General features: G+C 60.5%; 56 protein-coding genes and 1 pseudogene (2 of these 57 running past the window's edge). 25 read left to right on the top strand and 32 right to left on the bottom strand.

What is annotated here, in order from left to right:
- A protein-coding gene (cysZ, locus tag AC1Z24_RS26245; protein WP_483743314.1) for a sulfate transporter CysZ crosses the window boundary here: on the bottom strand, positions 1–625 show its 5' portion. The gene continues 125 nt to the left of window position 1, outside the view; the window shows 625 of its 750 coding nt (coding positions 1–625); the start codon lies at positions 623–625; its stop codon lies beyond the left edge, outside the window.
- Positions 626–890: 265 nt separating this feature from the next.
- Between cysZ and AC1Z24_RS26240 the strand changes: the two genes are divergently transcribed.
- Together AC1Z24_RS26240 and trxB are read left to right on the top strand one after the other, a co-directional pair.
- On the top strand, positions 891–1490 hold the full coding sequence (locus tag AC1Z24_RS26240) for a peroxiredoxin (protein ID WP_413299772.1): 600 nt from the start codon (positions 891–893) through the stop codon (positions 1488–1490).
- Between the two features lie 125 nt (positions 1491–1615).
- Positions 1616–2578, top strand: coding sequence for a thioredoxin-disulfide reductase (gene trxB / locus AC1Z24_RS26235; RefSeq protein ID WP_483743313.1), 963 nt, complete (start codon positions 1616–1618; stop codon positions 2576–2578).
- A gap of 202 nt (positions 2579–2780) precedes the next feature.
- On the opposite strand, the gene AC1Z24_RS26230 is transcribed toward trxB, so the two are convergent.
- The 6 genes from AC1Z24_RS26230 to AC1Z24_RS26205 form a co-directional block, all read right to left on the bottom strand.
- Positions 2781–3122, bottom strand: coding sequence for a HopJ type III effector protein (locus AC1Z24_RS26230; protein WP_483743312.1), 342 nt, complete (start codon positions 3120–3122; stop codon positions 2781–2783).
- Positions 3115–3411, bottom strand: a complete 297-nt coding sequence (locus tag AC1Z24_RS26225) for a DUF1244 domain-containing protein (RefSeq protein WP_483743311.1) — start codon at positions 3409–3411, stop codon at positions 3115–3117. The genes AC1Z24_RS26230 and AC1Z24_RS26225 overlap by 8 nt, the downstream gene beginning before the upstream one ends.
- Positions 3412–3469: 58 nt before the next feature.
- Positions 3470–3841: a dihydroneopterin triphosphate 2'-epimerase gene (folX, locus tag AC1Z24_RS26220; RefSeq protein ID WP_413299778.1), complete on the bottom strand. Its 372-nt coding sequence runs from the start codon at positions 3839–3841 to the stop codon at positions 3470–3472.
- Between the two features lie 2 nt (positions 3842–3843).
- Positions 3844–4404, bottom strand: coding sequence for a GTP cyclohydrolase I FolE (folE, locus tag AC1Z24_RS26215; RefSeq protein ID WP_483743310.1), 561 nt, complete (start codon positions 4402–4404; stop codon positions 3844–3846).
- A 20-nt stretch (positions 4405–4424) separates the two neighbouring features.
- Positions 4425–5135 (bottom strand): dihydromonapterin reductase, encoded by a 711-nt coding sequence (gene folM, locus AC1Z24_RS26210; RefSeq protein ID WP_483743309.1) that lies wholly within the window; start codon positions 5133–5135, stop codon positions 4425–4427.
- A gap of 210 nt (positions 5136–5345) precedes the next feature.
- Positions 5346–5915, bottom strand: a complete 570-nt coding sequence (locus AC1Z24_RS26205) for an antibiotic biosynthesis monooxygenase (RefSeq protein WP_483743308.1) — start codon at positions 5913–5915, stop codon at positions 5346–5348.
- Positions 5916–6151: 236 nt separating this feature from the next.
- Here AC1Z24_RS26205 and AC1Z24_RS26200 point away from each other — a divergent pair, with 236 nt between their 5' ends.
- Positions 6152–7114 carry a MerR family transcriptional regulator gene (locus AC1Z24_RS26200; RefSeq protein ID WP_483743307.1) on the top strand — a complete coding sequence of 321 codons (963 nt, stop codon included), beginning with the start codon at positions 6152–6154 and terminating at the stop codon, positions 7112–7114.
- Between the two features lie 9 nt (positions 7115–7123).
- Here the strand turns inward: AC1Z24_RS26200 and AC1Z24_RS26195 are convergent, their stop codons facing one another.
- A complete protein-coding gene (locus tag AC1Z24_RS26195) occupies positions 7124–7729 on the bottom strand; it encodes a hypothetical protein (RefSeq protein WP_483743306.1) in 606 nt (201 codons plus the stop codon).
- A gap of 43 nt (positions 7730–7772) precedes the next feature.
- Positions 7773–8246 carry a PAS domain-containing protein gene (locus tag AC1Z24_RS26190; protein ID WP_483743305.1) on the bottom strand — a complete coding sequence of 158 codons (474 nt, stop codon included), beginning with the start codon at positions 8244–8246 and terminating at the stop codon, positions 7773–7775.
- A gap of 87 nt (positions 8247–8333) precedes the next feature.
- Between AC1Z24_RS26190 and AC1Z24_RS26185 the strand changes: the two genes are divergently transcribed.
- Positions 8334–8786, top strand: a complete 453-nt coding sequence (locus tag AC1Z24_RS26185; protein ID WP_483743304.1) for a flavodoxin — start codon at positions 8334–8336, stop codon at positions 8784–8786.
- Here the strand turns inward: AC1Z24_RS26185 and AC1Z24_RS26180 are convergent.
- Positions 8783–9667: a LysR family transcriptional regulator gene (locus AC1Z24_RS26180; protein ID WP_483743303.1), complete on the bottom strand. Its 885-nt coding sequence runs from the start codon at positions 9665–9667 to the stop codon at positions 8783–8785. The genes AC1Z24_RS26185 and AC1Z24_RS26180 overlap by 4 nt on opposite strands.
- 202 nt (positions 9668–9869) lie before the next feature.
- On the opposite strand from AC1Z24_RS26180, the gene AC1Z24_RS26175 reads away from it, so the two are divergent.
- From AC1Z24_RS26175 to AC1Z24_RS26160, 4 genes are all read left to right on the top strand, one after another.
- Positions 9870–10256 carry a CidA/LrgA family protein gene (locus tag AC1Z24_RS26175; protein ID WP_483743302.1) on the top strand — a complete coding sequence of 129 codons (387 nt, stop codon included), beginning with the start codon at positions 9870–9872 and terminating at the stop codon, positions 10254–10256.
- A complete protein-coding gene (locus tag AC1Z24_RS26170; RefSeq protein ID WP_483743301.1) occupies positions 10246–10932 on the top strand; it encodes an LrgB family protein in 687 nt (228 codons plus the stop codon). The genes AC1Z24_RS26175 and AC1Z24_RS26170 overlap by 11 nt, the downstream gene beginning before the upstream one ends.
- 133 nt (positions 10933–11065) lie before the next feature.
- Positions 11066–11977, top strand: coding sequence for an SDR family oxidoreductase (locus tag AC1Z24_RS26165; RefSeq protein ID WP_483743300.1), 912 nt, complete (start codon positions 11066–11068; stop codon positions 11975–11977).
- Between the two features lie 416 nt (positions 11978–12393).
- Positions 12394–12801, top strand: coding sequence for a hypothetical protein (locus AC1Z24_RS26160; protein WP_483743299.1), 408 nt, complete (start codon positions 12394–12396; stop codon positions 12799–12801).
- Positions 12802–13068: 267 nt separating this feature from the next.
- Here the strand turns inward: AC1Z24_RS26160 and AC1Z24_RS26155 are convergent, their stop codons facing one another.
- Positions 13069–13863: a SirB1 family protein gene (locus AC1Z24_RS26155; protein ID WP_483743298.1), complete on the bottom strand. Its 795-nt coding sequence runs from the start codon at positions 13861–13863 to the stop codon at positions 13069–13071.
- Positions 13864–14059: 196 nt separating this feature from the next.
- Here AC1Z24_RS26155 and AC1Z24_RS26150 point away from each other — a divergent pair, with 196 nt between their 5' ends.
- The 5 genes from AC1Z24_RS26150 (at position 14060) to AC1Z24_RS26130 (ending at position 20177) form a co-directional block, all read left to right on the top strand.
- A complete protein-coding gene (locus tag AC1Z24_RS26150) occupies positions 14060–15082 on the top strand; it encodes a Leu/Phe/Val dehydrogenase (RefSeq protein WP_483743297.1) in 1023 nt (340 codons plus the stop codon).
- 88 nt (positions 15083–15170) lie between these two features.
- Positions 15171–16265 carry a pyruvate dehydrogenase (acetyl-transferring) E1 component subunit alpha gene (gene pdhA / locus AC1Z24_RS26145; RefSeq protein ID WP_483743296.1) on the top strand — a complete coding sequence of 365 codons (1095 nt, stop codon included), beginning with the start codon at positions 15171–15173 and terminating at the stop codon, positions 16263–16265.
- Positions 16255–17241, top strand: coding sequence for an alpha-ketoacid dehydrogenase subunit beta (locus tag AC1Z24_RS26140; protein ID WP_483743295.1), 987 nt, complete (start codon positions 16255–16257; stop codon positions 17239–17241). The genes pdhA and AC1Z24_RS26140 overlap by 11 nt, the downstream gene beginning before the upstream one ends.
- A 139-nt stretch (positions 17242–17380) precedes the next feature.
- Positions 17381–18487 (top strand): dihydrolipoamide acetyltransferase family protein, encoded by a 1107-nt coding sequence (locus AC1Z24_RS26135; RefSeq protein WP_483743294.1) that lies wholly within the window; start codon positions 17381–17383, stop codon positions 18485–18487.
- A 373-nt stretch (positions 18488–18860) separates the two neighbouring features.
- A complete protein-coding gene (locus AC1Z24_RS26130) occupies positions 18861–20177 on the top strand; it encodes an ammonium transporter (protein ID WP_483743293.1) in 1317 nt (438 codons plus the stop codon).
- Positions 20178–20318: 141 nt separating this feature from the next.
- On the opposite strand, the gene AC1Z24_RS26125 is transcribed toward AC1Z24_RS26130, so the two are convergent.
- From AC1Z24_RS26125 to AC1Z24_RS26090, 8 genes are all read right to left on the bottom strand, one after another.
- Positions 20319–21089 (bottom strand): IclR family transcriptional regulator, encoded by a 771-nt coding sequence (locus tag AC1Z24_RS26125; RefSeq protein WP_483743292.1) that lies wholly within the window; start codon positions 21087–21089, stop codon positions 20319–20321.
- 113 nt (positions 21090–21202) lie between these two features.
- Positions 21203–21772 carry a sarcosine oxidase subunit gamma gene (locus tag AC1Z24_RS26120; protein ID WP_483743291.1) on the bottom strand — a complete coding sequence of 190 codons (570 nt, stop codon included), beginning with the start codon at positions 21770–21772 and terminating at the stop codon, positions 21203–21205.
- Positions 21769–24672, bottom strand: coding sequence for a 2Fe-2S iron-sulfur cluster-binding protein (locus AC1Z24_RS26115; RefSeq protein WP_483743290.1), 2904 nt, complete (start codon positions 24670–24672; stop codon positions 21769–21771). The genes AC1Z24_RS26120 and AC1Z24_RS26115 overlap by 4 nt, the downstream gene beginning before the upstream one ends.
- Positions 24669–24965 carry a sarcosine oxidase subunit delta gene (locus tag AC1Z24_RS26110; RefSeq protein WP_259107311.1) on the bottom strand — a complete coding sequence of 99 codons (297 nt, stop codon included), beginning with the start codon at positions 24963–24965 and terminating at the stop codon, positions 24669–24671. Before AC1Z24_RS26110 ends, AC1Z24_RS26115 begins: the two co-directional genes overlap by 4 nt.
- A gap of 12 nt (positions 24966–24977) precedes the next feature.
- Entirely contained in the window at positions 24978–26216 is a 1239-nt protein-coding gene (locus tag AC1Z24_RS26105) for an FAD-dependent oxidoreductase (protein WP_483743289.1), read from the bottom strand.
- Positions 26198–27100: a bifunctional methylenetetrahydrofolate dehydrogenase/methenyltetrahydrofolate cyclohydrolase FolD gene (gene folD / locus AC1Z24_RS26100; RefSeq protein WP_483743288.1), complete on the bottom strand. Its 903-nt coding sequence runs from the start codon at positions 27098–27100 to the stop codon at positions 26198–26200. Before folD ends, AC1Z24_RS26105 begins: the two co-directional genes overlap by 19 nt.
- A complete protein-coding gene (gene purU, locus AC1Z24_RS26095; RefSeq protein ID WP_483743287.1) occupies positions 27097–27963 on the bottom strand; it encodes a formyltetrahydrofolate deformylase in 867 nt (288 codons plus the stop codon). The genes folD and purU overlap by 4 nt, the downstream gene beginning before the upstream one ends.
- A gap of 328 nt (positions 27964–28291) precedes the next feature.
- Positions 28292–28897: a helix-turn-helix domain-containing protein gene (locus AC1Z24_RS26090; RefSeq protein WP_259107321.1), complete on the bottom strand. Its 606-nt coding sequence runs from the start codon at positions 28895–28897 to the stop codon at positions 28292–28294.
- 318 nt (positions 28898–29215) lie between these two features.
- On the opposite strand from AC1Z24_RS26090, the gene glnT reads away from it, so the two are divergent.
- From glnT to AC1Z24_RS26070, 4 genes are all read left to right on the top strand, one after another.
- Complete coding sequence (gene glnT, locus AC1Z24_RS26085; protein ID WP_483743286.1) at positions 29216–30550, top strand: type III glutamate--ammonia ligase; 1335 nt, start codon at positions 29216–29218, stop codon at positions 30548–30550.
- A gap of 131 nt (positions 30551–30681) precedes the next feature.
- On the top strand, positions 30682–31587 hold the full coding sequence (locus AC1Z24_RS26080) for a class II glutamine amidotransferase (protein ID WP_483743285.1): 906 nt from the start codon (positions 30682–30684) through the stop codon (positions 31585–31587).
- A gap of 11 nt (positions 31588–31598) precedes the next feature.
- Positions 31599–32282: a GltB/FmdC/FwdC-like GXGXG domain-containing protein gene (locus AC1Z24_RS26075; RefSeq protein WP_259107327.1), complete on the top strand. Its 684-nt coding sequence runs from the start codon at positions 31599–31601 to the stop codon at positions 32280–32282.
- 15 nt (positions 32283–32297) lie between these two features.
- A complete protein-coding gene (locus AC1Z24_RS26070; RefSeq protein WP_259107330.1) occupies positions 32298–33635 on the top strand; it encodes an FMN-binding glutamate synthase family protein in 1338 nt (445 codons plus the stop codon).
- 630 nt (positions 33636–34265) lie between these two features.
- Here AC1Z24_RS26070 and AC1Z24_RS26065 read toward each other — a convergent pair.
- Positions 34266–34529 carry a YebG family protein gene (locus AC1Z24_RS26065; protein WP_259107332.1) on the bottom strand — a complete coding sequence of 88 codons (264 nt, stop codon included), beginning with the start codon at positions 34527–34529 and terminating at the stop codon, positions 34266–34268.
- Between the two features lie 289 nt (positions 34530–34818).
- On the opposite strand from AC1Z24_RS26065, the gene AC1Z24_RS26060 reads away from it, so the two are divergent.
- Complete coding sequence (locus tag AC1Z24_RS26060) at positions 34819–35304, top strand: phosphate-starvation-inducible protein PsiE (RefSeq protein ID WP_259107335.1); 486 nt, start codon at positions 34819–34821, stop codon at positions 35302–35304.
- Between the two features lie 176 nt (positions 35305–35480).
- On the opposite strand, the gene yiaY is transcribed toward AC1Z24_RS26060, so the two are convergent.
- From yiaY to AC1Z24_RS26035, 5 genes are all read right to left on the bottom strand, one after another.
- Positions 35481–36629, bottom strand: coding sequence for an L-threonine dehydrogenase (gene yiaY, locus AC1Z24_RS26055; RefSeq protein ID WP_483743284.1), 1149 nt, complete (start codon positions 36627–36629; stop codon positions 35481–35483).
- Positions 36630–36840: 211 nt separating this feature from the next.
- Complete coding sequence (locus AC1Z24_RS26050; protein WP_483743283.1) at positions 36841–37176, bottom strand: YXWGXW repeat-containing protein; 336 nt, start codon at positions 37174–37176, stop codon at positions 36841–36843.
- 125 nt (positions 37177–37301) lie between these two features.
- Complete coding sequence (locus AC1Z24_RS26045) at positions 37302–37637, bottom strand: DUF3509 domain-containing protein (protein ID WP_259107343.1); 336 nt, start codon at positions 37635–37637, stop codon at positions 37302–37304.
- Between the two features lie 424 nt (positions 37638–38061).
- Positions 38062–38487 carry an HPF/RaiA family ribosome-associated protein gene (locus tag AC1Z24_RS26040; RefSeq protein ID WP_483743282.1) on the bottom strand — a complete coding sequence of 142 codons (426 nt, stop codon included), beginning with the start codon at positions 38485–38487 and terminating at the stop codon, positions 38062–38064.
- 371 nt (positions 38488–38858) lie between these two features.
- The gene (locus tag AC1Z24_RS26035) at positions 38859–39740 is read right to left on the bottom strand and encodes a helix-turn-helix domain-containing protein (RefSeq protein ID WP_483743281.1); all 882 of its coding nucleotides are present in this window, start codon (positions 39738–39740) and stop codon (positions 38859–38861) included.
- A gap of 138 nt (positions 39741–39878) precedes the next feature.
- On the opposite strand from AC1Z24_RS26035, the gene AC1Z24_RS26030 reads away from it, so the two are divergent.
- On the top strand, positions 39879–40781 hold the full coding sequence (locus AC1Z24_RS26030; RefSeq protein ID WP_259107350.1) for a DMT family transporter: 903 nt from the start codon (positions 39879–39881) through the stop codon (positions 40779–40781).
- A 102-nt stretch (positions 40782–40883) separates the two neighbouring features.
- Here AC1Z24_RS26030 and AC1Z24_RS26025 read toward each other — a convergent pair whose 3' ends face one another.
- Together AC1Z24_RS26025 and AC1Z24_RS26020 are read right to left on the bottom strand one after the other, a co-directional pair.
- Positions 40884–41858, bottom strand: coding sequence for a 2-hydroxyacid dehydrogenase (locus AC1Z24_RS26025; protein WP_483743280.1), 975 nt, complete (start codon positions 41856–41858; stop codon positions 40884–40886).
- 83 nt (positions 41859–41941) lie between these two features.
- The gene (locus AC1Z24_RS26020) at positions 41942–42892 is read right to left on the bottom strand and encodes a LysR family transcriptional regulator (protein WP_259107354.1); all 951 of its coding nucleotides are present in this window, start codon (positions 42890–42892) and stop codon (positions 41942–41944) included.
- A 181-nt stretch (positions 42893–43073) separates the two neighbouring features.
- On the opposite strand from AC1Z24_RS26020, the gene AC1Z24_RS26015 reads away from it, so the two are divergent.
- The 4 genes from AC1Z24_RS26015 (at position 43074) to AC1Z24_RS26000 (ending at position 47984) form a co-directional block, all read left to right on the top strand.
- Positions 43074–44585: an efflux transporter outer membrane subunit gene (locus AC1Z24_RS26015; protein ID WP_483743279.1), complete on the top strand. Its 1512-nt coding sequence runs from the start codon at positions 43074–43076 to the stop codon at positions 44583–44585.
- 151 nt (positions 44586–44736) lie between these two features.
- Positions 44737–46911, top strand: a complete 2175-nt coding sequence (locus AC1Z24_RS26010; protein WP_483743278.1) for an FUSC family protein — start codon at positions 44737–44739, stop codon at positions 46909–46911.
- Complete coding sequence (locus tag AC1Z24_RS26005; RefSeq protein WP_413299859.1) at positions 46901–47101, top strand: DUF1656 domain-containing protein; 201 nt, start codon at positions 46901–46903, stop codon at positions 47099–47101. The genes AC1Z24_RS26010 and AC1Z24_RS26005 overlap by 11 nt, the downstream gene beginning before the upstream one ends.
- Before the next feature lie 19 nt (positions 47102–47120).
- Positions 47121–47984, top strand: a complete 864-nt coding sequence (locus AC1Z24_RS26000) for an efflux RND transporter periplasmic adaptor subunit (protein WP_483743277.1) — start codon at positions 47121–47123, stop codon at positions 47982–47984.
- A gap of 139 nt (positions 47985–48123) precedes the next feature.
- Here AC1Z24_RS26000 and AC1Z24_RS25995 read toward each other — a convergent pair whose 3' ends face one another.
- Together AC1Z24_RS25995 and AC1Z24_RS25990 are read right to left on the bottom strand one after the other, a co-directional pair.
- Complete coding sequence (locus AC1Z24_RS25995; RefSeq protein WP_483743276.1) at positions 48124–48945, bottom strand: SDR family oxidoreductase; 822 nt, start codon at positions 48943–48945, stop codon at positions 48124–48126.
- Positions 48946–48962: 17 nt separating this feature from the next.
- Positions 48963–49427 (bottom strand): multidrug transporter, encoded by a 465-nt coding sequence (locus tag AC1Z24_RS25990; protein ID WP_483743275.1) that lies wholly within the window; start codon positions 49425–49427, stop codon positions 48963–48965.
- A 170-nt stretch (positions 49428–49597) separates the two neighbouring features.
- Here AC1Z24_RS25990 and AC1Z24_RS25985 point away from each other — a divergent pair.
- Positions 49598–51370 (top strand): annotated as a pseudogene (locus AC1Z24_RS25985) (RHS repeat protein); the annotation flags it as partial.
- 17 nt (positions 51371–51387) lie between these two features.
- Complete coding sequence (locus tag AC1Z24_RS25980; RefSeq protein ID WP_483743274.1) at positions 51388–51831, top strand: hypothetical protein; 444 nt, start codon at positions 51388–51390, stop codon at positions 51829–51831.
- 91 nt (positions 51832–51922) lie between these two features.
- Here the strand turns inward: AC1Z24_RS25980 and AC1Z24_RS25975 are convergent, their stop codons facing one another.
- The 3 genes from AC1Z24_RS25975 to AC1Z24_RS25965 all read right to left on the bottom strand — a co-directional run.
- The gene (locus tag AC1Z24_RS25975) at positions 51923–53374 is read right to left on the bottom strand and encodes a mannose-1-phosphate guanylyltransferase/mannose-6-phosphate isomerase (protein ID WP_259107375.1); all 1452 of its coding nucleotides are present in this window, start codon (positions 53372–53374) and stop codon (positions 51923–51925) included.
- A 114-nt stretch (positions 53375–53488) separates the two neighbouring features.
- Complete coding sequence (locus AC1Z24_RS25970) at positions 53489–54154, bottom strand: alginate O-acetyltransferase AlgF (protein ID WP_483743273.1); 666 nt, start codon at positions 54152–54154, stop codon at positions 53489–53491.
- 13 nt (positions 54155–54167) lie between these two features.
- Positions 54168–55177: the 3' portion of an alginate O-acetyltransferase gene (locus tag AC1Z24_RS25965; protein ID WP_483743272.1), read on the bottom strand. The gene runs 178 nt beyond the window's last position; 1010 of the gene's 1188 nt are visible here — the last part of the coding sequence; its start codon lies off the right edge, out of view; it ends in the stop codon at positions 54168–54170.

The following is a 55177-nucleotide window of genomic DNA, read 5'->3' as shown; positions in this document are numbered from 1 at the left end:
CGAAGCTCATGCTCTGCCAGCGTTTCTGCCGCAGCCAGGCGAGCATTTCGTTCCAGCCCAGTTTATGGTTGTCCGCTGGGTAGTCGATGTACTGGATGGCCATCATCCAGATACCGAAGACCAGCCACAACGGCGTGGCGATCAGGTTGACCACGGGGATAAAGGACAGGATGAACAGGCCGATGGTGCGCGGCAGGAAATAACCCAGCTTGCGCATTTCCCGGCCGAAGGTGCGGGGCACCATCTCGATCAGTTCGGCCCAACTGAAGGAAGGGAAATCGTCGGTGCCACGGATCACCACCTCGACCTTTTCCGAAAGAAAGCCGTTGAATGGCGCGGCGATGACGTTGGCGATCATGGTGAAGGTGAAGAACACCATCAGCAGGACCAGCACGACGAACAGCGGCCAGAGGATGTAGTTGAGGAAGCTCAGCCAGTGGGGCAGGGTCGGCATGAAGGTGTCGACCCACATTTCGAACTGGTGCACGGCCAGATAGATCAGGCCGCTGAACAGGATCAGGTTGATCGCCAGGGGCAGCAGGACAAAGAGTCGCAGACCGGGGCTGAGAACCAGTTTCAGGCCTTCGCGCAGGTATTGCGGGCCCGATAGAGCGGGAGCAGGCATGACAGCCTCCAAACGGTGGAAAACCGCCCGACCTTACCGGCTTTGCCTGGGGCTTGAAAGGGGATCTGAAAGCGCTGGAGCATTCGCCATCTGGAGCGGCTGAGCCTAGAGTCAGACGGACAGGCGTTTGTAACAGTTTGTAGGGATAGCGCTTGCCTATAAGGTGGATTGTAAAACGATATTTCCTTAATCTTTGCGGTCTCTATAAGCTGCCCGACAACTTATTAACCCTTTCCTTTTAACCTTGAACCTCCAAGGAGATGTCATGAGCGTACTGGTAAACAAGCAGGCCCCGGATTTCGATGCTGCGGCAGTACTGGGTGATGGCTCCATCGTCGACAGCTTCAAGCTGTCCTCCCTGCGCGGCAAGTACGTGGTGCTGTTTTTCTGGCCTCTGGACTTCACCTTTGTCTGCCCGTCGGAAATCATTGCCCACGACAACCGCATCGCCAAGTTCCGCGATCTGGGTGTGGAAGTGGTCGGTGTGTCCATCGACTCGCAGTTCACTCACCATGCCTGGCGCAGCACCCCGGTGGCCAAGGGTGGCATCGGCGAAGTGCAGTTCACCATGGTGGCTGACGTCAAACACGAAATCACCCGTGCCTACGGCATCGAGCACGACGACGGCGTCGCCCTGCGCGCTTCGTTCCTGATCGACAAGGCCGGTGTGGTTCAGCATCAGGTGGTGAACAACCTGCCACTGGGCCGTGACGTGGACGACATGGTGCGTCTGGTCGAAGCCCTGCAATTCACTGAAGAGCACGGCGAAGTCTGCCCTGCCGGCTGGCGTCCAGGCCAGAAAGGCATGAAGGCCGACGCCCAGGGCGTGGCTGACTACCTGGCCGAGAACGCCACCAGCCTGTAACACCTTCGCTGCGGCCGAGGTCGCAGCGTCAATACTTTCAGGGTTGCCGGGCCGATATTTGGCAGCCCTTATTCATACAGCCGTTCCGACCACGGCTTTAGATGGCCGGTCGATAGGAGTGTGTCATGTCTGATGTACGTCATTCCCGAGTGATTATTCTCGGCTCCGGCCCTGCCGGTTATAGCGCGGCGGTGTATGCCGCCCGTGCCAACCTCAAGCCGCTGCTGATCACTGGCATGCAGGCTGGCGGTCAATTGACTACCACCACCGAAGTCGATAACTGGCCCGGTGATGTCCACGGCCTGACTGGCCCGGTGCTGATGGAGCGGATGCGCGAGCACGCCGAGCGTTTTGAAACCGAAATCGTCTTCGACCATATCAACGCTGTCGATCTGGCAGGCAAGCCGTTCAGCCTCAAGGGCGACAGCGGTACCTACACCTGCGACGCGCTGATCATCGCCACTGGCGCCAGCGCGCGTTACCTGGGCCTGCCATCGGAAGAGACCTTCATGGGCAAGGGCGTTTCTGCCTGTGCCACCTGTGACGGCTTCTTCTACCGCAACCGCGAGGTCGCGGTGGTCGGTGGCGGCAACACCGCAGTGGAAGAGGCGCTGTACTTGGCCAATATCGCCAGCAAGGTGACTCTGGTTCACCGTCGCGAGACCTTCCGCGCCGAGAAGATCCTGATCGACAAGCTGCACGCCCGTGTTGCTGAAGGCAAGATCGAACTCAAGCTCAACGCCACCCTGGACGAAGTGCAGGGTGACAATATGGGCGTGACCGGTGCGCGCCTGAAAAACAACGACGGCAGCTTCGCCGAGCTGAAAGTCGATGGTGTGTTCATTGCCATTGGCCATACCCCGAACACTTCACTGTTCGACGGTCAACTGGCGCTCAAAGACGGCTATCTGGTAGTTCAGGGCGGCCGTGAAGGCAATGCGACTGCAACCAGCGTTGACGGTGTCTTCGCCGCAGGCGACGTGGCTGACCACGTTTACCGTCAGGCGATCACCTCGGCCGGCGCTGGCTGCATGGCGGCACTGGACGTGGAGCGTTATCTGGACGGCCTGGCCAACGCCTCGTTCTGATTGCGTTCGGCATTAACAAAAAAACCGGCTCAGGCCGGTTTTTTTGTGGGTTACGGCAGTACGCCGCAAAATATTTGAATTGAAATGCTGTGGGACCGGCTTCAGCCGGGAAAGGGTCGGTACAGCCGCTGCATTTGCTTGATCAGTGACGCCGTCTTCCCGGCTAAAGCCGGTCCCACATGGGTCCTGTGTTCGTTCAGGTTCAGCCCTTGCGCGTCAGCGGCTCACCACTGAACTTGACCCCGGCCAGGCCATGGGCAATCAACGCACGAATATTGCCGTGGTCGCTGCCCTCAGGCGTGGCCTTGACCGAGCGATAGTGTTCGCCAAAGGCGAGCAGGGCTTCTTCGTCGCTCAGGCCTTCGAGCAGGGCCAGGCCCAGGGTCTTGCACGAACCTTCGTTCTGCCCGGCGGCGTTGTCCATGGGGCCGTTGCTGAAGGCCTGGGGCTGATAATCGTAGTGGTCGGCAACAAAGGCCAGGGTGTCGGCGAAGGCGTGTTCGCCGCTGCGCAGGCTGCTACGCAGGGTGTTCAGGTCAGTCATGTTTCGGTTCCTTGGTGAACGCGGCTTGTTGCTCGGCGCTGGCTTCTTTCTGGTACTGGGCTTTCCACTCGCTGTACGGCATGCCGTAGACCACTTCGCGGGCGTCATCGAGGCTCAGCTCGATGTGTTTTTCATCGGCGGCAGCCTTGTACCACTTGGACAGGCAGTTGCGGCAGAAGCCTGAGAGATTCATCAGGTCGATGTTCTGTACGTCCTTGCGGCTGTCCAGATGGGCGACCAGGCGGCGGAAGGCGGCGGCTTCGAGTTCGAGACGTTCTTGGTCGGTCATGATCGGGGGCTCTGGTTCGTAAGTCGTGTGCGGGCTGAGGGCGCGGATGATAAAAGTTTCAGCGGCGTCCCGCCAAGGTAATCGACACCGACTCGGCAAAGCGCAGGGCGTGGGGCTTGTCGACTTCCACTTCGGCGTAGGACACCTCGGCGTGGCTCATCACCAAGTCCAGTACTTCCTGGGTCAGGCGCTCGAGCAGGGCGAAGCGGTTGCCTTCCACATGCTGAATGATGGCCTTGGTGATGGTGCGGTAGTTCAGCGCGTGATCGATATCGTTATCGCGCACGGCTTCCTGAGCGGGATAGAGAATGGTCAGGTTGATCAGCACATCCTGCTTGTTGATGATCTCGTCTTCGTTGATGCCAATGAACGTGCGCAGGCGCAGATCCTTGACCCGAATGCGTGCGGTTCCCGGTTCCAGTGTGGGCATCGTTATTTGCTCCGTCCGATCAGTTGCAGGAATTCCATGCGGGTGGTGTTGGACTCGCGGAAGGCGCCGAGCATTACCGAGGTGTTCATGGTCGAGTTCTGCTTCTCGACACCGCGCATCATCATGCACATGTGCTGGGCTTCGATAACTACTGCGACGCCAGCGGCGTTAGTCACTTCCTGAATCGCATCGGCGATTTGCCGGGTGAGGTTTTCCTGGATCTGCAGGCGCCGGGCGAACATGTCTACCAGGCGAGCGATCTTCGACAGCCCCAGGACCTTGCCGGTCGGAATGTAGGCCACATGGGCCTTGCCGATAAACGGCAGCAAGTGGTGCTCGCACAACGAGTACAGCTCGATGTCTTTGACGATCACCATCTCGTCGTTGTCAGAGACAAACAGTGCGCCGTTGACGATTTCCTCGATACTTTGTTCGTAACCATGACACAGGTATTGCATGGCCTTGGCGGCGCGTTGCGGGGTGTCCAGCAGGCCTTCACGATCCGGGTTTTCACCCAGACCGACGAGAATTTCGCGGTAGTGCTGAGGCAGGGACAGGGTCATTGAAGGATCCTCGGGGCGGCTTATTTCAGATGCCGTCCGCCGTTAACGGTCAGGGTTGTGCCGGTGACATACGGGCTGTCCAGTAGATAGCGCAGGCTTTGGTAGATCACCTCGGCACCGGGTTCGATACCCATGGCCGACTTGGCCAGGGCCTGGGCGCGGTAGGCCGCGTTGTCCTCGGGTTGAAACATCAGCAGGGCCGGAGCGATGCCGTTGACCTTGATGGCCGGGGCGAAGCGCGCGGCAAACGACAGGGTCAGGCTGTCCAGCCCGGCCTTGGTTGCGCAGTACGCGGTGTGCTTGCTGCTGCCCTTACGGGTCACGTCATCGCTGATATGTACGATGTCAGCGAGCTCGCTGCGCATCAGTAGCTCGGTGCCATGCAGATTGATCAGGTAGGGCGCCAGCATGTGCACGTTGTACATGCGGACAAAGGCTTCGGCTTCGTTGCCGGGCGTCTCGCCGAGCCATTGTGAGGCGTTATGCACAATCGCCCGCAGGCTGTTGGTGTGGGCCTTGAGCGCCTCGATAAAGGCCATGATGCCCGCTTCGCCGGCGAAGTCGGCGTGAATCGCAATGGCCCCTTGCTCACGCAATAACGCGACGCCAGGGCGTTCGCTGCGATAGCTGAATATCACCGGGAAACCATCCGCCAGCAGACGCTGCGCACAATGCAGACCCACGCGCTGGCTGGCGCCGGTGATCAGGATCGGGGCAGAGGCAGGTGCCATTGGGACGCTCACGGGCAAAAAGAGGGTGTACTACGTTGCGAAGGGAATTTTCCTACGTTTGATGGCAAGTTATACCAACGGTCGGCGGCAAACAACCGTGCGTGGGACCGGCTTCAGCCGGGAAGGCGTCAACACGAGCGATACATTTCAGTCGCCTGTCACATTGCCTTCCCGGCTAAAGCCGGTCCCACGTAAAGCGCGCAGGCATGATTAATGCGTCGACGCCGACTCCACAGGCCTTACCGGTGCGGCAGGCGCGCTGTTCAGCCAGGGGGCGAGCAGGCGGGTTGATAGCGGGATAAACAGGAACACCATCAGCGGGGTCAGGACCAGAGTACTGAGCATGATCCGTGGCAGCAGTTCCAGGTGATTGAGCAGCGGGCCGAGCAGGTAGTTGAACAGCAGTGACACGGGGAAGAACGCCAGCCAGATGGCGACGGCCTGTTTCCAGCGCGGCGGGCGTGCATCGGCGGCGCCGAACCAGCCCTCGATACCACTGACCCGACGCTCGGATGGCTGGATAAACATGCCACTGCCGCGCACCAGCCAGGAGCGTCGCGAGGAAGAATGCTCCCAGGCGTGCATGGTTTCGGCGTTGGCGAAACGGAAAATAATCTGGAATTCATCACCGCCAGGAGGCGGGGCCAGGACACCGGACCCCAGGTAGCCGGGAAAATCCGTGGCGAGCTGTTCGCCTTCGTGCAGCCAGCTCATCAGTTCCTGATAGCGGCCATGGGCAACGCGGCGAGCCACCATCAAGGTGACGGGAGAGGTAGACATTGTGTATCTCCAGTAAACGAGTGAGGGTCCCGGATAGGGACGTCACATGACCGGGTGCCGGGGTGTTGGCGCGTGGTCAGTTTTGCAATGGCTTGCGATAGCTTGCCAGGAAAAGCGTGCAAGGATTATTCCTGAAATCCATAAATAAGCCAGTGGTCTTCGTCGCTCCCGGCCTTTGACCTATTTTTCACCATGCAAGCGTACAATGTCGTCACTGTTTGCAAGTGATTCCTGTCATGATCGAAGCTGCCGATGCCCACGTCTACACCCTTGATTTGAAGCTTGATCTGCACGATCAAGAGCTGTTTCCGATTCGTGAAGTTGCTCGCCTGACCGGCGTCAATCCCGTGACATTACGGGCCTGGGAGCGCCGCTACGGGCTGATCCAGCCCACCCGTACCGAGAGCGGTCACCGTCTGTATTCCCAGGCCGACGTTGAGGAAGTGCGCAGCATCCTCGGCTGGATCGAGCGCGGCGTGGCCGTCAGCAAGGTCAGCAAAATTCTCGCGACCGCGAAGATCTCCAAGGCCCAGGCCATGCCTGTGCAAAACGATGCGGTGCTCGGTGAGTGGGGCGAATGGCAGTTGCAGATCCGTCAGGCTGCTGAATCATTCGACGAGCGGCGCCTTGAGCAACTCTACGGTCAGGTCTTTTCCAGCTACCCGATGCATGTCGTGTTTCAGGACATCTTCATGCCGGTCTGGCGCGGGTTGGCTCAGCATCAAGAGGTGTTTGGCCAGACGAGTCAGTGGCTGTTCCTCGACAGCTTCCTGCGAGCCCGTACATTGCAACGCCTGCAACTGGGCACTGCGCCAGCAGCACAGCAGGTTCTGTTGGCGGCCATGCCGGGGCAATGCCGGGAACTGGAACTATGGGTCGCTGGCCTGATGCTGGGCAGCTTCGATACCGGTGTACGCATTCTGCCCATGGGGCAACCCCTGGAGGAACTGAGCCTGGTGTGCAGCAAGGTCAGACCCTTGGCATTGGTACTGTTCTCCAATCACTCGCCAGCCCTCGATTTGCCGCGTCGGCTCACGCGCCTGAGTCTGACACTGGATTGCCCATTGCTGATGGCGGGAGAGATATCTGATCTGGCCCAGGATGCATTGCGTGGCACGGCGGTGGCCTGCCTGGGCAGTGAAGGGCGTTCGATGCAGCGCCGCTTGCAGCAGTTTCTGGCCGGGCACCTGGATAGCTGAATACGGCTGTTACTTGTGCATCGTCGGGTGAATCTGCCGATGCTGGGCAAGGATGTACTGGCGCAAACGCTCTACATGATCCTTGTTGCGTTGATTCAGGCGATAGGCCAACAGGCCTTTTTCCGTCACCCTTTCGATGCTGCCATGCAGGGCAATGGGGCGAATCCCCGGCGGATGCAGCCAGGCCGAGAAGCGCTTGGGTGTTCTGGTCGGGTTACGGTTTTCCAGTAATACGCCTTTGAATGACAGCTCATGGACCCACAGACCGGTGATCGTGCCTTTCTCGGTTTCCAGGGGCAGCGGCTCCGGCAGTATCAAGCGCCACGGGCGAATCCGCGGGCCTTCCTCGAAGATGCTCGGCGCCCCCACTTCCAGATGCAGGGCATGAAACTCGTCTTCCACCAGATGCAGGGGGAAGGTCATCTGCTGGTTTTCGAACTGCGCCTGAATAGTGATTTGCTCATGGGCAGCCAGACGCGTCAGCAGGTCTTGAATCTGGACGCCACCGTTCACCAGCAGGCTGCGTGTCGCATCGCGCACGTTCAGCCTGGGGTTGTGCTGCATGTTCTGGATGAAATCCAGTTCTGCCTGGGTGAGGAGGGTGTCGTGCTGCATGGTCTTGCTCGGTCTACCCGGTAATTACAAAGCAGACTCTGTCTTAGAATTTTTGTTGCGTCCGTTCGTCTGTTTTATAGGCGGCCAACTCGGCCCGGGCTGCAGCCAGTTCGGCTTCCAGGGCCTGAACCCGTTGCAGGGCTTCGACTTGCAGGGTGACGTCCTTCTGCACGCCGATGAAGTACAGGCGCTGATCGGCCTCGTTGCGCACCGGAGTAATCGACAGCTCGTTCCAGAAGGCACTGCCGTCGTGGCGATAGTTGCGCAGCACCTGACGACAGGGCACGCCGTCGATCAGGGCCTGGCGAATAGCCTCGCGGGCCGGCTGATTGCGTTCCGGGCCCTGCAGAAAGCGACAGTCCTGATAGAGGATGTCTTCCGAGGCGTAGCCGGTCAGCTGTTCGAAGGCCTTGTTCACGTAGATGAGGATATTGTCGTCATCGCCTTCCTTCTCGGCGACGACAATACCGTCGTTGGAAGCATCGACTACCAGTTGCAGCAATTTCGCATTGATCATGGAGCACTTTCCGTAGTGTCGGGGGGCTGGGAGCCTCTGTGGTTTCGGGCATACTACGGCACGATTTTACCCAGAGATGGAAGCACTATGAGAATCGCCATTATTTCCGGTTCGGTTTACGGTGCGGCTGAAGAAGTCGCCCGCCATGCCGGGAGCATACTTCGTGCCGCAGGCCATGAAACCTTCTATGACCCGCGCGCGACACTGGAGCAATTGCAGGCTTTCAATCCTCAGGCATTACTGGCGGTGACGTCCACTACCGGTATGGGCGAACTGCCGGACAACCTGCAACCCCTCTACTCACAGATTCGCGACATCCTGCCCGCTGCCTGGCGCGGTCTGCCCGGTGGCGTGATTGGCCTGGGCGATGCCAGCTATGGCGATACGTTCTGCGGTGGCGGCGAGCTGCTGCGCGAGCTGTTTGCTGAACTGGGCGTCGTGCAAGTGCAGGAGATGGCGCGTCTGGATGCCAGCGAAAGCGTCACCCCGGAAACCGACGCCGAGCCATGGCTGGCGCAATTCATCAAACTGTTGGGCTAAGTTGTCGAGCGTTCGCGCAGCAATGCCAGCCAGGCCTGGGCTGCCTTTGACAGATAGGCGCCCTGGCGCCAGATAAAGACGATGTCCCATCGTAGTTCGGCCGGTGCTTTCAGGCGCAGGCGGATGATGCCTGGGCGCACCAGGCCACGGGCCACCACGCTGGGCAGCAGCACCACGCCCTGCCCGGCGGCCACCAGCGCGGCGAGGAAGTCCGCCTGACCGCTGCGCCCGCTCTCCTTGGGTGTGAAGCCTACTTGCTGGCACGCCTGGATCAGGCGGTTGTTGAGCACGAAGCTGCGTTGATACATCAGAAATGGCGTGTCGGCCAACTCCGCCAGCTCAATCTCGCCGTTCTCGGCCAGTGGGTGACCACTGGGCAGCAGCACGTCCAGTGATTCGTCGCAGAACGGCTGATAGGCAAAGGCCGGATCATCTGGCGTCAGGCTGCCACCGACTTCCAGCTCGCCGCTCATGATCGCCTGCTCGATGGTCAGGCTACCGCCCTCGAGCAGCTGAATATTGATATTGGGGTAGCGCCGTCGGTATTCGGCAAACAACTCGGCGAACAGCGTCTCGCCCCCGAGCATGGGCAGGCCCAGGCGCAAATCACCTCGTGCCAGATCGCTCAAATCGTCTAGTTCGCGCAGCAGGCCCTTGCGCAACAGCAGCATCTCTTCGGCACGCTGTAAGACTACGTTGCCCGCCGCCGTCGGACGGATCTGTGAAGCCTCGCGATCCAGCAGCACGACCCCCAGGCTCTGCTCCAACTGCGCCACCTGTTTGCTGACTGCCGACTGGCTGACGTGCAGGGTCCTGGCCGCCTGGGTAAAACCACCCTGGCGGACGACCTCGATAAAGCTGCGCAGTTGTTTGAATTCCAAGTGTCAGACCCTCCTTTTCTCGTGGGACCGGCTTTAGCCGGAAATGCGCCTTCCCGGCTAAAGCCGGTCCCACCTGGTGAGGTGCTTGCTGGGGTAAAACTCATACTGGCTCGATTCCTGAATGGAATTGCATCGAATCCAACTATTCGCTTTTGGGATGATAGTCACGGATTTAGACTGTACGCCAGAGGAGTCAAAGATCATGAACGTTGCAACCTTGCGTCGTCTGGGGCGGCTGGTTTTCGAACTGGCGGTGTTTCTGGCTATTTACCGCCTCGGCTGCGCCCTGGCGCTGTGGCTGGACTGGCCGATTCCCGGTGGTGTGATCGGTCTGGCGTTGTTGCTCACGGCGTTCGCCACCGGTGTGCTCAAACCCGCCGCCCTGCAGTTGGGGGCCGGTTTGTTGCTGGCTGAGATGCTGCTGTTTTTTATCCCGGCGCTGATGAGCCTGCTCGATTACGGGGCGCTGGTGCGTAACGAGGGTTGGCGGATCATGCTGGTCATAGCCATCAGCACCTTGACGGTCATGCTGGTTACGGCGATGACCGTGGAACTGGTGTGCCGCTGGAGGGTGAACCGTGAAGTTTGAGCCGATGCCGGTGTTTTGGCTGGTGCTGACCCTGGCGGCCTATTTGTTCAGCCGCTGGATTTACCGGCGCACCGGACGCTATCTGCTGTCGCCGCTGATCCTCGTGCCTGTCCTGCTGTTGGCCGTGGCCATGCCCCTGCACACCGCCTATGCCGAATACTCGACCAACACCCACTGGCTGATGCTGGTATTGGGGCCCGTCACCGTGGCTTTTGCGGTGCCGATCTGGCAACAGCGGGCCCTGCTTGCGCGCAACTGGCTGGCCTTGTTGATCGGCATGCTGGCCGGGAGTGCCGCGTCTATCGGCAGTTCGTTCTGGCTGGCCAAGGCCCTGGCTTTGGACACTTCGGTCACCATGTCCCTGGTGCCGCGCTCGATCACTACGCCCTTCGCCATGCCCCTGGCCCATGATTTGGGCGGCGTCCCTGAATTGACCGCTGTATTCGTCATGTTCACTGGCGTTTTCGGCGCGGCCTTGGGCGGCGTGCTGCTCAAATGGCTGCCGCTGCGCAGCGCCCTGGCCCGTGGCGCGCTGTTCGGCGTCGGTGCTCACGGTGCCGGTGTCAGCCGGGCGCGGGAGGTCGGCGGCGAGGAAGGCTCGGTAGCCGGGCTGGTCATGGTCCTTACCGGCCTGCTTAATCTTTTTGCTGCGCCTCTGCTGGCTGCCTTGTTGTAGAGCGGTTTTCGCCCCATCCTGCTGCGTTATCGGGCACTATTCAGCGTCTGCTGTATTGATTGTGACCGGCACGCGCCTGGATGACACTTCCGGCTCGTCCGCCCTTGTCTGGACTTAGCCAGGAGTAGTTAGCATGAGTGATGCCGTTCGTTTCGAAGACAAAGTCGTGATTGTGACCGGTGCAGGTGGCGGCCTGGGCCGGGCGCATGCGCTGTTGTTCGCCAGCCATGGCGCCCGGGTAGTGGTCAATGACCTCGGCGGTTCGGCCCACGGTGAAGGCGCCAATGCTTCGGCAGCAGACAAGGTCGTCGCAGAGATCGTCGCGGCAGGCGGTACCGCCGTGGCCAACCACGATTCGGTGACCGACGGCGACAAGATCGTGCAGAACGCTCTGGATGCCTTCGGTCGGGTCGATGTACTGGTCAATAACGCTGGCATCCTGCGCGACAAGACCTTTGCCAAGATGGAAGACGCCGATTGGGATCTGGTCTATCGCGTCCATGTCGAGGGTTCCTACAAAGTGACTCACGCTGCCTGGCCGCACCTGCGTGAACAGAACTACGGCCGGGTGATCTTTACTTCTTCGACGTCCGGTATCTACGGCAATTTCGGCCAGTCCAACTACGGCATGGCCAAGATGGGGCTTTACGGCCTGACCCGCACCCTGGCCCTGGAAGGGCGCAAGAACAACATCATGGTCAATGCCATTGCGCCAACAGGCGGCACACGCATGACCGAAGGGCTGATCCCGGCCAATATCTTCGAAATGCTCAAACCGGAACTGATCAGCCCGTTGGTGGTGTACCTGGGCAGCGAGCAATGCAAGGACAGCGGCGGCCTGTTCGAAGTCGGCGGCGGCTGGATCGGCAAAGTGCGCTGGGAACGCAGCCTGGGCGCCGGTTTCGACCCCCAGGCCGGCTTCAGCCCGGACGACGTCGCGGCGCAATGGCAAACCATCAATGACTTCACTGACGCGGCGCATCCACGGGATAACGTCGAGGCGCTGAAGGAAATGATGGCGAACTTGCAAAAGTACGCGAAGTAAGTGCAATGATATCTGTGGGACCGGCTTTAGCCGGGAAGACAATATGGCAGGCGATAGAAATTTAGCTATCGGACTGCCTCTTCCCGGCTAAAGCCGGTCCCACATCGTAGATTTATCTTTGATTTAAGTAGGATGTTTCTTTTTCGATTGTAGTATTGATCTTGATTTAGCCCATCACCCACTTCAGCCATAAAGTTAAACTTCCTGCTCCCGATAGTCCCTTTGCATCTTCAATTAAAAGGGATATCACCATGTCAAAACTCCATATCTGGGGCGATCTGCCCCAAGTGACATTCAGGACACCGCCCACCGATAAAATTGAACAGAAAACCCCGGCTCAGCACATCGCCGCATTGGAGATCAGTCTGGTATTACGGGAAATCGGCAAAGACCCCGTTGCCATCGATACAGCCGACATGGAACGCAAGAACCTGCGGGCCATGTTTCAGGGTTTCGATCCGGAAAATATAACGCCCAACGAACTCAGCCTGGTCGGTAAGGAGTTATTGAGCCGTAAACTGATCGACAATCACACCGCTGAATTATTCCAGCGCACGGGCCTTGAGTTCGATAAAAAAGGGCGGGTGTTGCAGGCCGACACGAAAATGAATGCCCTGGACATCCTCGCCGGGCGCATTGCCGAAATGGCAAAAAACGAGATGCGCGGCGATCCTTACGCAAAAATGCTGCGGCCTGATTACGTCAAAGCCATTCATGTGCTGCAAAACCTGCAAGCCTTCGGCTCGACTGGGGACAGCTTTGCGGCGGCCTGGCACAAGGCGCAGGGCAAAAGGAATGTAATTAAGGCGCAAACGGAGAAGTAGTGACGTCGTACAACTTTGATGCAGGCAAAAAAAAGCCGCTGTTTATAACAGCGGCTAAACAAGACGTTGGTTACAGGAGCTTCAAAACAACGTCGGATACATGGAGGCATGGCGACAATATCACCCAGCCAATATGACTGTATGAATTCAACATTAAACGTTCGTTAAGATGAGTCGTTAGCGTGGCGCCATTCTAGCGAATTCGCGCCGATGAAAAACCACACTTTGCGACATTGACTGTTACATTCACGGCAACAGTCGCACGTATTAATGAAATGCTCCGTGCGATGGCAAATGGCTAATACGCTCGGTCAGGCGCAGTCGCTGTATCGGGTCGTCACTGAGCAACAAGGCGTGTTCCAGATCGAAGCGCTCCGCCTGTGGGCATTCCAGGGACTGGTACAGCGCCGCCCGCGCCAGATGATCGCTGGTGGTGGCCTGACCCAGTTCGACGACCCGGTCGGCGTCCTTGAGCGAGGCCAGCAGGTCATCATTGACCTGATGCAGATGGCGCAGGTTGCGTGACAGGCGCTGCAGCATGGCCACGCTGCTGGCACGCAGCAGGTGTTCGGACTTGAGTTGCATGTCGGGGCCGAATTGCCGGGCCAGCAGTTCGCGGCAGTCTTTGGTGTACAGGCGCCGCCCGCCGCACGGGTCGAGCAGGTGATCGGCGCCGGGGACGCGCAGCAGGAAATGCCCGGGGAAGTTCACGCCTTCCAGCGGAATATCCAGGCGTAGTGCCAGCTCAAGGGTGAGCAGCGCCAGGCCCAGTGGTTGGCCCCGACGCCGTTGCACGATCTGATGCAGCAACGCTGCCTGGGGTTTGAGCGGGTTCCAGTCGTCCTGCTGGAAGCCCATGCTGCTGAGCTGACGCAACAAGGGCTGAGCCAGTTCCTGGCGCGGCATCATCGGCAGCGCCGCGCCAATCTGGCGTTGCAGCGAATCCATCTCGTGCTGAAGCTGACTCGGGCTGAATTGCGGATCATGTTCGGCGCACACCCACAACGCCGCTTCGAACACCGAAGAGGGCAGGCAGGCCAGACAATGTTGGCGTGGAGTCATCGACCTCTCCGGGCAGATTAATGGGCAGTGATGCTTCGTTTTAGCCCTGGCCCGCGGGTTCGTCCAGTGGCAAAAAACTGGCGTCACGGTTATATCGAGCAATGCTGATCGAGCCGCACATATATGTTGCGGTCGTCGATCGCTTTTCTGGACAACGCCTATACTCGCTGTAGAAAAATACAAGGGAGCACTGCCGATGTTCGCTCTCATGCAAAACGCACGGGTTCAGACACTGCACCTGGTTGTCGATCCTGAAACCGGTCTCAAGGCCGTCATTGCCATTCACAGCAGCCTGAAAGGTCCGGCGCTGGGCGGCTGCCGCTATCTTCCCTATCCAGACGAACAGAGCGCTATTGAAGATGCCATTCGTTTGGCCAGAAATATGAGTTACAAAGCCGTTCTCGCCGGCCTGCCCCATGGTGGCGGCAAGGCGATCATCATGCGCCCGGCCCATGTGGCCAATCGTGGTGCGTTGTTCGAAGCGCTGGGGCGCTTCATCGAAACCCTCGACGGGCGCTATATCACCGCCGTGGAAAGTGGCACTTCCAGCGAGGATATGGACTGCATCGCCCAGCACACCCGGCACGTCACCAGCACCACCGCTGAAGGCGATCCGTCACCCCACACCGCCATGGGCGTGTACGCCGGGATTCGCGCCACGGCCATGGCGCGGCTGGGCAGCGATAATCTCGAAGGGCTGCGCATCGCCATCCAGGGCCTGGGTCATGTCGGCTATGCCTTGGCCGCGCAGTTGCACGCGGCAGGGGCCGATCTGTTGGTCAGCGATTCCGACCACGGCAAGGTGCAACTGGCCATGGAACAGTTCAACGCTCACCCCATCGCCTGCGAAGCCCTGCTCAATACGCCCTGCGACATTCTCGCGCCCTGCGGCCTCGGGGCGGTGCTCAATAGCAAGAGCGTGGCGCAATTGCGTTGCGCTGCTGTGGCAGGTTCAGCCAACAATCAACTAAGTAATGCCCAGGTTGCCGACCAGCTGGAAAAGCGCGGCATCCTCTACGCTCCGGACTATGTGGTCAATGCGGGGGGCCTGATCTACGCGGCCCTGCGCCACAAGGGCGAGGATCTGGGCACCATCACGGCGCACCTCGCAAAAATCGGTGTGCGCCTGACCGAAGTCTACGCCCACGCCCAGGCGCAAAAGCGCTCACCCGCGCATGTCGCCGATGATCTGGCGGAGCGTCTGCTCAATACCGATTAGGGTCTTACCCGGCCCTATCGGTGTGAATACGCTGCCACAAGCGGCGAGTTCCCGGTGAACACACCTACCTGTGTGTGAGGAGTGTGCAATGTCCAATAACAAGATCGCCTGTACCCGCTATCTGACCCCCGAGGGTCAACTCAATACGCCACTGCCCGCCTGGGCCGATGATTTCAACCTGCTGACCCGTCTCTACCGGCAAATGGTCCTGACCCGCCTGTTCGATCAGAAAGCCGTCGCCCTGCAACGTACCGGCCGCATCGGCACCTACGCCCCAACCCTGGGCCAGGAAGCCATAGGTGTGGCCATCGGCAGCCTGATGCGCAGCGAAGACGTGCTGATCCCTTATTACCGCGACACCGCCGTGCAACTGATGCGCGGTGTGCGCATGGAGGAAATCCTGCTGTACTGGGGCGGTGACGAGCGTGGTAGTGACTATGCCGAACCCGCCGTGGCCCAGGACTTCCCGCTCTGCGTGCCCATTGCCACCCAGGCCTTGCATGCCTGTGGCGTTGCGAGTGCGTTCAAGATTCGCGGCGAGCATCGGGTCGCGGTGACCACCTGCGGCGATGGCGCCACCAGTAAGGGCGATTTCCTCGAAGCCCTGAACGTGGCGGGCGCCTGGCAGTTGCCGATTGTCTTCGTCATCAACAACAACCAGTGGGCGATCTCCGTGCCCCGGCGTATCCAGTGCGGTGCGCCGACTCTGGCGCAGAAAGCCGTGGGCGCGGGCTTCCATGGCGAACAAGTAGACGGCAACGACATTATTGCCGTGTATGACCGTATGCAGGTTGCCCTCGAACGCACCCGCCAGGGCAAGGGCCCGGTGCTGCTGGAATGCCTGAGCTATCGGCTGGGCGATCACACCACCGCCGACGATGCGACCCGCTATCGTCCCGCCGACGAGGTCAGGCAGGCCTGGCAGGAAGAACCGATCAAACGTCTGCAAACCTTCCTCGCCTCTCAAGGCGTGTGGGACGAAGGTCGCGAACAGGCCCTGATCAGCGAATGCCAGGGCCTGGTACAGCAGGCGGTCAGTGCCTTCGACAATGCCGGGACCCAGTCCCCTGAGTCGGTGATGGACCACGTCTACGCGCAATGGCCCGCTGCCCTGGCCGAACAGCGCGAATGGTTCCTTGAGCGTGCCCAGCGTCGCGCCGGAGGTGAAGATCATGGCCAGTGAAAAAATCACCCTGCTTGAGGCGGTCAATATGGCCCTGCACCGGGCCATGGCTGAGGATGAAAATGTGTTGGTGCTCGGTGAAGACGTAGGCGTCAACGGCGGCGTGTTCCGCGCCACCCAGGGCCTGCGCGATGAGTTCGGTTTCAAGCGCGTGATCGACACCCCGCTGGCGGAAACCATGCTCGGCGGCCTGGTTGTCGGCATGGCCGCGCAGGGCCTGAAGCCGGTGCTGGAGATCCAGTTCATGGGCTTTATCTACGCCGCCATGGAGCACTTGGTGTCCCACGCCAGCCGCATGCGCAACCGTACCCGAGGGCGCATCACTTGCCCCATGGTCCTGCGCACGCCCATGGGCGCAGGGATTCGCGCGCCGGAACATCACAGTGAAAGCACCGAAGCGATGTTCGCCCATGTCCCGGGGCTGCGCGTGGTGATTCCTTCTTCACCGGCCCGGGCCTACGGCCTGTTGCTGGCGGCCATCGACGACCCCGATCCGGTAATCTTCCTTGAGCCAACCCGGCTCTACCGCATGAACCCGCAACCCTTGCTCGACGACGGCAAGCGCCTGCCATTGGACACCTGCTTCACCCTGCGCGAAGGCAGCGATATCACCCTGATCAGTTGGGGCGCCAGCGTGCACGAGACCTTGCAGGCGGCTCAGGCATTGGCCGAGCAGGGCGTTTCGGCGGAGGTGATCGACGTCGCCTGCGTCAAGCCCCTGGACCTGGACACCCTCGAAGCCTCGGTGCGCAAGACCGGGCGCTGCGTGATCGTCCATGAGGCGCCGCGCTCCTGCGGCGTCGGCGCAGAAATCGCCGCCAGTCTCTACGAGCGGGTGCTGCTCGACCTGCAGGCGCCGATCCAGCGCGTCACCGCCCCGGATATCCCGCCGCCACTGTATCGGCTGGAGTCGCTGTATATCCCTGGGGTAGACGACATTCTGCATGCCTGTGACAGCGTACTGAATTTTGCTTAGGTCATAGAACCGGGGCTGAGGACAGAGGACCTGTGGGAGCGTGGCTTGCCCGCGAAGAGGTCGGTACATTCGACGTATCTTCTGGATCAAACCATCGTATTCGCGGGCAAGCCTCGCTCCAACGGTGGGAGTGTAAGTGATGAAATACTTCAAACTGCCCGATCTGGGCGAAGGTCTGCAGGAAGCGGAAATCGTCGAATGGCACGTCAAGGCCGGCGATACGGTCAAGGCCGATCAACGCCTGGTCTCGGTGGAAACCGCCAAGGCCATCGTCGATATCCCTGCGCCCTACGACGGCGTGATCAGCAAGCTCTATGGTGGCGACGGCGACATTCTGCATGTCGGCGAGCCATTACTGGCATTCGAAGGCGAGGGCGATGCGGGAACGGTGGTTGGGCGTCTGGAGGGCGGTGGCGGCCGTCAGGACGATCAGTTCTTCGTCGGTGCCGCGCCGTCCACTCGCGAGCATCTCGGCGCCCGGGCTACGCCTGCTGTGCGGCAAATGGCCCGGCAACTGGGCATCGATTTGAGCACTCTCAGCGGCAGTGGCGACGCCGGTTTGATTACCCGCGCCGATGTCGAAGGCGCCGCCCAGGCCGCCCGTGATCGTTTCGGCGGGGAAAAACTACGCGGGGTACGGCGCAGCATGGCCCTGAACATGGCCCGCTCCCATGCCGAAGTGGTGCCGGTGACCATTTTTGGCGATGCCGATCTGCACCTCTGGGGCCAGGCCCGCGACCCGCTGATTCGCCTGGGCAAGGCCATGGCGGCGGCATGCGCGGTGGAACCGGTGCTCAATAGCTGGTTCGACGGCAAAACCCTGTCGATCCGCCAGCATCAAAAGCTCGATCTGGGCATCGCCGTCGACACCCCGGACGGCCTGTTCGTGCCGGTGCTGCGCAATGTTGGCGAGCGCGACGCCCAGGACCTCAAGGACGGCATGAGCCGCCTGCGCGCCGACCTCAAGGCCCGCTCCATTCCGCCTGCCGAAATGATGGGCGCGACCATCACCCTGTCCAACTTCGGCACCCTGTTCGGCCGCTACGCCAACCCCATCGTCGTCCCGCCGCAAGTGGCGATCATCGGAGCGGGCAGTATCCGCGACGAGCCGGTGGCGGTTAACGGCGAAGTGGTGGTGCACCCGATCCTGCCCCTGTCCCTGACCTTCGACCACCGCGCGGTCACCGGTGGCGAGGCGGCGCGGTTTTTCCGGGCGATGGTAGAGGCATTGGAGCAGCCCGATTAGATTAAAGGGATCAACAGATCTACCTGTATGGGAGCGAATTTATTCGCGAAGGCGGTGTTGCAGGCAAGAAATATGCAGTGGATGTACCGGCCTCTTCGCGAATGAATTCGCTCACATTTATCTTCCACAGATCAGTCCTCTCCACTGCGCTCCGTTTTGGTGTGCACGCTGCCCGGCCGCGCACGCTTGCATGGCATGCCTCTTTCTTTAATCGCCTGTTTGCCCCTGATTGCCCGTCTTCACTACCTCTTTGGGGGTAGTCGAGCGCAGGTTGGCCGTTTATTTGCTTTATCTGAGGGAATCAAAATTTCCTTGTGGGAATGTTTATTCCGGCAAATCGGTCATTTCAGCGTTTCATTCAAGAGGACGTGCAATGAAAAACAAAGGAAGCGGTGTGCGCTATCTGGCGCCAGGCTTACTGGCAATCGGAGCAGGCAATGCCTGGGCGGCGGATGCGCCGGTGCTCAACAGTGGCGATACCGCCTTCGTCGCCACCTGTTCACTGGTGGTGCTGTTGATGACCTTGCCTGGCCTGGCGCTGTTTTACGGCGGCCTGGCGCGCAGTAAGAATGTGCTGTCGATTCTGATGCAGGTGTTCTCGGTCGCTTCGTTGATGTCGGTGCTGTTCGCCATCTACGGCTACAGCCTGACCTTCGCTCCCGGCGGCGACTGGCAAGCGTTTATCGGCGGCTGGGACAAGCTGTTCCTCAAGGGCGTCGGCCCGGATGCGCTGACCGGGACCATTCCTGAGTTGCTGTATTTCCTGTTCATGCTGCTGTTCGCCGCGATCACGCCGGCGATCATCGTTGGCGGTTTTGCCGAGCGCATGAAGTTTTCGGCGGTGATGGTGTTCATGGCCATCTGGTTGACCATCAACTACGTGCCCATGGCTCATATGGCCTGGGGCGGTGGTTGGGTGTTCAACCTTGGCGTGCAAGATTTCGCGGGCGGCAATGTGGTCCACGTCAACGTCGGCATCGCCTCGCTGGTCGGCGCTTATCTGCTCGGTCGCCGTCGCGGTTTCGGCACCTCGGCCCTGGCGCCGCACAACATGACCATGACCATGACCGGTGGCTCGATGCTCTGGGTCGGCTGGCTGGGTTTCTGCGGCGGCTGCGCTTTGATGGCCAATGGTTTCGCCATGCTGGTGATGGTCAACACCATGCTCGCCAGCGCCGCCGGGGCGATTGCCTGGCAACTGGTGGAGTGGAAGCATCGCGGCAAGCCGAGCATGCTCGGGGCGATCTCCGGTGCCATTGCCGGTCTGGTGGCAATCACTCCGGCCTGTGGTTTTGTCGGGCCGATGGGCGCGATCCTGCTGGGCTTTATCGTCGCGCCGATCTGCCTGTGGGCGGTGGAGAAGCTCAAGCCGATCATCGGCCTGGACGACGCCTTTGATGTGTTCGGCGTGCACGGTGTCGGCGGTATCGTCGGCGGCCTGCTGACCCCGGTCTTCGCCCTGCCGGTCCTGGGCGGCCTGGGTTTTACCGGCGAGCGCGGCCTGATCGAGCAACTGGGCGTCAACGGCGGCGTGCTGCTGTTCAGCATCCTGTTCTCCGGGCTGACCAGCTGGATTGCCTATGCCATAACGGCGAAGCTGTGCCGCGGCCTGCGGGTGGATGAAGAGCACGAAGTGGATGGCCTGGACCTGTCGGCCCATGGCGAGGTGGGATACAAGTATTCGAATTGATCCGGGGCTTGCGTTGATACCCGTGTGGGACCGGCTTTAGCCGGGAAGGCGTACAGTCAGTCACGAGGATGCTGAATGTGCTGACGCTTTCCCGGCTAAAGCCGGTCCCACCCTATTGGCTCCCCCCACAATGTAATGGATTCAGACGAACTTGCTGAATCCCAACTCCCGGGAAATCGCCGCACCGCTGGCCAGCACCTCGGCAATCATCAGCTGCTGCGTGCCGGGGCTGTCCATCACTGCGTCCGGCCCGGACAGGTTGATCGCGGCAATGATCTGCCCGTTGTGATCGCGAATCCCCGTCGCTACCGACGTCGAATAATCCGAACGATGCAGCACCCAGGCCTGTTGCCGATCCGCCGCGATCATTGCCAATAGTTCCGGCAGGGTCCGTGGCGCCGGGGCCGGGTAGCCGTCCAGGCGCACGCTCTGGTAGAGCTGGCTGAGTTCGCCGTCATCCAGCCCCGACAGCAGAATCCGGCCCATGGCCGTGCAGTGGCAGGTGATACGCGTGCCGATGGGGATATTCACCGACAGGCGTTGCGCGGCGAAGGCGCGGTAGAGGTACAGGCTGTCGGTCTGCTCGCGGATGCTGAGGTGGCACGACAGCGACGTGCGATCGCGCAGGGCGTTGAGATGGGGCATGGCGACTTCGACGATATCGCGGCTGGCCAGGTAGCTGAACCCATCGCTTATCACCCGGCTGCCGAGTTCATAGTGGCTGGTGAGTTTGTTCAGGTAACCCATTTCGGTCAGGGTGAACAGAATGCGATAGCAGGCCGAAGTACTGACCCCCAGGCGCGTGGCGATTTCATTGATGCTCAGGGTGCGGGTTTGGGCATTGAACATGCCCAACACGCTAAGCCCGCGTTGCAAGGCGGGCACCCAATAGTCGGTGGTGTCTTTGTCCATGCTGGGAAACCTGTTGAAGCTGAAGGCATTGGATCAATGTGGGACCGGCTTTAGCCGGGAAGGCGTCTTCCCGGCTAAAGCCGGTCCCACAGGGAAAAAGCTGCCCTCGAGACCTACTGAAACTCCTGCATCGCATCCAGCAACGCTGCGGTGAAGTATTCCCGCGATGCCCGGTCGAAGAGGATCTGGAAGCACGGCACCGGCCCGCTGCCGAGGTTGATCACGATGGCGTTGAGCCGCGCCACCGAGGTCTGGGCCACAGCGCCTGCCGGGAAGCTTTGTGCACGCAAGTCAACGCCACAGACCTTGGCCATGACCTCGGCCACGCAATCACCGCTCAGTTGCAGCCAGGCATGGCTGTCCTGACGTGGCAGCAGGTAGTTGGCCTGATGATCCAGCTCCCAGCGCGCTTCCTCATCGGCAATGCGCTGGCCCTGATCCTTTGTGCTGCCGAGGATGAAGTACTCGGTCTGGGACAACCGCGCCACATGGCTGCCGTCTGCCTGAGTCACAGCCTGGTTGGGCTGTGCGGGCAGGACGAAGTCGCGGCTGCGCAGATAGTCGGCGCTGAAACTGCCGCGAAAACCCACTCGCGGCAGGTCCGTCAAGTCGAGCAGGGCGCAGGGTGACAGCGCCGCCTGGGCGATGCCTTTTTCAAGATTTTCCGCTAGCAGACTGCTCATGCCTGGCGCTCCTGGCGTTGGTTATCGGGATCGAAAAACGGCAGCTGCACCACCGTGGCCTGGACCATCACGCCGCCTTCGACGCGGATCGGAATCTGCTGCCCCGGCGCGCTCTGGGTGGCTCCGGCATAGGCCAGGCCGATGATCTGGCCCAGCGTGGACGAGTACTCGCAGGAGGTGACGTTGCCGCTGATATCTGCGCCGTCGAGGACCAGATGGCCTTCCAGCGGTTGCGGGCTGCCTTTGGGCAGGGTGAAACCGACCAGCTTGCGCTTGAGCGGCTGGGCTTCGAGGATGTCCACCGAGCGGCGACCGACGAAGAACGGCTTGGTGCGGCTGACCGCCCAACCCATGTCGATCTCCGCTGGATGGGTCATGCCATCGGTGTCCTGGCTGATGATCACATGGCCTTTTTCCAGGCGCAGCAGGCGCTGGGTCTCGACGCCGAACGGGCGAATGTCGTGTTCCTTGCCTGCCAGCATCAGCGCATCCCAGAGCTGCAAGGCATGACGCGCCGGAACGTGGATTTCATACCCCAGCTCGCCGACGAAACCGACCCGCAGCAGCCGCGCCTTGATTCCGGCGACCGTGCCGGTGCGCACGCCCAGATACGGGAAGCCTTCGGGGCTCAGGTCGAGGTCGCTGCAGACCTTTTCCAGCACCTTGCGCGCATCCGGCCCGGCGACGTTGACTGCCGAGATGGCGGCGGTGACGTTGGCGATATCCACGTCCAGCCGCCACTGAGCGTTCCACTTGAGCATCTGCTGATAGATACGATCGACGCCGCTGGTAGTGGCGGTGACGTAGAAGTGATTCTCGGCAAAGCGTGCACACACGCCGTCATCGATCACCACGCCGTGCTCGTTGGTCATCAGCGCATAGCGCGAACGGCCCACGGGCTGCTTGAGGAAGGCGAAGGTGTACATGCGGTTGAGCAGTTCGGCGGCGTCCGGGCCGCGCACGTCGAGGCCGCCGAGGGTCGAGACGTCGATGATGCCGACCTTGTTGCGCACATGCAGGGCTTCGGCCTGCATGCAACGTTCACGATCCTCGGCCTTGCCGTAGTAGGCCGGGCGATGCCAGACACCGGCGGGCATCATCTTCGCCCCGGCGTCGAGGTGACGACGGTGCATGGGCGTTTGCCGATACGGGTCGAACGCGCGCCCGGCGACGTGGGCCAGTTTCTCCGGGGAGAAGGGCGGGCGGGCCGTGGTGACGCCGGTTTCGCTGATGCTGCGTTGGGTCGAAGTCGCGACCAGACGCGCTGTCGGCAAGGCCGAATGGCGGCCCTGGGACGGGCCCATGCCAACGGTAGAGAAGCGTTTGACCAGCTGGATATCGCGGTAGCCGCATTTGGTCGCGTTGATGATGTCCTGCACTTGCAGGTCCTCATCGAAGTCGACGAAATCCTTGCCCTTGGGATGGGGGAAGATCGGCCAGGGGAAGTTCACTCGGGCTTCGTCGATCAGCACCTGCTTGCTGCCCGAGGCCGGCAGACCCAGGGCCTGGATGATGTCCACGGCGATATTGCCCGCGTCGGCCAGGACGTTGTCGAGGTGGTGCTGCCCGTTGACGGAACCGGCGACATGCAGGATGCCCGGCAAACCGCTGAGGGCGAATTCGGCGCTGCTCTCGTCGTAAGCGAGCTTGCCGCCCGCCTGGCACAGCAACTGATAAACCGGCATGTACCCGGCGGACATGCACAGCAGGTCGCAGGGGATGATCTCGCCTCGCGCTTCCACCTGGCCCTGGCCAGTGATGCGCCGCACATCGACAGCGGTCACATGGCGCATGCCTTTTTCGTGCAGCGCCTCGTAGACGGTGCTGTTGGCGTGACAGGTGATGCCGCGCTGTTCCAGCTCGCGGGGCAGGCTGCGGTTGTCCGGGGTCGCGCGCATGTCCAGCAGGGCGGCGACGGTGACGCCCTGTTCGAGCAGATCGAGGGCGGCATAGTAGCCGTCGTCGTTGCCGGTCAGGACCACGGCACGCTGCCCTGGCTTGACCGCATACAGCTTCATCAGGCGCTGGGCAGCGCTGGTCAGCATGATGCCGGGCAGGTCGTTATTGCGGAAAATTACCGGCTGATCGAACGAACCGCTGGCTACCAGACACTGCTGCGCCCGCACCTTGTACATGCGCTTGCCCTGAATCACCGGCAGGTAGTTGTCGGTGAACCAGGCGTTGCACACGGCATTTTTGAGGATGCGGATATTGGCGTGCTGCTCGACGGCGTTGATCAGTTCTGTGCGCAGGTGTTCGGCGCGAGTCCCGGCGACATCGAAGCGTGCATAGGTCAGGGAGCCGCCGAGGATCGGCTGTTCTTCGATCAGCAGTACCTTGGCTCCGGCATTGGCGGCGGTCAGGGCGGCCTGCAAACCGGCAGGTCCGGCGCCGACCACGGCCAGGTCGGTGAACAGGTAAGCCTTGTCGTAATACTCGGGCTTGAAGTTCAGGTCCAGCACACCGAGGCCGGCCTTCTTGCGAATGATCGGCTCCCAGACTTTCCACATGCCCTTGGGTTTGAAGAACGCCTTGTAATAGAAACCCACGGGCATGAACTTGGAGAACTTGCCCATGTAGGCGTCTTTGTCGTCATCCAGCGAACCGTTGAAGTTCTGCCCGAATACTTTCAGATCGGCGCGAATCGGGTAGGCGTCGGCCAGCACGTTCGGTTCTTCCGGCAGTTGCACCAGCGTGTTGGCGTCCTGACCGGCCATGGTCAGGGGGCCGCGCGGGCGGTGGTACTTGAACGAACGCGACATCAGGAAGCGGCCATTGGCAAGCAGGGCGCTGGCGACGGTATCGCCCTGCACGCCCTGATAATCCTTGCCATCAAAACTGAAACGCAGCGGCTGGTCACGGTCGATCAACAGCCCCATGGGGGCGGGCAGGCGGCTCATCCGGCAATCTCCCTGGCGGCGAACTCGACGCGGGCGTTGAACACTTCCCGGGCATCGAAGGTGCGGATCACTTCATCGGTGACGGTGTGGCGCTCGGCCAGAAACCAGTAGCTGGATGGCGTGTGCATCCACCATTCGGTGACGACACCGGCCTCGTTATCGCTGTTGAACACGTAGTCGGCCCATTCCAGGTCAGTGCAAGTGGCCGGGTCCGGCATGCGCTTGAACTCGCCGCCGTAGGTGAATTCGCTGATATTGCGCAGCCCGTTGAGCGGGCAATGCAGAAGTTTCATTGTGTACCGCTCCTAGTGGCTGGCCGCTGTAGCGCCCATCTCGTTGACTTGAATGAAGCGCGAGAAACGCTCCAGGGCAAACGGCGCGATCAGCTCCGGGGGCTTGCCGGTGGCGACCATCTCGGCCATGGTCTTGCCGACGATGGGCGTGGCCTTGAAGCCCCAGGTGCCCCAGCCGGCGTCCAGGTAATAATTTTTTACCGGTGAAAGGCCCATGATCGGGCTGTAGTCCGGGGTCATGTCGGTGATCCCGGCCCACTGGCGCATCAGCTTGGCGTTGGCCAGGAACGGAAACATCTCGATGGCATGGGCCAGCAGGCTTTCCTTGAGGTCCAGGGTCGAGCGGGTGTTGTACAGCGGGTATGGATCGGAACCGCCGCCGAACACCACTTCGCCACGGCTGGTCTGCTGCACGTAGCAGTGCAGCGCCGACGAACTCACCAGCGGGTCGAGGAACGGCTTGAACGGCTGGGTGACCATGGCCTGCAACGGGTAGGTATGGATCGGTGCGCGGATACCGGCTTTCTTCAGCATCAGCGAACTGGCCCCGGCAATCGCTTGCACTGCGCAACCGCACTTGATGGTGCCGCGATTGGTTTTCACCGCAGTGATGGCGCCGTTTTCGATGACCAGGCCCTGTACTTCGGTGAGCTGATGAATCTCCACGCCGCGCTTGGCGGCCTCTTTGGCATAGCCCCAGGCCACGGCGTCGTGGCGGGCAGTGCCGCCGCTCATGTGCCAGAGCCCGGCCAGCACCGGAATATGCCCGGGGTCGAGGTTCAGGCTCGGCACCAGTTCGCGGATCTGCTGGCGGTCGATCATTTCCGTGCGGCCACCGAAATGCTTGTTCACTTCGGCACGCTGGCGGAACGCACGCACGGTGGCGTCGGTGTGGGCCAGGGTCAGTTGGCCGCGCTCGGAATACATGACGTTGAAGTTGAATTCGTTGGACAGGTTCTCGAACAGCTTCACCGACTCGATATAGAACTTCACGCCTTCGCTGGTCAGGTAATTTGAGCGAATCACCGCTGTGTTACGTGCGGTATTACCACCACCCAGGTAGGACTTTTCCAGCACCGCGACATTGGTGATGCCGTGGTACTTGGCCAGGTAATAAGCGATGGCCACACCATGGCCGCCACCGCCGATGATCACCACGTCATAGGAAGACTTCAGTTCCTTGGGCGGCGGCAGATCGACTTCGGCCGGGTATTCGGCGCCCAGCCCGTATTTCAAGAGATTGAAGGGCATGGGGCCTCCGATTTGGCGTGGGTTTTGGCCTGCTGTTGCGCGGCGATCAAGGTGTTTTTCATCAGGAAAGCGATGGTCATCGGGCCGACGCCACCGGGCACCGGAGTGATGGCGCTGACCACCGGCAGGGCGCTGTCGAAATCGACATCTCCGACCAGGCGGCTGCGCTCGCCTTCGGTAATGCGGTTGATGCCGACGTCGATGACCACGGCGCCAGGCTTGAGCCAGCTGGCGTCGATCATCCGCGGGCGACCGACGGCGGCGATGACGATATCGGCCTGGCGCGACAGCGCGGCGGCGTTCTGGCTGCGCGAGTGCAGCACGGTGACGCTGCAATGGGCCTGCAACAGCAGGGCGGCCATGGGCTTGCCGACGATATTCGAGCGGCCGATGACCACGGCGTGCTTGCCGCTCAGATCACCGACGGTATCGTGCAACAACTGCATGCAGCCCGAAGGCGTGCAAGGCGTCAGCACGTTGCGGCCCTGGCTCAGGCCACCGACGTTCTCGCTATGGAAGCCGTCGACGTCCTTGCCCGGATCAATGGCCTGCAGCGCCAGGGTTTCTTCGATATGGGCCGGCAGCGGCAGTTGCAGAAGGATGCCGTGCACTTCGCGGTCGGCATTGAGGCGACGGATCAGTTCCAGCAGCTCGTCTTCGCCAATGTCATCGGCCAGCTTGTACTCAAGGGAGCGAATGCCACATTCCTCGGCCCGCAGGATCTTGTTGCGCACATAGACCTGGCTGGCCGGGTCTTCCCCGACCAGAATCACCGCCAGGCACGGCTGAATGCCGTCCGCGACCATGCTCGCCACATCCACTTTCACCTGTTGCAGAACCCGCGCGGCGGCGGCCTTGCCATCGATCAGTTGGGCGCTGTTCATTTGAAAATCACCGTGCGGTCGTTGTTGAGGAAAACCCGGTGTTGCAGATGGAATTTCACCGCCTTGGAAAGGGCCACGGTCTCGGTATCGCGACCGATGGCGACCAGATCGTCCGGACGATAAGCATGATCGACGCGCTGCACTTCCTGCTCGATGATCGGGCCTTCGTCCAGGTCGCTGGTGACGTAGTGGGCGGTGGCGCCGATCAGCTTCACGCCGCGCTCGTAGGCCTGGTGGTAGGGCTTGGCGCCCTTGAAGCCGGGCAGGAACGAGTGGTGGATATTGATCGCCCGGCCTGAAAGCTGGCGGCACAGGTCATCGGAGAGAATCTGCATATAGCGGGCGAGGACCACCAGATCGGTTTCGGTTTCGTCGACGATCTTCATCAGTGCCGCTTCCTGCTGGGCCTTGGTGTCCTTGGTCACCGGCAGGTAGATAAAGCGAATGCCTTCACGCTCGGCCATGGGCCGCAGGTCCAGGTGATTGGAGACGATGGCGGTGATGGTCATGTCCATCTCGCCCTTGTGATGGCGGTACAGCAGGTCGGTGAGGCAATGGTCGAACTTGCTGACCATCAGCAGCACGCGCATCGGCTGATTGCTGTCGAACATCTGCCAGTCCATCTCGAACTGCTCGGCCACCTTCACGAAGCCCGCCTTGAGGCCGTCCAGCTCACCCTGCCGACCGTCGTTGAAACGAAACACCGCGCGCATGAAAAACTTGCCGCTGCCCTCGTCGTCGAACTGCGACATCTCACCGATGTAGCAGCCGCTTTCGGCGAGGTACGAAGTGACGGCCGCGACAATGCCGGATGTGGCGGCACAGCTGACCTTGAGAATGAAGGTGTTCTGAAGCATCGACATGACGAATGATCCTCGGGAGGTGACGGGCAGGTCATCACCGAGTGTTCGGGGGTGAAAGAAGTTTTTACCGGTCAATAAAAAATCCCACGGGGAATAATTTATTCCTGCGGATGCTTTTATAGGTGAAGCGGAGGGAGGGTGTCTAGAGGTTTTGTGAAAATTAGTTTCCCTTGGGGAAACTAAATGAGAGTGGCCGATATTGGAAATGTGGGAGCGAGGCTTGCCCGCGAAGGCGATATTTCAGATCACATATTTGCGTCGAATGTACCGGCCTGTTCGCGGGCAAGCCTCGCTCCCATAACATTTGTGTCTTGATTGCTATCTCGGGTTACTCACCATTACTGCCGTAATTCATGATCGACAACAACCGGATCGGCACCTGCAACAGCTGCTCCGGCCCGTGGGGCACGTCGCCATCGAAGGTCAGGCTGTCGCCGGCTTCCATCTTGTACAGCTGGTTGCCGTGGCGATAGACCAATTCACCTTCGAGCAAATGGAGGAATTCGGTGCCGGGGTGGGAGAAGGTCGGGAATTCCTCGCTGGCGTCGTCCATGGTCACCATATAGGCCTCGAAACTCTTCTTCGGCCCACGGGTGTGGTTGAGCAGGTGATAGGTGTGGCCTTTCTCCGTGCCACGGCGCACGACCTCAAGCCCTTCATCCTTCTTCACCAATAGCGCGCTGCCGCCCTGTTGGTCGTACTGGCTGAACAGCTTGGACATGGGAATACCCAGCACGTCGCACAGACGGCTGAGGGTGTCGAGGCTGGTGGAGACCTGGGCATTTTCGATCTTGCTCAGCATGCCCTGGCTGATCCCGGCGATGCGCGCGACTTCCGCCAGCTTCAAGTCCTGAGCTTGGCGTTGTCGCTTGATCTGCATGCCCAGGTACTGCTCGAGCTTGAGACGGGTCTGCGGTTCGGTCGCTGTATTCATGTGCCGCCCATTTTTGTGGCAGGAATTTCAATTACGCGCTCTAACGGGGCGCTCATCAGGCTCGGCGGGAATTTTGCGCGGGCAGATATTCGTACCGGGAAACGAATTTTCTCATAAATAAGATAAGCCTGTCGCGGATCCAGCGCGGTTTCGAGGGGTGTGGCGAGAGATTGGCAAAGCAATTGCATTCCTGTTGTGAAAGTTAATTTCCTTGTGGGAATTTTAACCCTGAGGTAAAAGGTCGATGTCGGTACGGCATGACGCCCTCGGGAAGACCTTCACATCATCGTCATGCTGTTGCCAATCAGGAGCCCAGCCATGTTGCCAAGCGAAACCCAACGTCTGATTCAGGAACACGGGATCAAATATGTCCTGGCGCAGTTCGTGGACATCCACGGCTCGGCCAAGACCAAGTCGGTGCCGATCTCCGGCCTGGAAATGGTCATTGAGGATGGCGCCGGTTTCGCCGGGTTCGCCATCTCCGGCATGGGCATGGAGCCCCACGGCCCGGACTTCATGGCCAAGGGCGATCTGGCGTCGCTGACCCCGGTGCCATGGCAGCCGGGCTACGGCCGGGTGGTCTGCATCGGTCACGTCGAAGGCAAGCCATGGCCTTACGACAGCCGTTATGTGCTGCAACAGCAAGTACAGCGCCTGAGCGACCGCGGCTGGACCCTCAACACCGGCCTTGAGCCTGAATTCAGCCTGTTCCAGCGAGATGCGGCCGGCAAACTGCAACTGGTCGACGCCAGCGATAACCTCGACAAGCCCTGCTACGACTACAAGGGCCTGTCCCGTTCCCGGGCCTTTCTCGAACGCCTGACCGAAGCCTTGCAGCCAGTGGGTTTCGACATCTATCAAATCGACCACGAAGACGCCAACGGCCAGTTCGAGATCAATTACACCTACAGCGATGCCATGGAATCGGCAGACCGTTTCACCTTCTTCCGCATGGCTGCGGGCGAGATTGCCAATGACATGGGCATGATCTGCTCGTTCATGCCCAAGCCGGACCCCAAGCGCGCCGGTAACGGCATGCACTTCCACCTGTCCATCGCCAGCGCCAGCAACAAGAACCTGTTTCACGACGCCAGTGACCCGAGTGGCATGGGCCTGTCGAAAATGGCCTACCACTTCGCCGCCGGCCTTTTGGCCCACGGCCCGGCTCTGTGTGCCTTCGCTGCGCCTACGGTCAATTCCTACAAGCGTCTGGTCGTGGGCAACTCCCTGTCCGGCGCAACCTGGGCCCCGGCCTTTATCGCCTTCGGTTCCAACAACCGCTCGGCCATGGTTCGCGTGCCCTACGGCCGCCTGGAATTCCGCCTGCCGGATGCCGGTTGCAACCCGTATCTGGTCAGCGCCGCGATCATCGCCGCCGGCCTGGATGGCATCGACCGCCAGCTGGAAATCGACAACGTCTGCAACGAGAACCTTTACAAACTGAGCCTTGAAGAAATCGCCGCACGCGGCATCAAGACCCTGCCGCAGTCGCTGAAAGAAGCCTGCGACGCACTGGAAGCCGATCCGCTGTTTGCCGAGGTGATGGGCAACGAAATCGTCGGCGAATTCATCAAGCTCAAGCGCATGGAGTGGGTGGAATACAGCCGCCATGTGAGTGATTGGGAAGTTAAGCGCTATACCGAGTTTTTCTAAAAAAACAGCTGCGAGCTGCGAGCCACGAGCTGCAAGTAAAAGCAGTGCGCGGCGGACACATAATTTTCTATTAACCCGGTCAGCTTGCAGCTCGTAGCTTGCAGCTCCCGAACGAAGTGAGGACTGCCTTCATGTGCGGAATCGTGGGTCTTTATCTGAAAAATCCGGCGCTGGAATCCCAGCTCGGCAAGCTGTTCGAACCCATGCTGGCGGCCATGACCGACCGTGGTCCGGACAGTGCCGGCTTCGCCATCTACGGTGATGAAGTGGCCGATGGCTGGGTCAAGCTGACCTTGCAGGCGACCACTGAAGATTACGACTTCAAGATGCTGGTCCAGGTCATTGAAGCCAAATTGGGCGTGCCGCTGGAGTGGTTCCAGAACGCTACGGCCATCGTCCTGAAGATCAAGGCTGAAGAAGCCGTGGTCCGCGCGGCCCTGGCTGAGCTGGCGCCAACGGTGCGCATCATGAGCGCCGGGCAAAGCATCGAAATCCTCAAGGGCATGGGTTTGCCGAAAGAGATTTCCGAGCGTTTCGGCCTGGGTTCCATGAAGGGCAGTCACATCATCGGCCACACCCGCATGGCCACCGAAAGCGCGGTGACCATGGAAGGCAGTCACCCGTTTTCCACCGGTGCCGACCTGTGCCTGGTGCATAACGGCTCGCTGTCCAACCACTTCCGCCTGCGTCAGGAACTGCGCCGCGAAGGCATCCATTTTGAAACCGAAAACGACACCGAAGTCGCCGCCGGTTACCTGGCCTGGCGCCTGCAGCAGGGCGATTCGCTCAAGCAGGCGCTGGATAACTCCCTCGAAGCGCTGGACGGCTTTTTCACCTTCGCCATCGGCACGCGCAACGGTTTTGCGGTGATCCGCGATCCGATTGCCTGCAAGCCGGCGATCCTCGCCGAGACCGACGACTACGTCGCTATGGCCTCGGAATACCAGGCGCTGTCGAGCCTGCCGGGCATTGAAAAAGCCAAGGTCTGGGAACCTGTCCCGGCCACCATGTACATCTGGGAACGCGAGTCGGCTTAAGGAGCACGCACATGAAAACCATCGATCTTTCCACTGCCACCGTGCGTGATCTCAATCAGGCGCTGCACGACCAGGTCAACAACGTTCAAGACCGCGAATGGGTCGTGACCCACGCCAACGGCGCTCACAACCTGGCGGTCGGCGTCAACGAAGCGGTATCCATCGATATCCAGGGCCACGCCGGTTACTACTGCGCGGGCATGAATCAGAAAGCCAATATCACCGTGCACGGCAACGTCGGTGTGGGCTGCGCGGAAAACATGATGTCCGGCTATGTGCGGGTCAAGGGCAGTGCTTCGCAGGCAGCCGGGGCCACGGCTCACGGCGGGCTGTTGGTCATCGAAGGTGATGCCGGTGCCCGTTGCGGCATTTCCATGAAAGGCATCGACATCGTGGTTGGCGGCAGCATCGGCCATATGAGCTGCTTCATGGGCCAGGCCGGGCGTCTGGTGGTGTGTGGCGACGCCGGGGATGCCCTGGGCGATTCGCTGTACGAAACCCGCATCTACGTCAAAGGCAAGGTCGAGTCCCTGGGCTCGGACTGCATCGCCAAAGAGATGCGCGCCGAGCACCTGGAAGAGCTGCAAGAGCTGCTTAACCGCGCCGGTTTCAACGAAAAGGCCGCGGACTTCAAGCGCTATGGCTCGGCCCGTCAGCTGTACAACTTCAAAGTCGATAACGCGTCCGCGTACTGATTCAGGAGCAAGAACATGAGTGATTCGCAAACCCCAAAGGCACCTCCAGTACTGCGTGAATCGGCCACCTTCGACCGTCTGACCATTCAGGAAATCCAGCGTGCCGCCGAAACCGGCATCTACGACATTCGCGGCGGCGGCACCAAGCGCAAGCTGCCGCACTTCGATGACCTGCTGCTGCTCGGCGCCAGCGTGTCGCGTTACCCGCTGGAAGGCTACCGCGAGAAATGCGGCACCGACGTCATCCTCGGCAACCGCTTCGCCAAGAAGCCGCTGCACCTGAAAATCCCGGTGACCATCGCCGGCATGAGCTTTGGTGCGCTGTCGGCCAATGCCAAAGAAGCCCTGGGCCGTGGCGCCACCATCGCCGGGACCAGCACCACCACCGGGGACGGCGGCATGACCCCGGAAGAACGCGGCCAATCGCAGCATCTGGTGTATCAATACCTGCCGTCACGCTACGGCATGAACCCCGACGACCTGCGCAAGGCCGACGCCATTGAAATCGTCCTCGGCCAGGGCGCCAAGCCGGGCGGCGGCGGCATGCTGTTGGGCATGAAAGTCACCGAGCGTGTGGCCGGTATGCGCACCTTGCCCGTCGGTGTGGACCAGCGTTCGGCCTGCCGTCACCCGGACTGGACCGGCCCCGACGACCTGGCAATCAAGATCGCCGAGATCCGTGAAATCACCGACTGGGAAAAACCCATCTACGTGAAAATCGGCGCCAGCCGCCCGTACTACGACGTCAAGCTGGCGGTAAAAGCCGGTGCCGATGTGATCGTCCTCGACGGCATGCAGGGCGGCACGGCGGCGACCCAGGAAGTGTTTATCGAACACGTCGGCATCCCGATTCTGCCGGCCATCCCGCAAGCGGTTCAGGCGCTGCAAGAGATGGGCATGCATCGCAAGGTGCAGTTGATCGTCTCGGGCGGTATCCGCAACGGCGCCGATGTGGCCAAGGCCATGGCGTTGGGCGCTGACGCAGTAGCCATTGGCACGGCGGCACTGATCGCCCTGGGCGACAACCACCCGCGTCTGGACGAGGAGCTGAAGAAGATCGGCTCGGCAGCCGGTTTCTACGATGACTGGCAGAACGGCCGTGACCCGGCTGGTATCACTACCCAAGACCCGGAACTGTCCAAGCGCCTCGACCCGGTGGAAGGCGGCCGTCGTCTGGCCAACTACCTGCGCGTACTGGTGCTGGAAGCCCAGACCATGGCCCGTGCGTGCGGCAAGTCGCACCTGCATAACCTCGATCCGGAAGACCTGGTGGCACTGACCGTTGAATCGGCGGCCATGGCGCGAGTGCCGTTGGCCGGGACTAACTGGATTCCGGGGCAGCAGCAGTATTGAGCCGATCGCACTCATGCGGTCCTTGTGGGAGCGAGGCTTGTCGGACCGCCGCACCGCCGCGAAGAGGCCGGTACGTCTGACGCATTTTTTGCGCCTGACACATTGTCTTCGCGGGCAAGCCTCGCTCCCACAGGTTTTGTGCTTTTTTTCAGGATTTTTGCTGTGTTTGCAGGACAAGTCTTACAAGAAAAGTGATGAATCTGAAGGATCGCTTTCTTTATCTTGAGTGAAATTTCCTTAACGATCTCAGCCGCTTGTGCCTGCAAATTTCCGGGACTAGTCTGCGCGCCGTCACTGACGAATCAGTGATCGGGCGTGAGAACCCGGCTTTTATATAGGCACAGGCTGTCATTGCATATGGCAGTTGTGTGCAGGCAGACCTCGGTCTGGCCGGGTGCCTATAACCGGTATTCTCACCCTGCACATAGCTGCCACCTTTGCCCCGTGAGAATGGCAATGGATGGCTGCAGAAACCCGTCAACGCGTAACCTTGCAGGTTAACGCGGTTGGATTTTGTGGGACCGGCTTTAGCCGGGAAGGCGCAGGTATGACCGGTGTATTTTTATTGCCTGTCACATTGCCTTCCCGGCTGAAGCCGGTCCCACATGACCCATGTGGGGCCAATTCAAATCACTCGCTCGCAGCAGGCTGATCCAGCTCTTCCAATGCCGCCGCATTGTTCTTGAACGCCGCCGCAAACACCGTGCGGTTCTTGGCCATGAAGATGCCGATATCTTCAGCCAGGTTTTCGGCCAGGTCCGGGACGTTCTTGATCAGGGTCGCGGTCAGGGATTCGGCCAGTTCGAGCATCTGGTCGTGTGCATCGGCGAGTTTGCGGTCCACGAATGTAGTCTCCAAGTCGCGGGTACTGCGATACAGGGTTTCAACAGCCATATTCGGCCTCGTCTGTTAGGGGCTAATCCCCGATTGAAGGTTGCAGTCTGTTCTGGTGTGCCGGGGCCGCATACCGGCCTTTAGCAATTACTGTGTATTTATACAGGTGTCAGGATAGTCCAAATACCCGCCTGCTGAACAGGGGGGATTGCAGTCTTTTTTACACCTTGCGACAACCCGTCACGCCCTCAACCATAGCCAATGGCCCTGATCCTGCTTTAAAAAGCCTGTCGCTCAAAGCGTCACGCTTGGGCGCTACGCTCCAATCGTCTGATCAAGGAAGTACATCGTGAAAATCAACTGGGCTGAAACCTTGCGTCAGCGCGTACATAACTGTGCTGAATCACTGGGCAACCTGTTCGTCGAAAGCTTCCACTATCTGGCGCTGTTCGCCATCGGCGGGGTCACGGCGTGGGCGGCGGTCATGGCGTTCCTGGGCATGCTGGAAAAGGGCCACATTGCCGTCGATGACATCCTGTTGCTGTTCATCTACCTGGAACTGGGGGCGATGGTCGGGATTTATTTCAAGACCAACCATATGCCCGTGCGCTTCCTGATCTACGTGGCGATCACGGCCCTGACGCGCCTGCTGATCTCCGACGTCTCGCACCATAACCCACCGGATATCGGCATCATCTACCTGTGCGGCGGGATTCTGCTGCTGGCGTTTGCGATTCTGGTGGTGCGCTACGCGTCGTCGCAGTATCCGTCGGTCAAGGTGCAGGATCCGCATAGCAAGACCAAGGCGCTGGTTGAGGAGAGTGGGGAGAGTTAATAGCTGGAGGGATCATCAGACCTGCGGTGGATATGTGGGAGCGAGGCTTGCCCGCGAAGAGGCCGGCACATCCGACGCATTTTCTGCGGCAGGAATATCGCCTTCGCGGGCAAGCCTCGCTCCCACAGACCAGAGGCAAAAAAGGAGCCCCGAGGGGCTCCTGATGTGGTCAGGCATCACATCGCAATACGGAAAATCTCTTCGATCTCGCCCTGATTCGCCGGGCGCGGGTTGGTGAAGCCGCAAGCGTCTTTCATGGCGTTGGCGGCCAGGGTCGGGATGTCGTCAGCCTTGGCGCCCAGTTCGGCCAGGCCGCCCGGAATGCCGATATCTCCCGACAGTTTGCGAATGGCCGCAATGGCCGCCGCTGCGCCTTCGGTGTTGTCCAGACGCTGGGTGTCGATGCCCATGGCGGTGGCTACATCTTTCAGGCGAGCCGGGCAGACGCTGGCGTTGAAGCTTTCCACATGGGGCAGCAATACCGCGTTGCAGACACCGTGGGGCAGGTCGTAGAAACCGCCCAACTGGTGCGCCATGGCATGCACATAACCCAACGAAGCATTGTTGAAGGCCATGCCCGCGAGGAACTGCGCATAGGCCATGTTTTCCCGCGCGGGCATGTCATTGCCGTTGGCGACGGCGGTGCGCAGGTTGGCGGAGATCAGTTCCACGGCCTTGAGGGCGCAGGCGTCGGTGATCGGCGTGGCGGCGGTGGAGACGTAGGCTTCGATGGCGTGGGTCAGGGCGTCCATACCCGTGGCAGCGGTCAGGCCCTTGGGCATGGCGGCCATCAGCGCCGGGTCGTTGACCGACAGCAGCGGGGTGACGTTGCGGTCGACGATAGCCATTTTCACGTGGCGGGTTTCGTCGGTGATGATGCAGAAGCGGGTCATTTCACTGGCCGTGCCGGCCGTGGTGTTGATGGCAATCAGCGGCATTTGTGGCTTGGCTGACTGGTCGACACCTTCGTAATCGCTGATTTCCCCGCCGTTGGCCGCCACCAGAGCGATGCCCTTGGCGCAGTCATGGGGCGAACCGCCACCGAGGGAAATAATGAAATCGGCGCCGCTGAGCTTGAGTTGCTCCAGGCCTTTTTCCACGTTGCTGACAGTCGGGTTGGGTTTGGCGCCGTCGAAGATCGTGGCATTGATGTCCTGCTCTTGCAGCAGCGCCGCGACCTTGGTCGCTACGCCTGCCTTGGCCAGGCCCGCATCGGTGACGATCAGTGCGTGACGGAAGCCGTATTTACGGATGGCATCCATGGCTTCTTTGAGACTGCCGATGCCCATCATGTTCACGGACGGAATGAAAAAGGTGCTGCTCATGATTAATCCTCTTTTTATGGTTATTTGGCCGGGCAGGCCGCAGGTGCAATCATCAAGTGGGATTCATCCTAGGAGCATCATGCGGGGGACTAAATGGTCCTTTAGGTAGGGAAATAACGGGTCTTTGGTCGTAGTGGCGCGATGATGGGAACAGTAAATTGCAGGCAAAAAAATGCCCCGGTGAGGGGGCATTTTTGCTGCTTTCAAAGCGTTAGCGGGCCCATTCGCCCTGATGCCAGTGCCAGCTGTTGCCGCGCTGTTCCCAGTACGGGTGCACGTAGCGATAACCGGCGCGTTCCGGTTCCCAATGGCCGTGTACTGCCACATAGCGGCCGCCTTCCCAGTTCCAGTAGCCGCGGGCCCAGATGTAGCCCGGACGCGGACGCGGTTCGACTTCGACGTACTGTACGGGCGGCGGTTGCGGGGCGATGACTTCGGCGTAGGCGGGGCGTTCGACCACGACCCGACGTTCGCGGTAAGGGTGCTCATAGACGCAGCCGGAAGCGGTGGCAACCAGTGCGAGCACAGCAGCGTAACGTAAAAACATACAACCTCCTCGGTGGTCCCGGCGTCGGGTCAAACAGCGCCGGGAGGGACGATCGGGTTAGTTGTAACAGATTATGTCTGTCGACTGCCTGAACATGGATCCTGCCACCTGGATTGTGGGACCGGCTAAAGCCGGGCCACCTGCACATTGCGCAGGCTCTGCCAGTCATTGCGGCGGGCCGGGACAGCCAGGGTGCGCAGGTTATCGCCGTCGGTCATGGCCGCGAGGATTTCCATGGCGCAGTGGCCTTTTTCGATGGCGATGCCGAATTGCACGCTCTCGATAAGCCGCGCCAGGCGCTTGGGCTCGTTGCGCTGGGCGGCGCTGATCAGGCGTTTGGCAACCACGCCCGATTCGTTGGAAAGGGTCAGCATGATACTGCCATCGAGGCCTTGAATACTCAGATTCACCCGGTAGTCAGGGTGAAAGGCATCGGTGATCTGTTGAAATGGATTATCCATTATTCGCTACCTGCCAGTGGGTCTGCATAAGTTGACTTGGTGTTAGTCCCTTTAGTTCTCAACGGGTGATCAACGGCGTGAAGTTTTATGTTCGGCCATTGGGATGGGTACACCGGTGTACTTGCATGGTTCGGGCCAGATATCGCGCAGTAGCATTGAGTGCAGAGGCAGGCAGGACGCGGGGTTCAGCGTTTGTTGGTCGATGCGGGTGTCGATTGTAGGACGATCCGTCGAGCGGTCGTTTTGGGGAGGTGTTGTAGATATTGAACAAAGCACCATTACAGCGCCCGGAGCGTATGCCTTGGTGCGCTCTGTGGTGGCATATACAGCGTTTTCACATCACTGTAATAGATGCACGCAAACACAAAGGGCGAGCCTGTTTTCACAGGCCCGCCCTTGTCGATGGTGATGATGAAAAGTTGAATCAGCCGACCTGAGCTTCTTTCTCCTGCTCTTTTTCCAGGAATTCTTCCTGCAGCAGAGCGTCCGGATTGGCAGCGTCCTGATCTTCAAGGACTACGGCATTTTGACCTGGGCGTTTGTGGCGCAGTTTGCCAAACAGGTGCTCCAGGGCGTGATCAAGTTTTACAGCGGCGCCATCCACTGCCTGGGCCAGGCTATCGGCTTTGTGGGTGACTGAAATCGGTTGGTGTCCTTTTGGCCGGGCTTCCATCTGGCAGCGAATGTCATGCGGGCCGGGCTTGTCGCCATTTTCGTCGCGGATATGGACTTCGACGCGGGTCAAATCTTCTTCATAGCGTTCGAGCGTGCTTTCAACAGTGGTACGTACCCACTCCTCCAGTCGGATGCTGCTTTCGATGTGGTTATCGCTATTGACTTGGATTTGCATAGTTCTTCCCTTATTAGGCTTGCTCGTGAGTGCAGAACGGCGGGCCTCTGGTGAGGTCCGTTTACTGCGCCCTCACTCACAGTGTTGGCGCCGATCGATAAACAATTCAACCCAATAAGACAGAAATATTTTTGCGCAGAAAAAAATTGATTCAGCAGGTTCGCTGAAGATGTCGGGGTTTTCCTTGGGGATCCTGAGGCATCGACAATGATGGCGGGTTTTGTGAAGGCATTATTTGTTACAGATAGGGTTTCTTTGGGCGTGGCGCGGTCGCCGTTGGAGCGAGGCTTGCCCGTGAAAAAGGACAACGCGGTGCATCAGACATATTGTGTCAAGGCGTTCGCGGTCAAGCCTCGCTCCAACAAGTCGCGTCAGCGTTGATTAACAAACGCCAACCGATACTCCCCCGGCGTCGCTCCCACCACCTGGCGGAAGCGATTGGTGAAGTGGCTGGCGCTGGCAAATCCGCAGCTCAGAGCGATTTCGCCGAGGGGCTGGCGGGTGCCGCGCAGCAGTTGCCGGGCGTGCTCGAGGCGCCGTGCCAGCAGGTACTGGTGCGGCGGCAGGCCGAAGCTTTCGCGGAACATGCGGGCGAAATGGTATTCGGACAGGGCGCACATGCCTGCCAGTTGCCCGAGGCTTAGGGGCTCGGCCAGGTGCTGGTCGATAAACTCCACCAGTTGCCGTCGCAGGTGCGGAGCCAGGCCGCCCTTGACCCGCAAGCCCTCGCGCTGACCGACCTGGCTCAGCAGCGTGTGGCTGAGCAGCTCATGGGCCAGGCTGCTGCCCAGCAGGCGTTCGCCGGGTTCGTTCCAGTCAAAGTGCAGCAGTTGCTGAAAACGTTCAACCTGAGCCGGGTCGTCGAAAAAGGTGTCTTCGCGCAGTTGCAGTTCCCGGGGCTCACGGTCGAGCAGGGTAATGCAACCCAGGGCGAACTGTTCCGGGCTGACGTACAGGTGCGCCAGGCGGATCTCGCCGTTGATCACCCAGGACGATTCGTGCCCGGCGGGCAGGGTGCAGAGCTTGCCGGGGCTGCCCTTGGTGTCGGGTTGATCTCGACGAAAGGTACCGGTGCCGCCACCGATGTAGCACGACAACGTGTGGTGAGTCGGCCCGTGATACTCCTGAGCGTCATGCCGGTTGTTCCACAACGCCGCGACCAACCCGTCGCCCAGCCCGGCGCTGCGCTCGAGGCGCGCATTGGGTGAGCTGTTCAGGGCCTGGAAGACCTGGAGGTTGTCGAGTAGTGGCATTTTCGTACGGTTCCTGTAGGCCTTGCATCCTACTCCGCCCCTCGCCATCTGCCAGCCGGTGGACGATCAAATGCGCAAGATTTTGCAAGTGCCCGCACGCGCTGCGCCGCAGACTGACGGCTCATCGAGGAGCCCGTCATGAACATCTCGCTTTACCTGTTGACCGTACTGATCTGGGGCACGACCTGGATTGCCCTGAAATTGCAGCTCGGTGTCGTCGCCATTCCGGTGTCCATTGTCTATCGCTTCGGTTTTGCCGCGCTGATGCTGTTTGCGATCCTGCTGCTCAGCGGTCGCCTGCAGAAGGTCAATCGCCGCGGCCAGTTGATCTGCGTGGCCCAGGGACTGTGCCTGTTCTGCGTCAACTTCATGTGCTTCTACACCGCCAGCCAGTGGATCCCCAGTGGCCTGATCGCCGTGGTGTTTTCCACGTCCACTCTGTGGAATGCGCTGAATGCGCGGATCTTCTTCAAGCAGAAAGTCGCGCGCAATGTGTTGGGCGGTGGTGCCCTTGGCCTGCTCGGGCTGGCGTGTCTGTTCTGGCCGGAATTGTCGGGCCATAGCGCCAGCCGCGAGACCCTGATCGGCCTGGGTCTGGCTCTGCTTGGCACGCTGTGCTTCTCGGCGGGCAACATGTTGTCGAGCCTGCAACAGAAGGCCGGGCTGCGGCCTCTGACTACCAATGCTTACGGCATGCTCTATGGTGCGGGGATGCTCGCGTTGTATTGCCTGCTCAGCGGTACGCCGTTCAGCTTCGAGTGGAATACCCGCTATATCAGTTCGCTGGCGTATCTGGTGGTGGCGGGTTCAGTGATCGGCTTTACCGCCTACCTGACCCTGGTCGGGCGCATGGGGCCTGAGCGCGCGGCGTATTGTACGGTGCTGTTCCCGGTGGTGGCGCTGAATATCTCGGCGTTTGCCGAGGGCTATCACTGGACGCTGCCAGCGCTGGCCGGATTGGCGTTGGTGATGCTGGGGAATGTGCTGGTGTTCAGGAAGCCAAAGGCGGTGAGTGTGCCGGTGGCGGCAAAGATGGCGTAGCACATCATGTGGGAGCGAGGCTTGCCCGCGAATCAGGCGACGCGGTGTATCAGGCGCATCGCGTTGACCCGTTCGCGGGCAAGCCTCGCTCCAACGATCTAACTAGCCCTTCCATACCTGCGGATTAACCAGGTTCTTCGGCTTATCACCCAGCAACGCACTGCGCAGGTTTTCATAAGCCAGGTCAGCCATGGCCTGGCGGGTTTCCGAAGTGGCGGAGCCGATATGGGGCAGGGTCACGGCGTTGCTCAGCTGGAACAGCGGCGACTCGCTCAGGGGTTCTTTTTCGTAGACGTCCAGCCCGGCGCCGCGAATGGTGCCGTCCTGCAGGGCCTTGATCAGCGCCGGTTCGTCGACGATCGGGCCACGGGCGATATTGATCAGGATCGCGTTGCGCTTCATCAGGCCCAACTCGCGGGTGCTGATCAGGTGGCGGGTTTTTTCGCTCAAAGGCACAACCAGGCAGACGAAATCAGCTTCGGCCAGCAGTTGATCGAGGCTGCGGAACTGCGCGCCCAGTTCCTGCTCGACTTCGGTCTTGCGGCTGTTGCCGCTGTACAGGATCGGCATGTTGAAACCCAGGCGCCCGCGACGGGCGATGGCCGCGCCGATATTGCCCATGCCGACGATACCCAGGGTCTTGCCATGCACATCCGTGCCGAAGTGCGGCGCTTCGACGCTGCGTTTCCATTGCCCGGCCTTGGTCCAGGCGTCCAGCTCGGCAACGCGGCGGGCGCTGCTCATGATCAGCGAGAAACCCAGGTCTGCGGTGCTTTCGGTCAGCACGTCCGGGGTGTTGGTGAGCATGATCCCGCGTTCGTTGAAGTAGCCGACGTCGTAGTTGTCGTAGCCCACCGAGATGCTCGAGACCACTTCCAGTTGCGTGGCGCTGGCCAGTTGCTCGCGACCCAGGGCGCGACCGGCACCGATCATGCCGTGGCTGTGGGGCAGGGCTTCGTTGAACTGGGCGTTAAGGTCGCCTTTTTTCGGATCGGGGATGATCACGTTGAAGTCTTGCGACAGGCGCTCGGCCATTTCAGGGGAGACGCGGCTGAAGGCCAGGACGGTCTTTTTCATCGGGCAGTTACTCGCTGGTGCTCTCTGGGAATGGGTAGCACCCTATCATTCATGCCCGTCCTTGGGCAGCCGATTTGCGAGTCTCAGGCATTCAGCGAGGTCAGGGTGTGGGTCTGCAAGTCGGCTTCATGGGCGGCCATGAGTTCCGGCAGAGAGCCGCGCAGGTACTCGACCCAGGTCTTGATTTTGGCATCCAGGTACTGGCGCGAAGGGTAGATGGCGTACAGGTTCAGCTCATGGGAGCGGTAGTTGGGCAGCACTCGCACCAGCGTGCCGTTGCGCAGGCCATCAATGGCGGCGTAGATCGGCAGCAGGGCGATGCCCATGCCGCTGCTGATCGCGGCTTTCATCGCATCCGGCGAGTTGACCAGGAACGGCGAACTGGTGATGTTGACCATTTCCTGGCCTTCGGGGCCATCGAACACCCACTTTTCCAGGGGGTAGATCGGGCTGATCAGGCGCAGGCAGGAGTGATTGAGCAAATCACTGGGCTTGTGCGCCATGCCAAAGGTTTTCACGTAGCCGGGTGAGGCGCAGGCAATGCTGTAGGTGATGCCCAGCCGTTGCGAGACGAACCCTGAGTCCGGCAGCTCGCTGGCCAGGACGATGGACACGTCATAGCCTTCTTCAAGCAGATCCGGCGCGCGGTTGGCCAGGGTCAGGTCGAAGGAGACATCCGGATGATTGCGCCGATAGCGGGCAATGGCATCGATCACATAGTGCTGACCGACGCCAGCCATGGAGTGCACCTTGAGCTGGCCGGCCGGGCGCGCGTGGGCGTCGCTGGCTTCGGCTTCGGCTTCTTCGACATAGCCGAGGATCTGCTCGCAACGCAGCAGGTAGCGTTTGCCCGCTTCGGTCAGGGCGATCCGCCGGGTGGTGCGATTGAGCAGCCGGGTCTGCAAATGGGCTTCAAGGTTGGAAACGGCACGCGACACGTTGGCCGTGGTGGTATCGAGCTGAACGGCGGCCGCAGTGAAGCTGCCCGCTTGTGCCACGCAACTGAAAGCGCGCATGTTTTGCAGAGTGTCCATGAGCTGTTCTCTGATGAGATGGCAAATTGTGACATGAAGTTACTGATCCATGTCAGGTATACCAAAGCATTATCACCAGTTCTGTAACAAAGAATCGCACATCTCCCGTCTTATCGGCGCATTGACAGGCCTCTAGAATCGGCGTTCTGGGCTATTTCACCTCCGTCGGGAACTCGCAGCTGTGCCGCGTCGCATCATCAGTGGGGTCAAGACCCTCAGTATCTGGGCTTTTTCATTAGTCATCAGCGGCTGCATCGGTACCGGGGGAATCGCACCACAAAGCCACTCGCTGGCGGCCAATACGCTGGCCATCGACGAGGCGATCGCCACCGCCGCCCAGGACGCCCATTGGCCCGCCGCGCAGTGGTGGCGTGCTTATGGCGATGCCCAACTCAACCGCTGGATCGACCTCGCCGTGCAGGGCAACCCGAGTCTGGCGATGGCGGCTGCCCGTGTGCGCCAGGCCAAGGCCATGGCCGGGATTGCCGAATCTGCCGAGTCCCTGCATATCAACGGCGACAGCACGATCAAACGGCACAATTGGCCCACCGATCAGTTCTACGGTCCCGGCGAGCTGTCCAATACCAGCACTTGGGACAACAATGCCTCTCTCGGCCTGAGCTATTCCCTCGACCTTTGGGGCCGGGAAAGCAACGCCACCGAACAGGCGCTTGACATGGCCCACATGAGCGCCGCCGAGGAGCGTCAGGCGCAGCTGGAGTTGCAGGACAATATCGTGCGCGCTTATATCCAGCTGTCCCTGCATTACGCGCAACTGGATATCGTCGAAGCGACTCTGGCCCAGCAAAATCAGATCCTTGACCTGGCCCAGCGTCGCCTGCAGGGCGGCATCGGCACTCATTTCGAAGTCAGCCAGGCCGAAACGCCGCTGCCGGAAACCCACCGCCAGATCGACGAACTGGAAGAGGCCATCGCCCTCAGTCGCAATCAGCTGGCGGCCCTGGCGGGCAAGGGGCCGGGTGATGGTGCGCAATTGCAGCGACCGACCCTGGCCCTGCAAAATCCATTGAAGTTGCCGTCGTCGGTGCCCGCGCAGTTGCTCGGTCAGCGCCCGGACGTGGTCGCCAGCCGCTGGCGCGTCGCGGCCCAGGCCCGTGGTATCGACGTCGCCCATGCCGGGTTCTATCCCAACGTCGATCTGGTCGGCAGCCTCGGCTACATGGCCACCGGCGGCGGCATGTTGGAATTCCTTGCCGGCAAGAAATTCAACTACAGCGTCGGCCCGGCCATCAGCCTGCCGATCTTCGACGGCGGGCGCCTGCGTTCGGAACTGGGCGAGGCCTCAGCCGGTTATGACATCGCCGTGGCGCACTACAACCAGACGCTGATCATGGCGCTCAAGAGCATTTCCGATCAGCTGATTCGCCGTGCCTCCATGGACAAGCAGCAAGTGTTTGCCGCCGAGTCCGTGGCGTCGGCGCAGAAGACCTACGATATCGCCATGATCGCCTACAAGCGCGGTCTGACTGATTACCTGAATGTGCTTAACGCCCAGACGTTGCTGTTCCATCAGCAACAGATTCAGCAGCAGGTCCAGGCCGCACGCCTGAGCGCCCATGCCGAACTGGTGGTGGCCCTGGGCGGCGGCTTGATGGCGGGCAGCGACGCACCGAGCGAAGACAAGACCCAGGCGCCGAAAAACCCGGCGGCTTTGGCGGTGTTTGATCGGTGAATATCTTTTGTGAACATAAACTCGGGACTAATGTGGGACCGGCTTTAGCCGGGAATACGCCTTCCCGGCTAAAGCCGGTCCCACAGAAACGCCGCATTGTTTCGGTCACAGGATTGGGTTTGGCGATGGTCAGGTTATGCGGTGTGAGCTCATGAACCGCATCAGTGCCTTGCCATGGCGCCGTGAATTCAATGGCTGGGCGCGCAGTGACGGGGTGACCTGGATCTATATCTTCAAGGTCCTGATCGCCGCCTTTCTCACTTACTGGCTGGCCCTGCGTCTGGAACTGCCGCAGCCGCGCACCGCGCTGATCACCGTGTTTATCGTGATGCAGCCCCAGAGCGGCCATGTGTTCGCCAAGAGTTTCTACCGCATCCTCGGCACCCTGGCCGGGTCGTCGATGATGGTGCTGTTCATGGCGCTGTTCGCGCAGAGCTCGGAGCTGTTTCTCGGCTGTCTGTCGTTATGGGTGGGGATCTGCTCGGCGGGGGCTGCACGTTATCGCAACTTTCGCGCCTATGGCTTCGTATTGGCCGGGTATACGGCGGCCATGGTCGGCCTTCCTGCCCTGGCGCATCCGGAAGGCTCGTTTATGGCGGCGGTCTGGCGGGTGTTGGAAATCTCCTTGGGCATCGTCTGCTCGACGGCGGTCAGTGCGGCGATCCTGCCCCAGAGTTCCAGTGCAGCGATGCGCAATGCCCTGTACCAGCGCTTTGGTGTATTTGCCCGGTTCGTCAGCGATGGCCTGCGCGGCGTCACTGAACGCGCTGCTTTCGAGGCAGGCAACGTGCGCTTTACGGTCGAGGCTATTGGCCTGGAAGGGTTGCGCAGCGTCACGGTGTTCGAAGACCCGCATATGCGTCGGCGCAACGGTCGGCTCAATCGCCTGAACAGCGAATTCATGGCCATGACCACGCGCTTTAACGCCTTGCATCAACTGCTTGAGCGTCTGCGGGGTCGCGATAACTCCCAAGTGTTCACCGCCATCGATCTGGGTCTGGTTACCCTGGCCGAATTGCTTGATAGCTTTGCCGGACATGCTTTGACCGATCGTGACGCCACGCGCTTGGTGGAACGCTTGGAGGCCTACAAATCCAGCCTGCCATCCAGGGTGCGCAGCCTGCGCGGCGCCTTGCTGCAAACCGGGCCGGACGACGCCGACCTGCTGGACTTTCACACCGCCTACGAATTGCTCTACCGCTTCGTCAATGACCTGCACGACTACGCCCAGACCCATGCGTCCCTGGCTGATCACAACCATGTGCGTGAAGGCTGGGATGAACCGTTCGTGTCCAAGACCAATTGGATGACATCGGTAGCGGCGGGGCTGCGCGGCACTGTCATTCTGTCGATCATGAGCGTGTATTGGGTGGCGACGGCTTGGCCCAGCGGGGCGACGATGATTCTGGTGTCGGCGGCTACCCTGGGTTTGTCTGCCATGACCCCCAACCCTCGGCGCATGTCATTTCAGATGGCCTGTGGCACGTTGCTGGGCGCGGTCTGTGGCTTTGTCGAAACGTTCTTCTTATTCCCGTTCATCGACGGTTTTCCCCTGCTGTGCCTGTTGCTGGCGCCGGTCTTCGTGTTCGGCGCGTTTCTGGCGTCCAGGCCGCAATGGGTGGGTTACGGGGTCGGCCTGCTGATCTTCTTCTGCATCGGGTCGGTGCCGGACAACCTGACGGTCTACAACCCTTACACCTTCGTCAACGACTACATCGCCATGGTCATTGGCATGTTGATCTGCGCCGCCGCCGGGGCAATCATCCTGCCGCCCAACAGCGGCTGGATGTGGCGGCGCCTGGAAGACGACTTGCGGCGGCAAGTGGTGTTCGCCATCAGTGCGCCGCTACGTGGCCTGGGCTCGCGTTTCGAGAGCCGCACCCGCGACCTGCTGCACCAGGCCTATGGCCTTGCTGCCGGTAAGCCCCAGGTACAGCGGCACCTGCTGCGCTGGATGTTCTCGGTGCTGGAAATCGGCCACGCGATCATTGAGCTGCGCCGCGAACAGGCCGTGTTGCCGATTCATCCCAGCTATGCCGAGTCGCAGCCGTGGCGTCAGGCGATCCGGGTCATGGGCCGCTCGTTGATCCGCCTGTTCATCCAGCCGGATCGCAACAACCTGGCGCGCAGCCTGTACGCGGTCGATCACGCCATTACCCTGGTGCGCAACACCGACGAGCCGTTCGCCCCGCACTTCGACACCTCGGCCCTGCGCCGGGTGCAGAGCTACCTGCACTTCATTCGCACGTCATTGCTCGACCCGCAGTCGCCCCTGGCGGCCTACGCCTCGCAATACTCGTCGCAAGGACTCGCCCATGCCTCGTGAAATCGCCTTCCACGGCCTGTACATGCCCACCGTCACCCTGATGTTCATGCTCGCGGCGGTGTTGGCGTGGATGTTGGATCGGGTGCTGTCCTGGCTGGATCTGTACCGTTTTTTCTGGCACCCGGCGCTGCTGCGCCTGAGCCTGTTCAGCTGCATTTTCGGCGCCCTGGCGCTCACTGTTTACCGTTGAGGCACTTGAGAACACCGGCATGAAAAAGCTCTTCAGTCTGATCGCCACCTTGCTGGTCCTGGCCCTGGCCATCTGGACCGGCCGCCTGCTCTGGATCCAGTACATGGAAACTCCATGGACCCGCGATGGCCGGGTGCGCGCCGATATCATCAACGTCGCCGCCGACGTCACCGGCACCGTGGTCGACGTGCCGGTGCGCGACAACCAGCAAGTGCACAAGGGCGATCTGCTGATGCAGATCGACCCCGAGCATTACCAACTGGCGGTGAAAAAGGCCGAGGCCCAGGTGGCGTCACGCAAGGCCACCTGGGAAATGCGCAAGCTCAACGCCAGCCGCCGCGCCAACATGGACAATATGGTGATCTCCACCGAAAACCGTGACGACGCCAGCAATATCGCCACCTCGGCCCAGGCCGACTACCAACTGGCCCAGGCCGAACTGGAAGCGGCCCAGCTCAACCTCAAACGCACCAAAGTGCTGTCGGCGGTGGACGGCTACGTCACCAACCTCAACGTGCACAAGGGCGACTACGCGCGTATCGGCGAAGCGAAAATGGCCGTGGTCGACATGAACTCGTTCTGGGTCTATGGCTTCTTCGAGGAAACCAAACTGCCCCACGTCCACGTCGGTGACCCGGCGGATATGCAGATGATGAGCGGCGAACGGGTCAAGGGCCACGTCGAAAGCATCGCCCGCGGCATCTACGACCGCGACAACCCGGAAAGCCGCGAACTGGTCGCCGACGTCAACCCGACCTTCAACTGGGTACGCCTGGCCCAGCGCGTGCCGGTGCGCATCCACCTGGACCAGGTGCCGGACGGCCTGGTCCTGTCGGCGGGGATGACCTGTACGGTGGTGGTGAATCCTGAGGTCAATCGCTGATCATTTGGCTGATCTGGTACCTGTGGGAGCGAGGCTTGCCCGCGAATTGGGCAGCGCGGTATATCAGGCATATCGCGTCGCGCCCTTCGCGGGCAAGCCGCGCTCCCACAAGATGTTATTTCAATTCAAAGGTTGCTTGTTACAAGCGTTGTTGTAAGCCAAACCGCTTGCTCAACTGCTTTTCCAGCAACCCCTTGGGCAGCAGCCACGACATCAGCGGCAACACGCGGCAGCCATTGCCCAGGCGCAGCAGTCTTGGCGGGTTTGGCTGTTGCACGGCCTTGAGTAGATCCCGGGCGACGTCGGTAGCGGGGGTGGGGTTGTTCTGCGAGGCCCTGGCCCTGGCGCGGATGCCTTCGCGCAGCGGCCACCAGGGCGAGCTCTCTTCGATCAGGCGTTCGGCTTCGTGGCTGGCATTGTCGGCAAAGCTGGTGGCGATGGCGCCGGGCTGGACTTCCATGACGCCAATGGAGAACGGCGCCAGCTCCAGGCGCAGGGCATCACTCAGCGCATGGACGGCAGCCTTCGAGGCGCAGTAGGCGCCGGCGAACGGTGTCACCAATACGCCGGACACGCTGCCGATATTCACTACCAAGCCTTTGCTGCGGCGTAACAGGGGGAAGAACGCCTTGGTCACGCCGACGATGGAAAATACATTGGTCTCGAACTGTCGCTGCATGGCCTCGACGCCGCCATCGAGCAGCGGCCCCATGGCGCCGTAACCGGCGTTATTGATCAGCACATCGATGCCCGCCTGCAGGCCCAGATCGTCGGCCAGTCGTTGCAATGCGTCGGCGTCGTTGACGTCCAGTTGCACGGCGGTGAATCCGGCGAGTTTGAGCGCCTGGACATCCTCGGGCTTGCGTGCGGTCGCCCAGACGTCATAGTTCGCCGTTTTGAAAGTGTCGGCCAGTGCGCGGCCGATGCCGCTCGAGCAACCGGTGATAAGGGCGATGGGCATGTCAGGTCCTTTTGTTGTCAGTCCGAGAAACTGCCTTGCAGGCGCTCGGCGCGGAATTCCAGGGTTTGCGGGCGATAACCGGGGCGCAGGGTTGGCAACGGCAGACAGTCTTGCCACTGGGCATGAGCCTGCAGTTCGCCGGGGCCGTTATAGCGCGGAGTTTCGTAACTGTTTTCCGAGAGATTGACGCTGTCGCCCGGCGCATAGGCCGCGATCTGCCAGCGTAGCGCAACCAGTGGGATGTCATTGCCGTTATCGATCAACACCAACAGCGGCTTGCCCGCCGGGCATTGCTGCGGGGCATAGTCCAGGCGCAGTTGCAGGCGGTCCAATTGCCGTGCCTGGCGATTGTCTTGCCAGATCACGCACAAGGCCACGATCCCCAGGCCAACCGCTGCGGCCACGGACACCGGCAACGCTTTGGCCGGATAACGCAGTAACAGGACCAGCCAGGTCAGGATAAGTACTGCACCTATGAGCATGAGTCACGCCTCGTCAGCAGAAGAGTGGGCATCGTACCGAACGCAGGGTGGGCTTTGCTAATGGTGCGTTATCAGCCATCCGTCCGATGACCGTCCGTTGGGTTGACCGGGGTTTGCATGCGTCTTCGCTGCTCCTAGGCTTTAAAGAGTTACTCAGGGACGGTCCGATCATGAACGATTTACACCGGCACACTCCGCTGTTGCAAAGCGTTGAACCGCGCGGCCTGTTGATCAATTCGATAGCCCTCTGCCGTGAACATGCCTCGGACGAACTTGAGGGGCGGGTCAATCACTCAGGCTTCGATGCGTTCGGGCGTTTGATTGCCCGTTGGGATCCCCGGCTATGGGCCGACAACGCGCCCGCCAATCTCACGACCATTTACTCGCTTAGTGGCCAGGCGTTATTGAGCGACAGCGTCGATGCAGGGTGGCGGTTGTCCTTGTTCGGCGAGGGCGGACAGGTAGGGGACGCTTGGGATAGTCGGGGCACGTTCAAGCACGTTGTTTACGACGAGTTACAGCGGCCAACGGCGGTTTTCGAAGACGGCGAAAGCGTTGAGCAGCTTGTATATGGCGGTGCGGATCTGACGCAGTTCAATCAATGCGGTCAGTTGATTCGGCACAACGACCCGGCGGGCACGCGCGTTAATAACCAGTTTGCACTGACGGGGGAGGTGATCGAACAGACACAAGAATTTGCCGATGATATGGATACCACGCGCTGGCGTTTTAATGCAGTGGGCGAGGCCCTCACGCAAACCGATGCAGTTGGCAATGTTCAACGTTTCGCGCACACGGTCGCCGGGCAACTGAAAAGCACTTATGTGCAACTCAAGGATCGGCCGGAACAGCAATTGGTCAGTGACATTCGCTACGACGCTCAGGGGCGGGTCGAATCCGAAACAGCGGGCAATGGCGTGATCAGCACCGCCTTTTATCGTCCGGAAGATGGCCGTCTGCGCGAACTGAAAGCCACGCGCAACAACGGGGAATTACTGCAACAGCTGATTTACGACTACGATCCGGTGGGCAATGTCATCCGCATTGAAGACCGTGCGCAACTTACGCGGCACTTTGCCAATCAACGCATTGATCCGGTCTCGACCTATCAGTACGACACGCTTTATCAGTTGATCGAAGCCACGGGTCGGGAGGCGGTAAATCAAGGGCCGGAACTGGCCAATTACACACAAACCTACCGCTACGACGCAGGCGGCAATATGCAACAGCTGACCCATGTCGGCGCGCAAAATCATTCGCAGATGTTTGCGACATCCCGCACCAGCAACCGCACCCTGCCGGTCGTCAACGACCATGTTCCTGATGAAGAGGAAATTGCCTCTGCCTTCGATGCCAACGGCAATCTGCTGGAACTGCAAGCCGGGCAAACGCTGAACTGGGATCGCCGCAATCAGTTGCAGCAGGTCCGTCCGGTCATTCGTGAATCCGGCATCGATGACAGCGAACGTTATATCTATAACGCCAGCGGTCAACGCACGCGCAAGATCAAAACCACTCAGGCCAGAGCCGTGACCCATAGCGCCGAAGTGCGTTACTTGCCGGGGCTGGAAATTCGCAGCGATACGGCGACTGGCGAAATCTTGCATGTCGTGACCGCCCAGGCTGGCCGCAGCGATGTACGAGTACTGCATTGGCAAAGCCCTCCACCCGGCGGTATTGGCAATGATCAGGTGCGTTATTCGTTGAATGACCATTTGAGTTCCAGTCTGTTGGAGCTGGATAGCGAAGCGCAAATTATCAGTCAGGAAGGTTATTACCCATTTGGCGGCACGGCATGGTGGGCGGCAAGAAATGCCATTGAGGCGAGTTATAAAACCGTGCGTTATTCCGGCAAGGAGCGGGACGCGACGGGGCTGTATTACTACGGCTTGAGGTATTACGCGCCGTGGTTGCTGCGGTGGATCAATCCGGACCCGGCAGGGGCGTCGCCTATCGAGCCATGACGACCACTCCAGGTTTGTACGGGAAAACCATCAAAAAGGGCGACATTGTCCGCGATAGTGGTTATCTGTCTGCGAGCGTCTTACCGCATAACGTTATCAACTGGATGGAAACCTGGGTCGGTGCCAGAAAAACAACAGTTCGTAAAAATAATCTGTTGCTGGTGATCGATAAAGAAATCCCCAAAAAAGTGGCAGCAACCAGTGTGGTCAAGGATCACGTATTGGTGGTGCCTAACGAATTAATGAAAGTAAAAAGTATTCACAAGGTTCCTACAGATGATTCCGAGGCTCCTCTGACTGTGGTTGCCCTGCGTCCGATAAATGACCTGACTGGTAGGCCAGTCAAAGAAATAAAGTCGGGGAATTTACTTTTAGAAGCAATGGGCTCTGGCCCTCTGTCTCGACTGCGCAACAGAGCCTCACGTATCTGGCGCCATTAAAAAACCCTCGCCAACCCTCTGCGGATGGGGAATACGCAGAACGTTGCCGAGGGTGACTGCCTTTGAAACCTGGAGAGTTTTTTAAGCAGTGTTAACGCGCAATAGTCTGGGTCTTGACACCGGCCTCCAGGTTATTGGAGCGGCCATAGATATCTTCAAACCGCTCGATATCGTCCTCGCCCAGATAACTGCCCGATTGCACTTCGATGATTTCCAACGGGATCTTGCCCGGGTTTTTCAGGCGATGGACCGAGGCGATCGGGATGTAGGTGGATTGGTTTTCCGTGAGCAGGAAGACGTTTTCGTCGCAGGTCACCTGAGCGGTGCCGGAGACGACGATCCAGTGTTCGGCGCGGTGGTGGTGCATTTGCAGGGACAGGCTGGCACCAGGCTTGACCGAGATGCGCTTGACCTGGAAGCGGCCGCCCATGTCCACCGAGTCGTAGGAGCCCCACGGGCGGTAGACCTCGAGGTGGTTCTGGGTTTCGCTGCGGCCCTGGTCGTTGAGGGTGCTGACCATCTGCTTGACGCCCTGCACCTTGTCCTTGTGGGCAATCATCATGGCGTCTTTGGTTTCGACGACGACGATGTTGTCCAGGCCGATCACCGAGACCAGTTTGCCATTGCCATGGATCATGCAGTTGCGGCTGTCCTGGATCACCACGTCGCCTTTGCTGACGTTGCCGTTGCTGTCCTTCTCGTGGACGGCCCACAGCGACGCCCAGCAGCCGACGTCGTTCCAGCCGGCATCGAGCGGCACGACGCAGGCGCGCTGGGTTTTCTCCATGACCGCATAGTCGATGGAGTTGTCCGGGCAGCAGGCGAAGGTGGCTTCGTCGATATCGATGGTCTCGCCTTCGTGCTTGCTGCGTTCCAGGGTCAGTACGCAGGTATCGTAGATATCTGGATCGTGTTTTTTCAGCTCTTCGAGGAAGCGGCTGGCGCGGAACAGGAACATGCCGCTGTTCCAGAAGTAGCCGCCATCGGCGACGAACTCGGCGGCGCGTTTTTCATCGGGTTTCTCGACGAAATGCGAGACCCGGCTGACGCCTTCGGGCAGCAGGGCGTCGGCGGTGGACTTGATGTAGCCGTAGCCGGTTTCCGGTTTTTTCGCCGGTACACCGAACAGCACCATTTCGCCGCGCTCGGCGGCCACGGTGGCCAGGGCCAGGGCGCGTTGCAGGGCTTTCTGGTCCTCAATGACGTGGTCGGCTGGCAGCACCAGCATCAGTTCGTCGGTGCCTTCGGCGACCAGCATCATCGCGGTCAGAGCCACGGCTGGCGCGGTGTTGCGCCCGAACGGCTCCATGATGATGGCGTGGGTGTCCAGGTTCAGGGCCGCCAACTGCTCATTGACGATAAAGCGATGGTCCTTGTTGCAGACCACCACCGGGTCCTGCATGCCGTCGAAAACCAGGCGGCTCAGGGTCTGCTGGAACAGGGTCTGATCGCCGGTCAGGGCGAGGAACTGTTTGGGGAATTGCTTGCGCGAAAGCGGCCAGAGTCGGGAACCGCTACCACCTGACAAGATCACTGGAATCATTTTGTTTCTCCAAGAATATTCGTTTAGGGCTGTATGTCGGTATCTGTCGTTTCTGTCTTGTTCTTGTTCCGGGTCGTCCGGCCCGCCTGTTTGCGGGCCGAGCGACGCAATCACTTAGCGGGTGGCGACCGGTGGCTTGACCCACACCGGCGACAGGCTGCTGCCACTGCCGGTGACGTAAAGCACGGCGGCTTCACCGCGCTCCAGGGCCACGGGTTTTACGTCGCTGATTTTCTTGTCGCCGTCATACAGGGCCAGGGTGACCTTGACCGGGTTGATCTCACGCTCGCCGGTGCCTTTGGCCTTGACTGCCTCGACCACGTTGGTCTTGCCATCGGCGGTCTTCAGGGTCAGGGCCTTGTCACTGAGGTTCTGCACACGAACCAGGGATTTCTGTTTGTTCTTGAATGGTGGTTCTTCCACCAATTGCGGCGCGCCGCTGGCGTTGTTGACCAGGGTGTAATAGTGGTCACTGGCCAGTTTCACCGGCAGGGTCTGGCTGCCGACCTTGGCGCTGTAGTCGCCCTGGGGCATGAAGCTGAAGGCGGTGCTGGCCTGAGGGGCGATTTCATTGAGCGCAGTGTTGCCGACGCTGGCGTTGATCTCGCTGCCGCTGGCGTTGTACACGCGGATGAAGGTCGAGCCTTTTGGCGCGGTAGGGCCGTACAGCGCGGAGTCACCGGCTGCCCAGGCGGACGTGGCGCCGAGGGTCAGGCCAATGGCCAGGGTGCAGGCGGCGAACAGGCGGTTTTTACGGGTAGGCATGGTCTGTAGGGTCATGGGATGAGTCCTCTCAGTTTTGCGCCCGATCGGGCGACTCGGATTGTTTGGCGTTAGCGGCCAGGTTTTGTTGAGGCTGTTCTTGGGGAGCGCGAGACTTCTTCAAGTCAGCGATCCACTGTGGATCGAACTCGCCAAGGTCGTTGTGGGCGGGCAGATAGCGTTCTGGGAATTCCCAGATCACCACTTGCGGTGCGCTGTTTTTGAACGCGTCGGTTTGCAGGTACTTGAGCATCGGCAGAATCGGCCCGTGGCCGTCTTCGGCGTAATTCACCACATCGCTGCGCAGTGCCTGTTTCAGGGCGCCAAGGAAATTCCAGTTGGGGTTGGCGCTGTAGCTGGTGCCGACCAGACCGACCGCAATCTCGCTGTCGGCGAACAGGGCGTCGTCGCCAGCGGCCTCTGCCTGGGCCGGTTGGGTGTCGCGCTTTTGCAACTGGTCAGGCTTGGGCAGCAGGTCGGTGAACAGCGGGTCCAGGGGCAAGTAGTTGGTCAGATCGCCCTTGTACGGCGCGCTGTCCTTGGCCTGGGTGACGAAGGTCTGCGGGTCACCATTGAGTGGCGCGTGGCTGGCGATTGCAGCGCCCAGTTGCTGCGCGACCACTTCGGCGCCCATGGGCGTCCAGTGGGTGTCGGTGCGCAGGAATACCTGGCCGTTGTTCTTGGCTTGTTCCAGCGGCTGCAACAGGTCAGGGGCAAAGATGCCGATGCTGTCGAGCCGGGCGTGGAACTGGTTGTACAGGTCGGCATGCAACGCGGTCGGCGTGACGCTGCCGATATGCTCCGGATACAGGCGAGCCTTGGCCGGAACCACCGCCATCACCAGTTGCGTGCCGTGGGCCTTGAGGGTGTCGCGCACGCCCTGGATCAGCGCCAGGTTGTCGGCTTCGTTCTGTTCGCCATTGGCGACGGCGTCGAACTCTTCGTCGGTGTAGAGCCATTGGTCCTTGCCGAGCACGACGCCGGGGCGGCCTTCCTTGAACACTTTGTAATCCAGGGCTGCCCAGAGGTTGGTGCCCAGGC

The sequence above is a fragment of the Pseudomonas sp. JL23 genome (genome assembly GCF_056933585.1).
Note: the sequence above shows the minus strand (reverse complement) of the source record. Positions and strands in the feature narration are given on the sequence as shown.

Coding starts and splice junctions, on each gene's coding strand:
- AC1Z24_RS26030 (WP_259107350.1), top strand. CDS start 39,879: ATGAACATCTCGCTTTACCTGTTGACCGTACTGATCTGGGGCACGACC.
- AC1Z24_RS26025 (WP_483743280.1), bottom strand. CDS start 41,858: ATGAAAAAGACCGTCCTGGCCTTCAGCCGCGTCTCCCCTGAAATGGCC.
- AC1Z24_RS26155 (WP_483743298.1), bottom strand. CDS start 13,863: ATGACTCCACGCCAACATTGTCTGGCCTGCCTGCCCTCTTCGGTGTTC.
- AC1Z24_RS26020 (WP_259107354.1), bottom strand. CDS start 42,892: ATGGACACTCTGCAAAACATGCGCGCTTTCAGTTGCGTGGCACAAGCG.
- folD (WP_483743288.1), bottom strand. CDS start 27,100: ATGAACAGCGCCCAACTGATCGATGGCAAGGCCGCCGCCGCGCGGGTT.
- AC1Z24_RS26115 (WP_483743290.1), bottom strand. CDS start 24,672: ATGAGCCGCCTGCCCGCCCCCATGGGGCTGTTGATCGACCGTGACCAG.
- AC1Z24_RS26150 (WP_483743297.1), top strand. CDS start 14,060: ATGTTCGCTCTCATGCAAAACGCACGGGTTCAGACACTGCACCTGGTT.
- AC1Z24_RS26035 (WP_483743281.1), bottom strand. CDS start 39,740: ATGCCACTACTCGACAACCTCCAGGTCTTCCAGGCCCTGAACAGCTCA.
- AC1Z24_RS26225 (WP_483743311.1), bottom strand. CDS start 3,411: ATGACCGACCAAGAACGTCTCGAACTCGAAGCCGCCGCCTTCCGCCGC.
- AC1Z24_RS26120 (WP_483743291.1), bottom strand. CDS start 21,772: ATGAGCAGTCTGCTAGCGGAAAATCTTGAAAAAGGCATCGCCCAGGCG.
- AC1Z24_RS26050 (WP_483743283.1), bottom strand. CDS start 37,176: ATGTTTTTACGTTACGCTGCTGTGCTCGCACTGGTTGCCACCGCTTCC.
- AC1Z24_RS26140 (WP_483743295.1), top strand. CDS start 16,255: ATGGCCAGTGAAAAAATCACCCTGCTTGAGGCGGTCAATATGGCCCTG.
- AC1Z24_RS26105 (WP_483743289.1), bottom strand. CDS start 26,216: ATGCCCTTCAATCTCTTGAAATACGGGCTGGGCGCCGAATACCCGGCC.
- AC1Z24_RS26160 (WP_483743299.1), top strand. CDS start 12,394: ATGGAACGCAAGAACCTGCGGGCCATGTTTCAGGGTTTCGATCCGGAA.
- AC1Z24_RS26230 (WP_483743312.1), bottom strand. CDS start 3,122: ATGACTGACCTGAACACCCTGCGTAGCAGCCTGCGCAGCGGCGAACAC.
- AC1Z24_RS26190 (WP_483743305.1), bottom strand. CDS start 8,246: ATGATCAATGCGAAATTGCTGCAACTGGTAGTCGATGCTTCCAACGAC.
- AC1Z24_RS26090 (WP_259107321.1), bottom strand. CDS start 28,897: ATGAATACAGCGACCGAACCGCAGACCCGTCTCAAGCTCGAGCAGTAC.
- AC1Z24_RS26110 (WP_259107311.1), bottom strand. CDS start 24,965: ATGAAACTTCTGCATTGCCCGCTCAACGGGCTGCGCAATATCAGCGAA.
- AC1Z24_RS25980 (WP_483743274.1), top strand. CDS start 51,388: ATGACGACCACTCCAGGTTTGTACGGGAAAACCATCAAAAAGGGCGAC.
- AC1Z24_RS26000 (WP_483743277.1), top strand. CDS start 47,121: ATGAAAAAGCTCTTCAGTCTGATCGCCACCTTGCTGGTCCTGGCCCTG.
- AC1Z24_RS26045 (WP_259107343.1), bottom strand. CDS start 37,637: ATGGATAATCCATTTCAACAGATCACCGATGCCTTTCACCCTGACTAC.
- AC1Z24_RS26010 (WP_483743278.1), top strand. CDS start 44,737: ATGAACCGCATCAGTGCCTTGCCATGGCGCCGTGAATTCAATGGCTGG.
- folM (WP_483743309.1), bottom strand. CDS start 5,135: ATGGCACCTGCCTCTGCCCCGATCCTGATCACCGGCGCCAGCCAGCGC.
- AC1Z24_RS26200 (WP_483743307.1), top strand. CDS start 6,152: ATGATCGAAGCTGCCGATGCCCACGTCTACACCCTTGATTTGAAGCTT.
- AC1Z24_RS26130 (WP_483743293.1), top strand. CDS start 18,861: ATGAAAAACAAAGGAAGCGGTGTGCGCTATCTGGCGCCAGGCTTACTG.
- AC1Z24_RS26165 (WP_483743300.1), top strand. CDS start 11,066: ATGAGTGATGCCGTTCGTTTCGAAGACAAAGTCGTGATTGTGACCGGT.
- AC1Z24_RS26040 (WP_483743282.1), bottom strand. CDS start 38,487: ATGCAAATCCAAGTCAATAGCGATAACCACATCGAAAGCAGCATCCGA.
- AC1Z24_RS26080 (WP_483743285.1), top strand. CDS start 30,682: ATGTGCGGAATCGTGGGTCTTTATCTGAAAAATCCGGCGCTGGAATCC.
- glnT (WP_483743286.1), top strand. CDS start 29,216: ATGTTGCCAAGCGAAACCCAACGTCTGATTCAGGAACACGGGATCAAA.
- AC1Z24_RS26175 (WP_483743302.1), top strand. CDS start 9,870: ATGAACGTTGCAACCTTGCGTCGTCTGGGGCGGCTGGTTTTCGAACTG.
- AC1Z24_RS25990 (WP_483743275.1), bottom strand. CDS start 49,427: ATGCTCATAGGTGCAGTACTTATCCTGACCTGGCTGGTCCTGTTACTG.
- AC1Z24_RS26205 (WP_483743308.1), bottom strand. CDS start 5,915: ATGTCTACCTCTCCCGTCACCTTGATGGTGGCTCGCCGCGTTGCCCAT.
- yiaY (WP_483743284.1), bottom strand. CDS start 36,629: ATGAGCAGCACCTTTTTCATTCCGTCCGTGAACATGATGGGCATCGGC.
- AC1Z24_RS26065 (WP_259107332.1), bottom strand. CDS start 34,529: ATGGCTGTTGAAACCCTGTATCGCAGTACCCGCGACTTGGAGACTACA.
- AC1Z24_RS26075 (WP_259107327.1), top strand. CDS start 31,599: ATGAAAACCATCGATCTTTCCACTGCCACCGTGCGTGATCTCAATCAG.
- AC1Z24_RS26195 (WP_483743306.1), bottom strand. CDS start 7,729: ATGCAGCACGACACCCTCCTCACCCAGGCAGAACTGGATTTCATCCAG.
- folX (WP_413299778.1), bottom strand. CDS start 3,841: ATGCCCACACTGGAACCGGGAACCGCACGCATTCGGGTCAAGGATCTG.
- AC1Z24_RS25975 (WP_259107375.1), bottom strand. CDS start 53,374: ATGATTCCAGTGATCTTGTCAGGTGGTAGCGGTTCCCGACTCTGGCCG.
- AC1Z24_RS26070 (WP_259107330.1), top strand. CDS start 32,298: ATGAGTGATTCGCAAACCCCAAAGGCACCTCCAGTACTGCGTGAATCG.
- folE (WP_483743310.1), bottom strand. CDS start 4,404: ATGACCCTGTCCCTGCCTCAGCACTACCGCGAAATTCTCGTCGGTCTG.
- AC1Z24_RS26125 (WP_483743292.1), bottom strand. CDS start 21,089: ATGGACAAAGACACCACCGACTATTGGGTGCCCGCCTTGCAACGCGGG.
- AC1Z24_RS26135 (WP_483743294.1), top strand. CDS start 17,381: ATGAAATACTTCAAACTGCCCGATCTGGGCGAAGGTCTGCAGGAAGCG.
- purU (WP_483743287.1), bottom strand. CDS start 27,963: ATGTCGATGCTTCAGAACACCTTCATTCTCAAGGTCAGCTGTGCCGCC.
- AC1Z24_RS25970 (WP_483743273.1), bottom strand. CDS start 54,154: ATGACCCTACAGACCATGCCTACCCGTAAAAACCGCCTGTTCGCCGCC.
- AC1Z24_RS26005 (WP_413299859.1), top strand. CDS start 46,901: ATGCCTCGTGAAATCGCCTTCCACGGCCTGTACATGCCCACCGTCACC.
- trxB (WP_483743313.1), top strand. CDS start 1,616: ATGTCTGATGTACGTCATTCCCGAGTGATTATTCTCGGCTCCGGCCCT.
- pdhA (WP_483743296.1), top strand. CDS start 15,171: ATGTCCAATAACAAGATCGCCTGTACCCGCTATCTGACCCCCGAGGGT.
- AC1Z24_RS25995 (WP_483743276.1), bottom strand. CDS start 48,945: ATGCCCATCGCCCTTATCACCGGTTGCTCGAGCGGCATCGGCCGCGCA.
- AC1Z24_RS26240 (WP_413299772.1), top strand. CDS start 891: ATGAGCGTACTGGTAAACAAGCAGGCCCCGGATTTCGATGCTGCGGCA.
- AC1Z24_RS26185 (WP_483743304.1), top strand. CDS start 8,334: ATGAGAATCGCCATTATTTCCGGTTCGGTTTACGGTGCGGCTGAAGAA.